The sequence below is a fragment of the Pseudomonas sp. NPDC087804 genome (genome assembly GCF_044742965.1).
In the GTDB taxonomy this organism is placed as follows: Bacteria; Pseudomonadota; Gammaproteobacteria; order Pseudomonadales; family Pseudomonadaceae; genus Aquipseudomonas; species Aquipseudomonas rustica.
Genome location: NZ_JBIUVN010000025.1, coordinates 1 through 54647, shown reverse-complemented (window position 1 = coordinate 54647; position 54647 = coordinate 1). Strand labels below are relative to the sequence as shown.

The 54647-nt window shown below is 59.1% G+C and carries 47 protein-coding genes, 2 tRNA genes and 2 pseudogenes; 26 read left to right on the top strand and 25 right to left on the bottom strand.

The window, feature by feature from the left end:
• The first annotated feature begins 52 nt into the window (after window positions 1-52).
• The 11 genes from ACIOMO_RS22720 (at window position 53) to ACIOMO_RS22670 (ending at window position 15959) form a co-directional block, all read left to right on the top strand.
• On the top strand, window positions 53-1489 hold the full coding sequence (locus ACIOMO_RS22720) for a sigma-54-dependent transcriptional regulator (RefSeq protein WP_401243693.1): 1437 nt from the start codon (window positions 53-55) through the stop codon (window positions 1487-1489).
• Between the two features lie 735 nt (window positions 1490-2224).
• Window positions 2225-3628: a polynucleotide adenylyltransferase PcnB gene (locus ACIOMO_RS22715; RefSeq protein WP_053123896.1), complete on the top strand. Its 1404-nt coding sequence runs from the start codon at window positions 2225-2227 to the stop codon at window positions 3626-3628.
• A 4-nt stretch (window positions 3629-3632) separates the two neighbouring features.
• Complete coding sequence (gene folK / locus ACIOMO_RS22710) at window positions 3633-4118, top strand: 2-amino-4-hydroxy-6-hydroxymethyldihydropteridine diphosphokinase (protein ID WP_401243691.1); 486 nt, start codon at window positions 3633-3635, stop codon at window positions 4116-4118.
• A gap of 396 nt (window positions 4119-4514) precedes the next feature.
• Window positions 4515-5315, top strand: coding sequence for a 3-methyl-2-oxobutanoate hydroxymethyltransferase (panB, locus tag ACIOMO_RS22705; protein ID WP_159815137.1), 801 nt, complete (start codon window positions 4515-4517; stop codon window positions 5313-5315).
• Window positions 5312-6172 carry a pantoate--beta-alanine ligase gene (gene panC / locus ACIOMO_RS22700; protein WP_401243689.1) on the top strand — a complete coding sequence of 287 codons (861 nt, stop codon included), beginning with the start codon at window positions 5312-5314 and terminating at the stop codon, window positions 6170-6172. The genes panB and panC overlap by 4 nt, the downstream gene beginning before the upstream one ends.
• 437 nt (window positions 6173-6609) lie before the next feature.
• Window positions 6610-8274: a glucose-6-phosphate isomerase gene (pgi, locus tag ACIOMO_RS22695; protein ID WP_053123903.1), complete on the top strand. Its 1665-nt coding sequence runs from the start codon at window positions 6610-6612 to the stop codon at window positions 8272-8274.
• A 230-nt stretch (window positions 8275-8504) separates the two neighbouring features.
• Complete coding sequence (gene acs / locus ACIOMO_RS22690; RefSeq protein ID WP_401243687.1) at window positions 8505-10442, top strand: acetate--CoA ligase; 1938 nt, start codon at window positions 8505-8507, stop codon at window positions 10440-10442.
• 51 nt (window positions 10443-10493) lie between these two features.
• Window positions 10494-11363, top strand: coding sequence for an oxygenase MpaB family protein (locus ACIOMO_RS22685; protein WP_401243685.1), 870 nt, complete (start codon window positions 10494-10496; stop codon window positions 11361-11363).
• Between the two features lie 110 nt (window positions 11364-11473).
• Complete coding sequence (locus ACIOMO_RS22680; RefSeq protein WP_053123910.1) at window positions 11474-12490, top strand: class I SAM-dependent rRNA methyltransferase; 1017 nt, start codon at window positions 11474-11476, stop codon at window positions 12488-12490.
• Window positions 12491-12711: 221 nt separating this feature from the next.
• Window positions 12712-15663: a DUF748 domain-containing protein gene (locus ACIOMO_RS22675; protein WP_401243683.1), complete on the top strand. Its 2952-nt coding sequence runs from the start codon at window positions 12712-12714 to the stop codon at window positions 15661-15663.
• Window positions 15663-15959 (top strand): DUF2845 domain-containing protein, encoded by a 297-nt coding sequence (locus ACIOMO_RS22670; RefSeq protein WP_401243681.1) that lies wholly within the window; start codon window positions 15663-15665, stop codon window positions 15957-15959. The genes ACIOMO_RS22675 and ACIOMO_RS22670 overlap by 1 nt, the downstream gene beginning before the upstream one ends.
• 238 nt (window positions 15960-16197) lie before the next feature.
• Here the strand turns inward: ACIOMO_RS22670 and ACIOMO_RS22665 are convergent, their stop codons facing one another.
• Together ACIOMO_RS22665 and ACIOMO_RS22660 are read right to left on the bottom strand one after the other, a co-directional pair.
• A complete protein-coding gene (locus ACIOMO_RS22665; protein WP_053123917.1) occupies window positions 16198-16548 on the bottom strand; it encodes a BON domain-containing protein in 351 nt (116 codons plus the stop codon).
• Window positions 16549-16853: 305 nt separating this feature from the next.
• Window positions 16854-17294, bottom strand: a complete 441-nt coding sequence (locus ACIOMO_RS22660; protein ID WP_401243679.1) for a pilin — start codon at window positions 17292-17294, stop codon at window positions 16854-16856.
• A 226-nt stretch (window positions 17295-17520) separates the two neighbouring features.
• Here ACIOMO_RS22660 and pilB point away from each other — a divergent pair, with 226 nt between their 5' ends.
• The 5 genes from pilB to yacG are packed head-to-tail and all read left to right on the top strand — an operon-like array spanning window position 17521 to window position 22129.
• Window positions 17521-19218 carry a type IV-A pilus assembly ATPase PilB gene (gene pilB / locus ACIOMO_RS22655; protein WP_401243677.1) on the top strand — a complete coding sequence of 566 codons (1698 nt, stop codon included), beginning with the start codon at window positions 17521-17523 and terminating at the stop codon, window positions 19216-19218.
• Between the two features lie 2 nt (window positions 19219-19220).
• Complete coding sequence (locus tag ACIOMO_RS22650; RefSeq protein WP_401243675.1) at window positions 19221-20438, top strand: type II secretion system F family protein; 1218 nt, start codon at window positions 19221-19223, stop codon at window positions 20436-20438.
• Window position 20439: 1 nt separating this feature from the next.
• Window positions 20440-21312, top strand: coding sequence for a prepilin peptidase (locus tag ACIOMO_RS22645; protein ID WP_401243673.1), 873 nt, complete (start codon window positions 20440-20442; stop codon window positions 21310-21312).
• A complete protein-coding gene (coaE, locus tag ACIOMO_RS22640) occupies window positions 21309-21932 on the top strand; it encodes a dephospho-CoA kinase (RefSeq protein WP_212550797.1) in 624 nt (207 codons plus the stop codon). The genes ACIOMO_RS22645 and coaE overlap by 4 nt, the downstream gene beginning before the upstream one ends.
• A complete protein-coding gene (yacG, locus tag ACIOMO_RS22635) occupies window positions 21929-22129 on the top strand; it encodes a DNA gyrase inhibitor YacG (RefSeq protein ID WP_186625120.1) in 201 nt (66 codons plus the stop codon). The genes coaE and yacG overlap by 4 nt, the downstream gene beginning before the upstream one ends.
• A 27-nt stretch (window positions 22130-22156) precedes the next feature.
• Here the strand turns inward: yacG and ACIOMO_RS22630 are convergent, their stop codons facing one another.
• Window positions 22157-22846 carry an energy-coupling factor ABC transporter permease gene (locus ACIOMO_RS22630; RefSeq protein WP_401243670.1) on the bottom strand — a complete coding sequence of 230 codons (690 nt, stop codon included), beginning with the start codon at window positions 22844-22846 and terminating at the stop codon, window positions 22157-22159.
• 180 nt (window positions 22847-23026) lie between these two features.
• On the opposite strand from ACIOMO_RS22630, the gene ACIOMO_RS22625 reads away from it, so the two are divergent.
• From ACIOMO_RS22625 to ACIOMO_RS22610, 4 genes are all read left to right on the top strand, one after another.
• Window positions 23027-23653: a DUF1780 domain-containing protein gene (locus ACIOMO_RS22625; RefSeq protein ID WP_008078503.1), complete on the top strand. Its 627-nt coding sequence runs from the start codon at window positions 23027-23029 to the stop codon at window positions 23651-23653.
• Complete coding sequence (locus tag ACIOMO_RS22620; protein WP_053123933.1) at window positions 23650-24177, top strand: MOSC domain-containing protein; 528 nt, start codon at window positions 23650-23652, stop codon at window positions 24175-24177. The genes ACIOMO_RS22625 and ACIOMO_RS22620 overlap by 4 nt, the downstream gene beginning before the upstream one ends.
• A gap of 51 nt (window positions 24178-24228) precedes the next feature.
• Window positions 24229-24402 (top strand): DUF3094 domain-containing protein, encoded by a 174-nt coding sequence (locus ACIOMO_RS22615; RefSeq protein WP_007909875.1) that lies wholly within the window; start codon window positions 24229-24231, stop codon window positions 24400-24402.
• A gap of 63 nt (window positions 24403-24465) precedes the next feature.
• Complete coding sequence (locus tag ACIOMO_RS22610) at window positions 24466-25764, top strand: NAD(P)/FAD-dependent oxidoreductase (protein ID WP_159815266.1); 1299 nt, start codon at window positions 24466-24468, stop codon at window positions 25762-25764.
• Between the two features lie 391 nt (window positions 25765-26155).
• On the opposite strand, the gene ACIOMO_RS22605 is transcribed toward ACIOMO_RS22610, so the two are convergent.
• From ACIOMO_RS22605 to rluD, 5 genes are all read right to left on the bottom strand, one after another.
• Window positions 26156-26232, bottom strand: a tRNA-Pro gene (locus tag ACIOMO_RS22605).
• A gap of 9 nt (window positions 26233-26241) precedes the next feature.
• Window positions 26242-26317 (bottom strand) — tRNA-Asn (locus ACIOMO_RS22600).
• Window positions 26318-26614: 297 nt separating this feature from the next.
• The gene (clpB, locus tag ACIOMO_RS22595) at window positions 26615-29179 is read right to left on the bottom strand and encodes an ATP-dependent chaperone ClpB (RefSeq protein WP_401243668.1); all 2565 of its coding nucleotides are present in this window, start codon (window positions 29177-29179) and stop codon (window positions 26615-26617) included.
• A 130-nt stretch (window positions 29180-29309) separates the two neighbouring features.
• The gene (pgeF, locus tag ACIOMO_RS22590; RefSeq protein ID WP_401243666.1) at window positions 29310-30032 is read right to left on the bottom strand and encodes a peptidoglycan editing factor PgeF; all 723 of its coding nucleotides are present in this window, start codon (window positions 30030-30032) and stop codon (window positions 29310-29312) included.
• A complete protein-coding gene (gene rluD / locus ACIOMO_RS22585) occupies window positions 30029-30991 on the bottom strand; it encodes a 23S rRNA pseudouridine(1911/1915/1917) synthase RluD (protein ID WP_034153865.1) in 963 nt (320 codons plus the stop codon). Before rluD ends, pgeF begins: the two co-directional genes overlap by 4 nt.
• A 151-nt stretch (window positions 30992-31142) precedes the next feature.
• On the opposite strand from rluD, the gene ACIOMO_RS22580 reads away from it, so the two are divergent.
• The 4 genes from ACIOMO_RS22580 (at window position 31143) to ACIOMO_RS22565 (ending at window position 35444) form a co-directional block, all read left to right on the top strand.
• The gene (locus tag ACIOMO_RS22580) at window positions 31143-32159 is read left to right on the top strand and encodes an outer membrane protein assembly factor BamD (protein WP_053123943.1); all 1017 of its coding nucleotides are present in this window, start codon (window positions 31143-31145) and stop codon (window positions 32157-32159) included.
• Between the two features lie 126 nt (window positions 32160-32285).
• Window positions 32286-32525 carry a PP0621 family protein gene (locus tag ACIOMO_RS22575; RefSeq protein ID WP_053123945.1) on the top strand — a complete coding sequence of 80 codons (240 nt, stop codon included), beginning with the start codon at window positions 32286-32288 and terminating at the stop codon, window positions 32523-32525.
• Complete coding sequence (locus ACIOMO_RS22570; protein ID WP_159815278.1) at window positions 32515-34101, top strand: PAS domain-containing sensor histidine kinase; 1587 nt, start codon at window positions 32515-32517, stop codon at window positions 34099-34101. The genes ACIOMO_RS22575 and ACIOMO_RS22570 overlap by 11 nt, the downstream gene beginning before the upstream one ends.
• Window positions 34098-35444: a sigma-54 dependent transcriptional regulator gene (locus tag ACIOMO_RS22565; RefSeq protein ID WP_053123950.1), complete on the top strand. Its 1347-nt coding sequence runs from the start codon at window positions 34098-34100 to the stop codon at window positions 35442-35444. The genes ACIOMO_RS22570 and ACIOMO_RS22565 overlap by 4 nt, the downstream gene beginning before the upstream one ends.
• 89 nt (window positions 35445-35533) lie before the next feature.
• Here the strand turns inward: ACIOMO_RS22565 and thiO are convergent, their stop codons facing one another.
• From thiO to ACIOMO_RS22530, 7 genes are read right to left on the bottom strand one after another with little or no spacing between them, the layout of a single operon-like run.
• Window positions 35534-36634 (bottom strand): glycine oxidase ThiO, encoded by a 1101-nt coding sequence (thiO, locus tag ACIOMO_RS22560; RefSeq protein ID WP_401243662.1) that lies wholly within the window; start codon window positions 36632-36634, stop codon window positions 35534-35536.
• Between the two features lie 57 nt (window positions 36635-36691).
• On the bottom strand, window positions 36692-37093 hold the full coding sequence (locus ACIOMO_RS22555; protein WP_159815269.1) for a type IV pilin protein: 402 nt from the start codon (window positions 37091-37093) through the stop codon (window positions 36692-36694).
• A 15-nt stretch (window positions 37094-37108) separates the two neighbouring features.
• Window positions 37109-40192, bottom strand: a complete 3084-nt coding sequence (locus tag ACIOMO_RS22550) for a pilus assembly protein (protein WP_401243660.1) — start codon at window positions 40190-40192, stop codon at window positions 37109-37111.
• Entirely contained in the window at window positions 40179-40658 is a 480-nt protein-coding gene (locus tag ACIOMO_RS22545) for a PilX N-terminal domain-containing pilus assembly protein (protein WP_401243658.1), read from the bottom strand. Before ACIOMO_RS22545 ends, ACIOMO_RS22550 begins: the two co-directional genes overlap by 14 nt.
• An 11-nt stretch (window positions 40659-40669) precedes the next feature.
• Window positions 40670-41383, bottom strand: coding sequence for a PilW family protein (locus tag ACIOMO_RS22540; RefSeq protein WP_053123958.1), 714 nt, complete (start codon window positions 41381-41383; stop codon window positions 40670-40672).
• Window positions 41380-41829 carry a type IV pilus modification protein PilV gene (gene pilV, locus ACIOMO_RS22535; protein ID WP_053123960.1) on the bottom strand — a complete coding sequence of 150 codons (450 nt, stop codon included), beginning with the start codon at window positions 41827-41829 and terminating at the stop codon, window positions 41380-41382. Before pilV ends, ACIOMO_RS22540 begins: the two co-directional genes overlap by 4 nt.
• Window positions 41826-42299, bottom strand: coding sequence for a GspH/FimT family pseudopilin (locus tag ACIOMO_RS22530; protein WP_212545803.1), 474 nt, complete (start codon window positions 42297-42299; stop codon window positions 41826-41828). The genes pilV and ACIOMO_RS22530 overlap by 4 nt, the downstream gene beginning before the upstream one ends.
• Before the next feature lie 130 nt (window positions 42300-42429).
• Between ACIOMO_RS22530 and ACIOMO_RS22525 the strand changes: the two genes are divergently transcribed.
• Entirely contained in the window at window positions 42430-42999 is a 570-nt protein-coding gene (locus ACIOMO_RS22525; protein ID WP_401243656.1) for a GspH/FimT family pseudopilin, read from the top strand.
• Here ACIOMO_RS22525 and ispH read toward each other — a convergent pair.
• From ispH to murJ, 6 genes are all read right to left on the bottom strand, one after another.
• Window positions 42956-43900, bottom strand: a complete 945-nt coding sequence (gene ispH, locus ACIOMO_RS22520) for a 4-hydroxy-3-methylbut-2-enyl diphosphate reductase (protein ID WP_038361699.1) — start codon at window positions 43898-43900, stop codon at window positions 42956-42958. The genes ACIOMO_RS22525 and ispH overlap by 44 nt on opposite strands.
• 226 nt (window positions 43901-44126) lie before the next feature.
• On the bottom strand, window positions 44127-44564 hold the full coding sequence (fkpB, locus tag ACIOMO_RS22515; protein ID WP_174245140.1) for an FKBP-type peptidyl-prolyl cis-trans isomerase: 438 nt from the start codon (window positions 44562-44564) through the stop codon (window positions 44127-44129).
• Window positions 44565-44571: 7 nt separating this feature from the next.
• Window positions 44572-45084: a signal peptidase II gene (gene lspA / locus ACIOMO_RS22510; protein WP_122592781.1), complete on the bottom strand. Its 513-nt coding sequence runs from the start codon at window positions 45082-45084 to the stop codon at window positions 44572-44574.
• Entirely contained in the window at window positions 45077-47908 is a 2832-nt protein-coding gene (gene ileS / locus ACIOMO_RS22505) for an isoleucine--tRNA ligase (RefSeq protein ID WP_401243653.1), read from the bottom strand. Before ileS ends, lspA begins: the two co-directional genes overlap by 8 nt.
• Window positions 47909-47921: 13 nt before the next feature.
• Complete coding sequence (gene ribF, locus ACIOMO_RS22500) at window positions 47922-48860, bottom strand: bifunctional riboflavin kinase/FAD synthetase (RefSeq protein ID WP_038361708.1); 939 nt, start codon at window positions 48858-48860, stop codon at window positions 47922-47924.
• A gap of 129 nt (window positions 48861-48989) precedes the next feature.
• Entirely contained in the window at window positions 48990-50528 is a 1539-nt protein-coding gene (gene murJ, locus ACIOMO_RS22495) for a murein biosynthesis integral membrane protein MurJ (RefSeq protein WP_053123974.1), read from the bottom strand.
• 252 nt (window positions 50529-50780) lie between these two features.
• Here murJ and rpsT point away from each other — a divergent pair.
• Window positions 50781-51052 (top strand): annotated as a pseudogene (rpsT, locus tag ACIOMO_RS22490) (30S ribosomal protein S20).
• A gap of 181 nt (window positions 51053-51233) precedes the next feature.
• Here rpsT and ACIOMO_RS22485 read toward each other — a convergent pair.
• From ACIOMO_RS22485 to rpmA, 4 genes and pseudogenes are all read right to left on the bottom strand, one after another.
• A complete protein-coding gene (locus tag ACIOMO_RS22485) occupies window positions 51234-51701 on the bottom strand; it encodes a CreA family protein (protein WP_053123976.1) in 468 nt (155 codons plus the stop codon).
• A gap of 10 nt (window positions 51702-51711) precedes the next feature.
• On the bottom strand, window positions 51712-52830 hold the full coding sequence (gene proB / locus ACIOMO_RS22480) for a glutamate 5-kinase (RefSeq protein WP_053123978.1): 1119 nt from the start codon (window positions 52828-52830) through the stop codon (window positions 51712-51714).
• 137 nt (window positions 52831-52967) lie between these two features.
• The gene (cgtA, locus tag ACIOMO_RS22475) at window positions 52968-54191 is read right to left on the bottom strand and encodes an Obg family GTPase CgtA (protein ID WP_053123980.1); all 1224 of its coding nucleotides are present in this window, start codon (window positions 54189-54191) and stop codon (window positions 52968-52970) included.
• 193 nt (window positions 54192-54384) lie between these two features.
• Window positions 54385-54626, bottom strand: a pseudogene (gene rpmA, locus ACIOMO_RS22470) (50S ribosomal protein L27); the annotation flags it as partial.
• Window positions 54627-54647: the final 21 nt, after the last annotated feature.

Here is a 54647-nt window from a genome sequence, read left to right as displayed (position 1 = left end):
CATATATAAACTAATTCCGGTTATAACTGTGACCCTAGAGAGTTAGTAATATATGCAGGAGATTTTGATCGTCGAAGACGAAACAATTATCCGCTCCGCCTTGCGCCGCCTGCTGGAACGTAACCAGTACCAGGTCAGCGAAGCCGGTTCAGTGCAGGAAGCACAAGAACGCTTCACCATTCCTACGTTCGACCTGATCGTCAGCGATCTGCGTTTGCCGGGCGCGCCGGGCACCGAGCTGATCAAGCTCGGCCAGGGCACGCCGGTGCTGATCATGACCAGTTACGCCAGCCTGCGCTCGGCGGTCGACTCGATGAAGATGGGCGCGGTGGATTACATCGCCAAGCCTTTCGACCACGATGAAATGCTCCAGGCCGTCGCGCGGATTCTGCGTGATCGCCAATCGGCCCCGGCTGCCGGCGAAGCGCTTGCCAGCAAACCGGCCAATGGCAGCGGCAAACCCGCCACCGACAACAGCAATGGCGAAATCGGCATCATCGGCTCGTGCCCGCCGATGCAGGATCTCTACAGCAAGATCCGCAAGGTCGCGCCGACCGATTCCAATGTGTTGATTCAGGGCGAGTCTGGCACCGGTAAAGAACTGGTGGCCCGTGCGCTGCACAACCTGTCGAAACGCGCCAAGGCACCGATGATCTCGGTGAACTGCGCCGCCATTCCGGAAAGCCTGATCGAGTCCGAACTGTTCGGCCATGAAAAAGGTGCGTTCACTGGCGCCAGCGCCGGGCGTGCCGGTCTGGTCGAAGCGGCGGACGGCGGCACGTTGTTCCTCGACGAAATCGGCGAACTGCCACTGGAAGCTCAGGCCCGCCTGTTGCGCGTGTTGCAGGAAGGCGAAATTCGCCGTGTTGGTTCGGTGCAGTCGCAGAAGGTCGATGTACGCCTGATCGCAGCAACGCACCGGGATCTGAAGAGCCTGGCGAAAATCGGCCAGTTCCGTGAAGACCTTTATTACCGTCTGCACGTGATTGCCCTGAAATTGCCAGCGCTGCGCGAACGCGGTGCCGACGTCAACGAAATCGCCACAGCTTTCCTCGCTCGCCAGAGCGCACGCATCAACCGTACCGACCTGAAATTTGCTGCCGATGCCGAACAGGCCATTCGTCACTATTCCTGGCCGGGTAACGTGCGCGAGCTGGAAAACGCAGTCGAGCGCGCGGTGATTCTCAGCGAAAGTCCGGAAATCTCTGCGGAACTGCTGGGCATCGACATTGAACTGAGCGATCTGGACGATGACGAGTTCATCGGCCTGCCACCGCAAACCGGTGGTAACGCCAGCAACAGCAGCCATGAGCCGACCGAAGACCTGTCGCTGGAGGATTACTTCCAGCACTTCGTCCTTGAGCATCAGGATCACATGACCGAGACCGAACTGGCGCGCAAACTGGGCGTCAGCCGTAAATGTCTGTGGGAACGCCGTCAGCGTCTGGGCATTCCACGGCGCAAGACCGGGGTCGCCAGCGAGAGCTGAACGTTACCTGTCGAGTGTGCGGGTAACGCTTGAAGATGTGAAAAAACTGTTACCTCAGTCTTTTCACGTAACAGAAGCCGGGGTTATCGGTAACGAAACCCCGGCTTTTTTTCGCCCCGAGAAAACGGTTATATCGACCTAACCCTTTGTTTTACGGGGTTTCGCAAAAGTTGGCACGACCCCTGCTATATGTTTGGTACAAGAACAATAACAAGCAATGCACAAGACAATAAAAATAAGACGAATCGACTCACGCACAATAAAAACAAGACGGCGAGAGGCGCAGCTAACTGATTCTTTTGGAGAGGCGTTGTATTTGGGGCTTGCCCCACGACCAGGCCGAGAACAACAAAAACTGTCCTAAGACAGAGCCTGTACTGGTTGGATCGTAAGATCACTGCAATTCAGCGACCAAAGCAATCCGTTTGCTCTTGGCTCCCGATTGGGAGGGTCACGAAGGAAAAGCTTCGTGGCGAGGGCACTCAACAAAAACAAGAAGCCCGAATCAATAATAAAAAGAGCACGCAACTACTTCTTGGGGAGCTTCGGCTCCCCTTGTAGTTTCTCCCTTCTGTAAAAAACTCCCTGTTTTACCCCCGTTTCACCCTTGTAGCTTGCGGCTTTCAGCTCGAAGCTGCTGTCTCCTACACCATCCCCCGACTAAATGCTAGAATCTGCGCCCATCATGCGGTCATTCTTTGGTATGGCCGAACATTCCTTCAAACAGTGCATCCCATGCTGAAGAAGTTGTTCCAGTCATTCCGAACTCCCGTGCGTCGTACGCAACACATCCGTAGCACCCCTGAAGTGCTCAACAGCGGTCAACATTCGCTGCAGAAAACGCAGTTCAGCCGCTATGCGGTGAATATTGTCGAACGCCTGCAAGGTGCCGGTTACCAGGCTTATCTGGTCGGTGGTTGCGTGCGTGACATGCTGCTGGGCATCACGCCCAAGGATTTCGACGTCGCCACCAGCGCCACGCCTGAGCAAGTCCGCGCCGAATTCCGCAACGCGCGGATCATTGGCCGTCGCTTCAAACTGGTGCATATCCATTTCGGTCGCGAAATCATCGAAGTCGCGACCTTCCGTGCCAATCACCCGGTCAATGAAGACGACGAGGACAGCAATCAGTCCTCGCGTAACGAAAGCGGGCGGATTCTGCGCGACAACGTTTACGGCACACTGGAAGAAGACGCGCAGCGCCGCGACTTCACCATCAACGCCCTGTATTACGATCCGGTCAGCGAGCGCATTCTCGATTACGCCAACGGCGTGCACGACATCCGCAATCACCTGATCCGTTTGATCGGCGATCCGAAGCAGCGTTATCAGGAAGACCCGGTGCGCATGCTGCGAGCCGTGCGTTTCGCCGCCAAGCTCAACTTCGGCATCGAGAAGCACACCGTGCAGCCGATCCGCGAGCTGGCGCCGATGCTGCGCGAGATCCCGTCGGCGCGTCTGTTCGAAGAAGTGCTCAAGCTGTTCCTCTCGGGACACGGCGCAATTACCTTCGAAATGCTGGTCGATCTGCAACTGTTCGCCCCGCTGTTCCCGGCCAGTGCCGATGCGCTGGAACACAACCCGGAATACACCCACACGCTGATCAGCGAAGCGCTGACCAACACCGACCTGCGCATCAAGCAGAACAAACCGGTGACCCCGGCGTTCCTGTTTGCCGCGCTGCTGTGGCCAGCCCTGCCGGCCCGCGTGTTGCGCTTGCAAGAACGTGGCATGCCGCCAATCCCTGCGATGCAGGAAGGCGCCCACGAGCTGATCGCCGAACAGTGCCAGCGCATCGCGATTCCAAAGCGTTTCACCATGCCGATCCGCGAGATCTGGGACATGCAGGAACGCCTGCCACGCCGCAGCGGCAAACGCGCCGACCTGTTGCTGGACAATCCGCGTTTCCGCGCCGGTTACGACTTCCTGCTGTTGCGTGAAAGCGCCGGCGAAGAGACTGACGGCCTCGGCGAATGGTGGACGGATTATCAGGACGCCAACGAAAGCGAACGTCGCGACATGATTCGCGACCTCAGCGGCAAAGGTGATGACGCCAGCGGAGCGCCACGCAAACGTCGCCGTAGCGGCGGTTCCAAGCGCAAACGCGCCGGCGCCCCGAGCGCTTCGACCGGCGAGTAAAAGCATGGCACGCATCTACATCGGCATGGGCAGCAACCTCGCTGACCCCGCCGAACAATTGCGCAGCGCCGTCGAGGCGCTGGGGCAATTGCCGCAGACCCTGGTCGCTGGCGTTTCTGCCTTTTATCAAAGCGATTCATTGCTGCCGGGCCAACCGCGATATACCAACGCGGTTGCAGCGCTCGACAGCTCGCTCTCCCCGATTCAGTTGCTCGATGCCTTGCAAGCGATCGAGAATGATCAGGGCCGCGAACGTCTGGAACGCTGGGGCCCGCGTACGCTGGATCTGGATATTCTGCTGTTCGGTGATCGCTTGATCGACGAGCCACGCCTGAAAGTCCCGCATTACCAGATTCAGGAACGCGCGTTCGTGCTGTATCCGCTCGCCGAACTGGCGCCGGCGGATCTCCATCTGCCCGATGGCCGCACCTTAGCCGACCTGCTCGCCGCCTGCCCGTTCATCGGCCTCGAACGCCTACCCCACCCCTGACACAACTCTCCCTGTAGGAGCTGTCGAGTGAAACGAGGCTGCGATCTTTTGATTTTCAAAAGCAACATCAAAAGATCGCAGCGTTCCGCAGCTCCTACAGATGGGGGTGATCCCCATAGAGTTTTGTCGGACAAAAATTCCTCGAATCAGGCCCGCCGCGCCGCTGAATCGCATCAGTAACGCCGGTAACACTCGCCTCGTAACAATGCGGTAACACACGCAATTGACTTCCTCGGTTCTCCTCACGACTATAGGCGTCCCGCTGCCGCCAACCCGGCACATACGGGCGCAATCCAGGCCTTATAAGCACGACAAAAGAGCGTGCGCCTGAGTAAATGAAGAATCACGCGCGTTACTCGCAGTAGTTTCCAGAGCGCCTGAACGAGGATTTTTTACATGCCAGCCATCACCCTGACCACGCTCCAGAGCCTCAAGCAGAAAGGTGAAAAAATCACCATGCTGACCTGCTATGACGCGACCTTCGCCCACGCCTGCAACGAGGCCGGTGTCGAAGTGCTGCTGGTGGGCGACTCCCTCGGCATGGTGCTGCAAGGTCACGACAGCACCTTGCCGGTGACCACCGCAGAAATGGCCTACCACACCGCGTGCGTCAAACGCGGTAACACCGACGCCCTGATCCTGGCTGACCTGCCGTTCATGGCCAACGCCACCCTCGAACAAACCATGATGAACAGCGCCATGCTGATGCAGGCCGGTGCGCACATGGTCAAGGTCGAAGGTCAGCTGTGGCTGGCGGAGTCGATCCGTCTGCTCGCCGAACGCGGTGTGCCGGTGTGCGCACACATGGGCCTGACCCCGCAAGCGGTGAACATCCTGGGTGGCTATAAAGTGCAGGGCCGCAACGAAAACCAGGCGCGGCAGATGCGTGCCGATGCGATCTCGCTGGAGCAGGCTGGCGCGTCCATGCTGCTGCTCGAATGCGTGCCAAGCGAACTGGCTGCTGAAATCACCCAAGCGGTGAAAATCCCGGTTATCGGCATCGGCGCCGGCGCGGATACCGACGGCCAGGTGCTGGTGCTGCACGACATGCTCGGTCTGTCGATCACCGGTCGCGTACCGAAATTCGTCAAAAACTTCATGCACGACCAGGACAACATCCAGTCCGCATTGAAGGCTTACGTCAGTGAAGTCAAAGCTGCCACGTTCCCTGGCATCGAACACGGATTCTCTGCATGAACACCGTAAAAACCGTACGCGAACTGCGCGCCGCCGTCGCCCGCGCACGCAGTGAAGGCAAGCGCATCGGCTTCGTGCCGACCATGGGCAACCTGCACAGCGGCCACGTCGCCCTGGTGACCAAAGCCACGCAACGCGTGGACTTCGTGGTGGCGAGCATTTTCGTCAACCCGCTGCAATTCGGCGCCGGTGAAGACCTCGACAAGTACCCGCGCACCCTCGCGGCGGATCAGGAAAAACTGCTTGAAGCCGGGTGCTCCCTGCTGTTCGCGCCGACCGTTGAGGAAATGTACCCCGACGGCATGGCCGGGCAGACCCGGGTCAGCGTGCCGCAACTGTCCGAAGGACTGTGCGGCGCCAGCCGTCCGGGACACTTTGAAGGTGTGGCGACGGTGGTCAGCAAGCTGTTCAACATGGTGCAGCCGGATCTGGCGATTTTCGGTCAGAAGGACTTCCAGCAACTGGCGGTGATTCGCGCGCTGGTGCATGACCTGAACATGCCGATCCAGATCATCGGCGAGCCGACCGTACGCGCTGCGGACGGTCTGGCGCTGTCATCGCGCAACGGCTTCCTTAATGAGGAACAACGCGCGGTAGCCCCAGTGGTTTATCGCACGCTGAGCAACATTGCCGAGTCGATCAAGCAAGGCGAGCGTGATTTCCCGGCGCTGATCAGTGCCCAGCTGCAACAGCTGGAAGCGGCAGGCCTGTGCCCGGATTACCTGGAAATCCGCCATGCGCTGACCTTGCGTCCGGCGACGACTGAAGACCGTGATCTGGTGATTCTGCTGGCCGCTTTCCTCGGTACTACGCGATTGATCGACAACCTGCACCTGAATCTCGACACCCCCTCTTAAAAACACCGCAGTCCCCCCTGTGGGAGCGGGCTTGCTCGCGAATGCAATCTATCAGTTGACCAACATGTCGACTGATACGACGCCTTCGCGAGCAAGCCCGCTCCCACAGTGGTTTTCGGCGCATGAACGATTGCATATCAGCTGTATTGCCGCCCCCAGACCCTTCGGGCACACTGCCCGCCGTCCGATTCCAACCCGGGAGGTTCAGCTTGCCCGACCTCGCCCTCCCCCTCCGTTTGTCGGCCACTCCCTGTATTAAATGTTAAAAAAGTACAGGGATCAGGTCAGAAGAAGTCAAGACAGATCGCAGCGCGAGGTTTACTGTATTCGCCCTGCGTCGATAAATCGTGTAGACGCAGTTGACCGCGCACCCAAACATGGCGCGCCGGTCTGATCCGTGTTCAGAAGCCGTTCAAGTAAAAAGGAAAACCGCAGCGATGGCGTATTACCTCACTCCTCAAGACGTTACCGCTCTGCCCGCCTGGCAAGCGTTGAAAGATCACCGCCAAGCCATGCAGGATTTCAGCATGCGCGAGGCCTTCAACGCCGATCCGCAGCGCTTCAATCAGTTCACCCTCAGCAGCTGCGGCCTGTTTCTCGATTATTCGAAGAATTTGATCAACGCCGAGACCCGCAATCTGCTCGTGGGTCTGGCCAATGAAGTCGATCTGAAGGGCGCGATCAAAGCGCTGTTCGAAGGCGAAATCGTCAACACCTCCGAAGGCCGCCCGGCGCTGCACACCGCCCTGCGCCGCCCGGTGGGCGACAAGCTGTCGGTCAACGGCGTCAACGTGATGCCGGAAGTCCACAAAGTACTGAACCAGATCACCGACCTCGTGGGCCGCATCCACGACGGTCTGTGGCGCGGTTACACCGAGAAGCCGATCACTGACGTGGTCAACATCGGCATCGGTGGCTCGTTCCTCGGCCCTGAGCTGGTCTCCGAAGCCTTGTTGTCGTACGCGCAAAAAGGCGTGCGTTGCCACTATCTGGCAAACATCGACGGCAGCGAATTCCACGAGCTGACGCAAAAACTGCGCGCCGAGACCACGCTGTTCATCGTTTCGTCGAAATCCTTCAACACCCTCGAAACCCTGAAGAACGCTCAGGCCGCACGTGCCTGGTATCTGGCGCAGGGCGGTTCGGAAGCTGAGCTGTATCGCCACTTCATCGCCGTCTCGAGCAACAACGCCGCGGCTGTGGCGTTCGGTATTCGTGAAGAAAACATCTTCCCGATGTGGGACTGGGTTGGCGGTCGTTACTCGCTGTGGTCGGCGATCGGTTTGCCGATTGCGCTGGCGATCGGCATGTCCAACTTCAAGGAATTGCTGTCCGGTGCCTACACCATGGATCAGCATTTCCAGACTGCGCCATTCGAGCAGAATATGCCTGTGCTGTTGGGCTTGCTGGGTGTGTGGTATGGCAACTTCTGGGGCGCGCAAAGCCACGCGATCCTGCCGTACGACCACTACCTGCGCAACATCACCAAGCACTTGCAACAACTGGACATGGAATCCAATGGCAAGAGCGTGCGTCAGGACGGCACCCCGGTGTCGACCGATACTGGCCCGGTGATCTGGGGCGGCGTCGGCTGCAACGGTCAGCACGCTTACCACCAGTTGCTGCACCAAGGTTCGCAACTGATCCCGGCCGACTTCATCGTGCCGATCGTCAGCTTCAACCCGGTCGCCGATCACCATCAATGGCTGTACGCGAACTGCCTGTCGCAGAGCCAGGCGCTGATGCTCGGCAAGACTTTGCCGGAAGCAGAAGCCGAGTTGCGCGAAAAAGGCATGAGCGAAGAGCAAGTGCACAAACTCGCACCGCACAAGGTGATCCCGGGCAACCGTCCGAGCAACACCCTCGTGGTTGAACGCATCAGCCCGCGTCGTCTCGGCGCATTGGTGGCGATGTATGAACACAAAGTGTTCGTGCAGAGCGTGGTCTGGGGCATCAATGCCTTCGATCAGTGGGGCGTGGAGTTGGGCAAGGAGTTGGGCAAAGGCGTTTACAACCGTCTGGTGGGCAGCGATGAAACCACCGCTGACGACCCGTCCACCCAAGGCCTGATCAACTACTTCCGCGGTCGTCACCGCGGGTGATAGGCTGAAGGGGCGGTTTGCCTGCCCCTACAGCTTGCAACATCGACAGTTCCACGGCACCGGGCTAATCGCAGAATCGGTGGCGTACACGATCCCTGTAGGAGCTGCCGAAGGCTGCGATCTTTTGATCTTGACCTTAAAAAACAAGATCAAAAGATCGCAGCCTTCGGCAGCTCCTACGAGGGTCGTACAGCTCCCCTCTTGTCGCACAACAAGAATAAGGAACCGTCATGTTCGATATCAGCACGTTCCCCAAAGCCGATGCCGTCCGCCGGGCTGCGCAATTGAGTCAGGATGATTATCGGCGCCTGTACCGCGAATCCATTGAACACCCCGACACCTTCTGGGCCGAGCAAGCCACGCGCTTCCTCGACTGGAGCACGCCGTGGCAAACCGTTCAGCGCTTTGACCTGAAAACCGGTGAAGCCGCCTGGTTTGCCGGGGGCCAACTGAACGTCAGCTACAACTGCATCGACCGCCATCTCGAACAACGCGGCGAGCAGACCGCCCTGCTCTGGGAAGGTGACGACCCCTCCGAATCGGCACAAATCACTTACAAAAAACTTCACCACCATGTCTGCCGCCTGGCCAACGTGCTGAAAAGCCGTGGCGTAAAAAAAGGCGACCGGGTGTGCATTTACATGCCGATGATCCCCGAAGCCGCTTACGCGATGCTCGCCTGCACGAGGATTGGCGCGGTGCATTCGGTGGTGTTTGGTGGCTTCTCCCCCGACTCCCTGCGTGACCGCATTCTCGATGCCGACTGCCGCACCGTGATCACCGCCGACGAAGGTGTGCGCGGTGGCAAGTTTGTGCCGTTGAAGCAGAACGTCGACAAAGCCCTGCAAAGTTGCCCGGACGTCAGCACCGTCGTGGTGGTTGAACGCTCTCAAGGCAAGGTCGACTGGGTCGAAGGTCGCGATCTCTGGTATCACCAGGCCGTGCGCGACGTCAGCGACGATTGCCCGCCGGAACCGATGGACGCCGAAGATCCGCTGTTCATCCTCTACACCTCCGGCAGCACCGGCAAACCCAAAGGCGTGCTGCACACCACCGGTGGCTACTTACTGCAAGCGGCGATGACCTTCAAATACGTGCTCGATTACCGTGACGGCGAAGTGTTCTGGTGCACCGCCGACGTCGGCTGGGTCACCGGCCACAGCTACATCGTCTACGGCCCGTTGGCTAACGGTGCGACCACATTGATGTTCGAAGGCGTGCCGAGCTATCCGAGCAGTTCACGTTTCTGGCAGGTCATCGATAAACACAAGGTCAACATTTTCTACACCGCGCCCACCGCCCTGCGCGCATTGATGCGCGAAGGCGCCGAACCGTTGCAGGAAACGTCGCGCGCCAGCCTCAGATTACTCGGCAGCGTCGGTGAGCCGATTAACCCGGAAGCGTGGGAATGGTATTTCAACGTGGTCGGCGAACAGCGCTGCCCGATTGTCGATACCTGGTGGCAGACCGAAACTGGCGGCATCATGCTCAGCCCGCTGGTCAGTGCGCAGCGGATCAAACCGGGCTGCGCTACACAGCCGATGTTCGGCGTGCAACCGGTGTTGCTCGACGAGCAAGGCAAGGAAATCCAAGGCGCCGGCAGCGGCGTGCTGGCGATCAAATCCAGTTGGCCGGCGCAGATTCGCAGCGTCTATGGCGACCCGCAACGGATGGTCGACACCTATTTCAAACCCTACCCCGGCTACTATTTCACCGGCGACGGCGCGCGGCGCGATGAGGACGGCGATTACTGGATCACCGGGCGCATCGATGACGTGATCAATGTGTCCGGCCACCGCATTGGCACCGCTGAAGTGGAAAGTGCCTTGGTGTTGCACGACAGCATCGCCGAGGCCGCCGTGGTCGGTTATCCGCACGACGTCAAAGGTCAGGGCATCTATGCCTTCGTCACGCCCATGAACGGCACTGAACCCAACGACGAACTGAAGAAAGAATTGCTCGCCCACGTCAGCAAGGAAATCGGCAGCTTCGCTAAACCGGATCTGATCCAGTGGGCGCCGGCCTTGCCGAAAACCCGCTCAGGCAAGATCATGCGCCGCATTCTGCGCAAGATTGCCTGCAACGAACTCGACAGCCTCGGCGACACTTCGACCCTGGCCGACCCGAGCGTGGTGCAAGGCCTGATCGACAAGCGCCTCAATCAGTAACACGTCGGGCGCGGACAACCGGCCGCGCCCGCCCTTCTTCACTGAGTGGTCATGGAATTCATCCGCAGTCGCATCGAAAACCAACTCATGAGCCTGACCGGGTTATCCCTCGGCCAACTCGATCTGGAAAACCCCAAGGGCGATCCCGGCCTGTTCGGCCCCGATTCGGTCAGTTGGCAGGTGCACGGTGATTTCAGCAGCATGTTGATCGGCGGCATCAGCGCGTTGTTGCTGCAAGCCCTGCATCCGCTGGCGCTGGCCGGGGTTTGGGATCATTCGAATTTTCGTCAGGACATGCTAGGGCGCTTGCGGCGCACCAGCCAGTTTGTCTCCGGCACCACGTTTGGCTCGCGGCGGGATGCCGACTGGTTGATCGAGAAAGTCCGCACTATTCACCTGCAAGTGGTGGGCACCGCACCGGACGGCCGGCCTTATGCGGCCAGTGATCCGGACTTGCTGACGTGGGTGCATGTGGCCGAAGTCAGTAACTTTCTGGCGGCGCATTTGCGCTATCGCAATCCACAGTTGTCGCTGGCTGATCAGGATCGTTATTACGCCGAGATCGCCGTGGTCGCCGAACGCCTAGGCGCACGCGATGTGCCCAAGTCGCGGCAGGCCGTGGCCGATTATCTGCAACGCATGCGCCCGCAATTGCTGTGCGATGAACGCAGCCGTGAGGTTTTGCGTTTGTTGCTGGCCGCACCGGCGCCGAGTGTTCTGGCGCGACCGTTTGGCGATCTGATGATGAAGGCGGGCATTGATCTGCTGCCGGACTGGGCCAGCGACATGCTCGAGGTGCGGCAGAGTTCGCTGCAACGCCAGTTGATTCGCGCCAGCGTCAAACGCAGCGCACCGATGCTGCGCTGGGCGATGCGCAATGGTTCGGTGCAGAGAGCCAAACGCAGGATGGGGCTGAGCTGACGCTCAGAGCTGCAAGCTGCAAGTTTTGAGCTTGAAGCTTGAAGCTTGGAGCTTGCAGCTCAGTAACTGTTAAACTCCCGCGCCCCAATTCTCTCCAGCAAGGCGCATGCATGTCTTCCTTGAATCAGGCGCTGCGCGCCGCCCTCGATCAACGCCAGGACTTGCTCGCTGTGCTGCACAGCCAGGGCACCGATTGCTATCGGCTGTTCCACGGCAGCCAGGAAGGCGCCGGCGGTCTGACCATCGACCGCTATGGCCCGCAACTGCTGGTGCAGAGTTTTCACCAGACGCTTGAGCGTGACGACCTGCTGCAACTGCACGCGATGGTCAATCAAACCCTGGGCCTGGAAACCTTGCTGGTCTACAACGACCGCTCCCGTGGCAACTCGCGCATCGACCGTGAAGACAGCGTCTACAAAGCCGAAGACGCCGCACTGGTTGATCTGGTCGGTCACGAATGGGGCCTCAATTACCGCGTGCGCGGGCGCCACGCCGGGCAGGATCCGCTGTTGTTCCTCGACCTGCGCAACACGCGCGGCTGGGTCAAGGAGCACGCCAAAGGCAAATCCGTGCTCAACCTGTTCGCCTACACCTGCGGCGTCGGCCTCAGTGCCGCAGCCGGTGGCGCCCGTGAAGTGTGCAATCTGGATTTCGCCGAAGGTAACTTGGCGGTCGGTCGCGAAAACGGTTTGCTCAATCCGCAGTTGCCGGAGATGGAATTCATTCAGTCGGATTATTTTCCGGCGATCCGCCAACTCGCCGGCCTGCCGATCAGCCAGCGTCGCGGGCAGAAACTGCCAAGCTACCAGCGCCTCGAACAGCGTCAGTACGATCTGGTGCTGCTCGATCCGCCGGCCTGGGCCAAGAGCGCGTTCGGCACCGTTGACCTGCTGCGCGATTATCAAAGCCTGCTCAAACCCGCGCTGCTGACCACCGCCGACAACGGCGTACTCATTTGCTGCAACAATCTGGCGAAAGTCAGCATGGACGACTGGCGCGAACAAGTCCTGCGCTGCGCCGAAAAGGCCGGCCGCCCGGTGCGCGAGTGGAGTGTGATGACCCCGGGTGCAGACTTCCCGTCCATGGATCAGCAACCGCCACTGAAAACCCTGATCCTGCAGCTATAACCCCTCTTGCATGATGTACAACTTCCCCCTGTGAGAGCGAGCCTGCTCGCGAAAGCGGTGTATCAGCCAACCCATAGTGTGACTGGTAGGACGCCTTCGCGAGCAGGCTCGCTCCCACAAGGGATCTGTGTTTTGAGACAAATCTGAACAATCCTGACCCATGCGATGTACTTCGGAACCAGATTCGCGTGCCATACTCCAAGGCACTTCGATTCAGACAGATGAAGCCGCACATGACCAAAGGATTGATTCGCGCGATTGGCGCCTTGTTGACTGCGCTGGCCCTCTACAGCCTGCTGGGGTTTCTGATTTTGCCGGGCATTGCCCTGCGAGTGGCCAACCAGCAACTGGCCAATTACGCCACGGTGCCGGCGCATATCCAGCGCATCGAACTCAACCCGTTCAGCCTTGAGGTCACCTTGTGGGGCCTGGTTATTGGTGAACCGGGCAAAGAGCAGGTGGGCTTCGAACGCCTGTACGCCGACCTGCAAATCGACAGTCTGTGGACCAAAGCCCTGCATCTGGCGAACATCGAACTGGACAAGCCGAAGACCGAAATCCTCTTCGCCAAAGACGGCAAGCTCAATCTGCTCGGCCTGTTCAACGTGCCGGCCAGCGAACCGGTTCCGGCCGATCCCGACGCCAAACCGTTCCCGCTGCGCATCGACAACATCAAACTGGCCAGCGGCGTCGTGCACTTTCAGGACGTGCGCCCAAGCGAGCCGATTGAATTCCTTTACGACGACCTCAGCTTCGAACTGAAAAACCTCAGCACCCTGCCCGAAGACAGCGCCGACATGACCCTCGTCGCGATCGGCCCGGCCGGCGGACGAATCGACTGGAGCGGCAATTTCAGCCTGATCCCGTTCACTTCCGAAGGCACCCTGAAAGTCACCGACGGCAAGATGAAAGCCTTCTGGCCTTACGTGCGTGACTCGGTGCCTTTGGTACTCAACGACGGCGTGGTCAGCCTCAGCACCGAATACAAACTCAATCTGTCGAAAGAAACCGAACTGCTGCTCAACAACGTCAACGTCAGCATCGCGCCGTTCGCGATCAGCGCTCCGGATGGCCGCCCGCTGGCCAAGCTTGAGCGCCTCGACGTCAGCGACACCAGCATCGATCTGGCCAAGCAACACGTGGTGGTCGGCAAGATCCGCAGCCAGAAACTGGAAACCTGGGCCGCCCTCGAAGCTGACGGCCAGCTCGACTGGCAAAAACTGTTCGCCAGCCAACCGTCAAAACCCGCCGCCAAAGCCGCCGCCGAACCGGCCAGCACACCGGCCGCTGCCGATTCGCCGAAAGCTGAACCGACGGCGCCAGGCAAACCATGGCAAGTGCTGCTCAAAGACGTGCAACTGCGCGACTACACCGTTCACCTCGCCGACCGTTCCGCCACGCCTGCGGTGGCGCTGGATATCACGCCGCTGAACATTGATCTGCAGGATTTCGACAGCCTCAACGGCTCGCCCTTCAAGGTCAAACTCGACAGCGGCGTCGGCAAATCAGGCAAGCTCAGCGCCGACGGCACGGTCAACCTGGCGCCGGTCAACGCTCAACTCAATGTGAAAACCCAGGACATCGACCTGCGTGTCGCACAGTCCTACATCAACCCGTTTATTCGTCTGGAACTGCGCAGCGGCATGCTCGGCAGTGACCTTAAGGTCAACCTCAAGAGCACCGAACCGCTGGCCCTCAGCGTGACCGGCCGCGCGCAGATCGATCAACTGCACACCCTCGACACCCTGAAAACCCGCGACTTCCTCAAATGGCAGCAAGTGGTGGTCGAAGGCCTGAATTATCAGCACGGTGACAGCCTGTCGATCGACAAGGTCAACCTGTTCCAGCCGTATGCGCGCTTCATGATCAACGATGATCGCACCACCAACATCGACGATTTGCTGATCCCGCAACCGGCCGACAGTGGCGCGAAATCCACTGCGGCGAAACCGGCCAGCAAGGACAAACCGCTGGGCATTCATATCGGCGGCATTGCGATCAATGACGGCTCGGCCAACTTCGCCGACTTCAGCCTGACGCCTAATTTCGCCACTGCGATCCAACAACTGAACGGTCAGATCGGCACCATCGACAGCCGTCAGGCGAAACCGGCCAGCGTCGACATCAAGGGCAAGGTCGACCGTTATGCTCCGGTAACCATCAAGGGCGCGGTCAATCCCTTCGACCCGATGGCCAGCCTCGACATCGCCACCAGTTTCAAACGCGTCGAGCTGACCACGCTGACGCCATACTCCGGCAAATTCGCTGGTTATCGGATCCGCAAGGGCCGGCTCAATCTCGACCTGCATTACTTGATCACCAAAGGCCAACTGAAAGCCGAGAACAAAGTGGTGGTCGAACAGTTGCAGCTCGGTGAGAAAGTCGACAGCCCGGACGCCGTAAGCCTGCCGTTGAAACTGGCGATTGCGCTGCTCAAGGACGTCGACGGCAAAATCTCCATCGAATTGCCGGTGACCGGCGACCTCAACAATCCGCAGTTCAGCGTGATGCCGATTGTCTGGCAGACCCTGCGCAACCTGATCGTCAAAGCCGCAGCGGCGCCGTTCAAGCTGATTGGCGGTTTGGTCAGCGGTGGCGGTTCCGAAGACCTCGGCACCGTGTCGTTCGCGCCGGGCTCCAGTGAGTTGAGCAAAGACGCCGAAGGCGCGCTGGTGAAACTGTCGCAAGCGCTGAAAGAACGCCCTGCCCTGCGTCTGGAAATCGAAGGCACCGCCGCGCAAAGCAGCGATGGCCCGCTGATCGCCGAACAGCGTCTGGAACGTGAATATCAGTACAACTACTACAAGATGCTCCAGCGCCGTGGCGATAAAGTCCCGGCTCAAGCATCTTTGATCGAAGTGCCGGAAGGCGAAAAAGGCCCGCTGCTCGAAGGCATTTATCGCACCCGTCTGAAAACCCAGCCGCCGGCTGAATGGAAGGATCTGGGCAAGGAAGAACGCACGGCGAAAATGCGCGAAGGCGTGATCAAGTTCTGGAGTGGCAGCGACGTGTTGCTGCGTCAGTTGGGTCAGGATCGCGCCAGCAGCATCAAGGATTATCTGGTCGACAAAGGCCAACTGGCCGATGACCGCGTGTACTTCATCGACGCCAATCTCGGTCAGGCTGAAAGCGATGGTCGGGTGATCACACCGTTGCATCTGGACGCCGAGTAATGACAGGCAAGTGGCTGGCGGCGATCGCCCTGACGCTGGCTGCCAGCCCCGTCTGGGCGTCGGATACGTTGCGCTGCGGCAGTCAACTGGTCAGCCTCGGCGACCGCGCCAGCGAAGTGCTGCAGAAGTGCGGCGAACCGGTTGGTCGCGATCCGCTGGGTTACAAGCGCAGCGCCAATCGGCGTGAAGAGTTTCAGGTCGAGGAATGGACGTACGGGCCGAACAACGGCATGTACCAATACCTGCGCTTTGAAGGCAATCGCCTGCGGCAGATCACCAGCAAACGCGGTAACTAAAACACATCAAGAGATCGCAGCCTTCGGCAGCTCCTACTTTGGAATGCATTTCCCTGTAGGAGCTGCCGAAGGCTGCGATCTTTTTTTGCGCCTGAAATAGAACGGGCCCCGACACAAGTGTCGGGGCCCGTAATGACCACATCCGTGTGGCCGTTCGCATGAACTCTAAAGGTGCGGCAGACGTATTGCTCGGCCCGCCTGTCGCGTCTTCTCCCGGTTCAGGCGAGAAGCCTTAGCCTTACTCGGCTTTCAGGCCGTCAGCGGAGACCGCTTTGACGCCTTTGATTTTCTTGGTGATCGCAACAGCGGTAGCTTTCTGCGATTCAGTCACAGCTACAGTCGACGACAGCGAAACGACGCCTTTGTTGGTTTCTACTTTGATGTCAGTGCCTGGGATGCCTTTTTCGGTAACCAGGTCGCTTTTGACTTTGGTGGTGATCCAGGTATCGGAAGTAGCTTCTTTAGCTTGGGTAACTTCACCAGCAGCCAAAGTCATTGGAGCAGTCTGAGTGGTTTGGGCGAATGCGCCGGAAGCCATGGTCAGGGTCAGCGCGGTAGCAGCAGCGGCAGTGATAGCGAACTTCTTCATACGAGTAACTCCTGTTTTTCTGGAAAGTCTGCTGCGTGTCTTGTCAGCAGGGTTGCCATATACATTGCGAACGCTGTGCCAACTTTTTCGACGACATATAAAACTTATAAATCAATGACTTAGCAAAAACGTAAATTTCCGGATTCATGCAATTTGCATGACTTGCAGATTAATCGCATGCAAGTTGCGGTTTTTTGGAAAGTTCCTAAGACGCTGAAATTATTGAAGCTTTTATTTAGCCCCGGCCAAAGAAAATGCCCCGTAAACGGGGCATGTTTCAGTCGAAGGTCAATGTAGGATCGCTATTAAGTACCGCTACCTGGGCAGCCTTTAGGCGCGTAGTCGGCGTTGACCGTCGATGCGCAACTCCAGACGCCCGCTGCCGAGCCTGTCCCGGAAGAACGAGTCAGCGTGATCGTTTTGCCCAGCACCGGAGCCGGTGCGTTGGCCAGTGTGCAAACGATACTGCCTGCCCCGGAAGACGCAGTACCTGACGCCTCTACTTTCCCGCAGTTAGTGGTGGTGAACGTAGTATTGCCGGCGACTAGCGCAAGCGTTGGGTCAGTCCCTTGGTTAATCGTGTCTTCAAACGGAATCTTCAGCGCGCTGATTTCCGCCAGACCCGCCGTGACCTTCGCCCGCGCTTGATACTTGGTGTACTGCGGCAGGGCAATGGTCGCCAGAATCCCGATGATCGCCACTACGATCAGCAGTTCGATCAGCGTAAAACCTTGTTGTTTTTTCATAGACACGCTCCATGCATGAGTCGAAATCTCATGATCTGCAAGGGATGCAGCATAGCCCATGCCAACGGCCGCCAGACCCTGCACGCTGGGCGCACAGCGGTCGCGACGCCGTTTCCTACAACCTCTGACCGCACTATCTGACACTTTTTGTCACCTGCGCCCGGCATGTTTGGCGCTGCCGGTTGACTAGGCTATAAGTCATGAACGGCAAGCGTGCGGAATCCCCATGAATGACATCGCTCTGAGCGGTCTGGCCAAGCAATTGGTGCAGGCCGAACTGCTCACGGAAAAAAGCGCCCAACAAGCCTGGCAACAGGCCCAGCGCAATCGGCTATCGCTGGTCAGCTACCTGGTGCAGAACAAACTGGTGAAGAGCTGGCAGGTCGCCGAGATCGCTTCGGAACACTTCGGCATGGCGTTCCTCGACCTCAATTGTCTGGACAAGGAAACACAGCCCAAAGGCCTGGTCAGTGAAAAACTGGTGCGCCAGCATCACGCCCTGCCCTTGTGGCGGCGTGGCAACAAACTGTTCGTGGGCATTTCCGACCCGAGCAATCATCAGGCGATCAACGACATTCAGTTCAGCACCGGGCTGAACACCGAAGCCATTCTGGTGGAGGACGACAAGCTCACCGATGCCATCGAAAAATTCTTCGACACCCATGCCTCGGGGCTCGAAGACATGGCCGACGTCGACCTCGACGGCCTCGATGTCGAGGCCATCGACGATGCTAAACAGGAGAGCATGGGCCCGGATGCCGACGATGCGCCGGTCGTGCGTTTCGTGCACAAGATGCTGCTCGACGCGATCAAAAGCGGCTCCTCCGACCTGCACTTCGAACCCTACGAAAAAAACTACCGCGTGCGCGTGCGCACCGACGGCATTCTGCGTGAAGTGGCCAAGCCACCGATCCAGTTGGCCGGGCGCATCGCCGCGCGCCTGAAAGTCATGGCCAGCCTCGACATCTCCGAGCGGCGCAAACCGCAGGACGGGCGGATCAAGATGCGCCTGTCGAAGAGCAAGTCGATCGACTTCCGCGTCAACACGCTGCCGACCCTGTGGGGCGAAAAAGTGGTGATCCGAATTCTCGACCCGTCCAGCGCGCAGATCGGTATCGACGCGCTCGGCTACGAGCCAGCGCAAAAAGACTTGTACATGGCCGCACTCAAGCAGCCACAGGGGATGATTCTGGTCACCGGCCCCACCGGTTCGGGGAAAACCGTGTCGCTGTACACCGGGCTGAATATTCTCAACACCGTCGACATCAATATCTCCACCGCTGAAGACCCGGTGGAGATCAACATGGAAGGCATCAATCAGGTCAACGTCAACCCGCGCCAAGGCCTCGACTTCGCTCAGGCATTGCGCTCGTTTCTGCGTCAGGATCCGGACGTGATCATGGTCGGTGAGATCCGCGACCTGGAGACCGCCGAGATCGCGATCAAAGCCGCGCAGACCGGTCACCTCGTACTTTCGACCCTGCACACTAACAGCGCCGCGGAAACCCTCACGCGCCTGCACAACATGGGCATTCCCGGCTTCAACATCGCCACGTCGGTGAGCCTGATCATTGCCCAGCGCTTGGCGCGCAAATTGTGCAGCCACTGCAAGAAACCCATCGAGATCCCCCGTGAAACCTTGATCAAGGAAGGTTTCCCCGAGGAACGCATCGGTCATTTCACGATCTACGAGCCGGTTGGTTGCGATCATTGCAACGGCGGGTACAAGGGCCGCGTGGGGATTTATGAAGTGGTGAAAAACACTCCCGAGCTGCAACGGTTGATCATGGCCGAAGGCAACTCGCTGGAAATCGATAGTCAAATGCGCCGCGACGGCTTCGATGACCTGCGCACCTCGGGTCTGCACAAGGCCATGCAAGGCATCACCAGCCTTGAAGAAATCAATCGGGTCACCAAGGACTGAACATGGCGGTCAAGGCAGCGAAAATCAGCATCTATGCCTGGGAAGGCACGGATCGCAAAGGCAGCAAAGTTACCGGCGAGTTGAGCGGGCAGAATCCGGCGCTGGTCAAGGCGCAACTGCGCAAACAAGGGATCAACCCGGGCAAGGTGCGCAAGAAATCCGTGTCGTGGCTGAGTCTGGGCAAACGCATCAAGGCGCAGGACATCGCCCTGTTCACCCGGCAAATGGCAACGATGATGAAGGCCGGCGTGCCGCTGTTGCAGTCGTTCGACATCATTGGCGAAGGCTTCGATAACCCGGCCATGCGCAAACTGGTCGACGAGGTGAAGCAGGAAGTTGCTGCCGGTAACAGCTTCGCCGCCGCGTTGCGCAAGAAGCCGCAGTATTTCGACGAGTTGTATTGCAACCTGGTCGACGCCGGCGAGCAGTCCGGTGCGCTCGACACCTTGCTGGAGCGCGTCGCGACCTATAAGGAAAAAAGCGAAGCGCTTAAAGCCAAGATCAAGAAAGCCATGACCTACCCGACCGCCGTAGTGCTGGTCGCTGCGGTGGTCACCGGGATTCTGCTGGTCAAAGTGGTGCCGCAATTTCAGTCAGTGTTCTCAGGTTTCGGTGCTGAGCTGCCGCCCTTCACCCTGATGGTGATCAGCCTTTCAGAATTCATGCAGCAATGGTGGTGGGCGATTCTCGGCTTACTGATCGCGGCGTTTTTCGGCACCCGTCATGCGCTGAAAAAATCTCAGGCGTTGCGTGATCGGCGCGACACCTGGCTACTGAAACTGCCGCTGGTGGGCACGATGATGTACAAGTCCGCCGTCGCGCGTTTCGCCCGAACGCTGTCGACAACATTTGCCGCCGGCGTGCCGCTGGTTGAAGCGCTGGACTCGGTGGCTGGCGCCGCCGGCAACGTGGTGTTCAAGCGCGCGATTCTGCGTATTCGTCAGGATGTTTCCACCGGCATGCAGCTGAATTTCTCAATGCGCACCACAGGCATTTTTCCCAACATGGCCGTACAGATGACTGCGATTGGTGAAGAGTCCGGTGCACTCGACGAGATGCTCGACAAGGTTGCCGGTTTCTATGAAGAGGAAGTCGACAACATGGTCGATAACCTCACCAGCCTGATGGAGCCGTTCATCATGGTGGTGCTCGGGGTGATCGTCGGCGTTCTGGTGGTGGCGATGTATCTGCCGATCTTTCAACTCGGCTCAGCGATCTGATATGCCCATCAACGAACTGTTTGCTCTGTATCCGCTGGCCTTTGTCATCACCGCGCTGTTGCTCGGGCTGGTGGTCGGCAGCTTCCTCAACGTGCTGATCTGGCGTCTGCCGAAGATGCTTGAACGCGATTGGCGCCAGCAGGCCCAGGACGTCCTCGGCCTGCCCGGCGAAACGCCGCTGCCTACCTACAACCTGATGCTGCCGCACTCGCAATGCCCGCATTGCGGGCATCGAATTCGGGCGTGGGAAAATATTCCGCTGCTCAGTTACCTGTGGCTGCGCGGCCGCTGTTCCGCGTGTGCAGCCCCCATCAGCAAACGCTATCCGCTGACCGAACTGGCCTGCGGCCTGCTCTCGGCATTTATCGCCTGGCACTTCGGCTTTGGCTGGCAGGCGTGTCTGCTGATCTTCCTGACCTGGGGTTTGCTGGCGATGAGCCTGATCGACACCGAACATCAATTGCTGCCCGATGTGTTGGTGCTGCCCTTGTTGTGGCTGGGGTTGATCGTCAACAGTTTCGGCTTGTTCGTGCCATTGCACGCTGCGCTGTGGGGCGCGGTGGCTGGTTATCTGCTGCTGTGGTCGGTGTTCTGGCTGTTCAAATTGCTCACCGGCAAGGACGGCATCGGCCACGGTGATTTCAAGTTATTGGCGCTGCTCGGCGCGTGGGGCGGATGGCAGATTCTGCCGCTGACCATTCTGTTGTCATCGCTGGTCGGCGCGATCATCGGTGTGATTTTGCTGCGCCTGCGCCAGCAGGAAACCTCGACGCCGATCCCCTTCGGCCCCTATCTGGCAATTGCCGGCTGGATTGCCTTGCTCTGGGGTGGTCAAATAACCGACTTCTATTGGCAGTTTGTCGGTTTGAAATGAATACCCCTGTGGAAAAACCCTGGATTCTCGGCCTGACCGGCGGCATCGGCAGCGGCAAAAGTGCCGCTGCCCAGCACTTTATCGACCTCGGCATTCATGTCGTCGACGCGGATCACGCCGCGCGCTGGGTGGTCGAACCGGGCCGGCCGGCGCTGGCCAAGATTGCCGAGCATTTCGGCCCCGGCGTGTTACAAGCGGACGGCACGCTGGATCGTGCGGCCCTGCGCAAACTGATCTTCGAGATTCCAGAACAGCGGCGCTGGCTCGAAGCCTTGCTGCATCCGTTGATCGGCGAGGAAATCGCTCATCATCTGGCGCTGGCAAAATCGCCTTACGCGATTCTGGTGTCGCCGCTGTTGATCGAATCCGGGCAATACGCGATGACCCAGCGAATCCTGGTGATCGATGCCCCGCAACAATTGCAGATCGAACGCACCTTGCAGCGTGACCAGACCAGCGAACAGCAGGTTCAGGCGATCCTCAAGGCCCAGTCGAGCCGTGAAGACCGCGTGAGCCGCGCCGACGACGTGGTGGTCAACGACCGCGACCTCGCCTGGCTGCACAGCGAAGTCGAGCGTCTGCATCACTTTTACCTGACTTTATCCGGAGGCCAAGCATGAGCCAGATTCCTACCGTTGAATGCCCAACCTGCGGCGCACCCGTCGAATTCACCCCTGAAAGCGAATTTCGTCCGTTCTGCTCCGCGCGCTGCAAACTGATCGACCTCGGCGCCTGGGCGTCGGAAGAACACAAGATTCCGGTCGCGCCAGACGCTGAAGACGAACTGTTTTCCGGCGATTTCGATCCTCGTCACTGATCGCGATGAGGGCAGATCGGCTGGGGATCAACGCTTGGGATCGTCGTCCTTCCACGGCGCCGAAAGGTAGCGTGTGCGGTTGAAGGTCTCCAGCCATTCCGGGCTGAAGACCACCAGCGCGCTGATGACCATGCCGTTGATAAACGCTTCAGGGAAAATGATCAGCCACAGGTAACCGATGAAATCTTCCAGCCATTCCGGCATGGCGAAGACGCCGTCGTACCACAGCAGCATCAGACTCAGCAGCAGACAAACCAACGCCGACAGCGCAGCAGCCAGAAACCCTGAACAGAAGATATACACGAAGGGATTACGCGGTTGCGCGCGCTCGACCAGAATTGCCACGCACTCGGTGATCAGCACAGGCAGCAGAATAAACAGCGAGCCGTTGACCCCCATCGCCGCGAGATCCTGACGCCCGAGCAACACCAGTCCGATCTGCGCCACCAGCCCGCCGACAATCGCCAGCGGCCAGTCCAGCAGCAAGGTCACTGCGGTCATGCCGATAAAGTGATACGACACGCCGGTGTCGAAATCCCTGCGCACCAGCCACAGCAGAAACAACGCGAACACCGTGCCGAACAGCAAATGCTGACGGCGGCTGTCACTGAACAACTCGACCCACGGCGCACGCACGATCGCCCAGAGCAGCACCGGCAGGTAAATCAGCCAGCCGAGCGTCAGGCTTGCCGTCGACAGCAGTTCAGCTCCAATCATGACTCCCTCACCTTTCTGCGCACATCCCCCCGTAGGAGCTGCCGCAGGCTGCGATCTTTTGATCTTGTTCTTTTTACAGTCAAAAGATCGCAGCCTTCGGCAGCTCCTACAAGGGCAAGGTGAACGGGCGGTTCAAGCAAAGCTTTCTGCTTGTCGCATTTGAACGCTAAGCTTGGGCCTATGGATGACTCAGATTATTTACGCCTGCTGACCATCGCGGCCGAGCAAGCCAACGCGTTCCTGTCCAATGCCCGCAAATGGGAGCGTGAGCGTTGGGTCTGCCAGCGCCTGCTGCAAGGCTTGAACATCCCCTATCGCGCCGACGAGTTCGCCCCGGCCGGTGAGCCGCCGGACGTGTTGTTTCGCGATGCCAATTTCGAAGTATTTTTCGTCCTTGATGAAGGCCGTCGCCTCAACGATGAATGGCGCGACGAACTGCAGCGTCGGCGCAGCGCTTTTTCGCTGAGCCAACTGGTGCGCCGTGAAGCCAAGCCCAAGCGCATCCCGGCCAATGAATTCCTTATGCGACTGGCGCCGACTTTGCGCAAAAAAGCCCACAACTACAAAGAACGCGGCATGGATCTGGGTGAGCTGGACATCATTGCCTTCGCCAGCCTCAAGCGCGAAGTGCTGGACTTGAACAGCCACTTCCCGCCGCCCACCGAGTATCTGCGTCAGGGCTGGCGCTCGCTGTCGCTAGTCGGCCCGACCTTCGCCCGCGTACTGTTCGCCCATCCGGATGCCCCGGATTTTCTGCGCAGTAACCTTGGCCGCAGTATCGTTTTTGATGTGGGGATCAGCCTGTGACGCCGCTTCAGCAGTTGATCGCCGATGTGCCGCAAACCGGACGTGTGCGCTGGATCGGTGTGCGTCCGGAGTCTCGTGGGCCGATGATTGAGCTGGATGCCGTCGAGGCACGACTTGAGGCCGGGCTGACCGGCGATCATGCACGCCCCGGTGTGCGTAATGCGCGGCAGGTGACGCTGATTCAGTGGGAGCATCTGGCAGTGATCAATGCATTGATGGGCCGCCCCGACGATCAACCGGTCAAGCCTGAAGATCTGCGGCGCAATCTCGTTATCAGCGGTATCAATTTGTTTAGCCTGAAAGGTCGGCGCTTTCGCATCGGTCAGGCCATCTTCGAAACCACCGGTTGGTGTCAGCCTTGTGCACGCCTGCAAAACAACCTCGGCCCCGGCACCTTTCAAGCCGTGCGCGGGCATGGCGGAATTACCGCGCGGGTGTTACAAAGCGGGATCATTCGCCTCGATGATGGCGTGTCTGTCGAGCCGGTTCCGGACAGCGGCTATGCTGCGTTCAACCCCGGATAAAAACCGCTGTAGCTTCTGCCCATTCAGCAACGTCTACCTGACGAGGCATTTATGACCAGCCGCCTGAACCCCGAAGACCAGAAACATGTCGAAGAGTACCTGCAACTGTCCCAACACCGAGTCGAGCGCCGGCCTTTCCGGCCGTGGATGCTCCTCGTGCTGGTGCTGGCAGTGACCATTGGTCTGGGCCTGTTGAGCCGATTTATCAGTTACCTGACGCTATGAGCAGCTTGGCGCTCGCTTGGGTAACCGCACCGATTTCCTTTAAAAACCTTGCGAGTTATCCCTATGTCCCATCGTATTGTTATTGTCGGCGGCGGCGCCGGCGGTCTGGAGTTGGCTACCCGTCTGGGTAAGACTCTGGGCAAACGCGGCACCGCCAGCGTGATGCTGGTCGACGCCAACCTGACGCACATCTGGAAACCGTTGCTGCACGAAGTGGCCGCCGGATCGCTGAACTCCTCCGAAGACGAACTCAACTATGTTGCCCAGGCCAAATGGAACCACTTCGAGTTTCAGCTGGGTCGCATGAGCGGGCTCGATCGCGCGCAGAAGAAAATCCAGCTGGCCGCGACTTACGACGAAAACGGCGTCGAACTGGTGCCGGCGCGAGAAGTGCAGTACGACTCGCTGGTCATCAGCGTCGGCAGCACCACCAACGATTTCGGCACTCAGGGCGCGGCGCAGCACTGTCTGTTCCTCGATACCCGCAAACAGGCCGAGCGTTTTCATCAGCAACTGCTTAACCACTATCTGCGTGCGCATGCCGGGCAAACTGATGTGGTCGAGCAGATCAGCGTGGCGATCGTCGGTGCTGGCGCAACTGGGGTCGAGCTGGCCGCTGAACTGCACAACGCGGCGCATGAACTGGCGGCGTATGGGCTGGATCGGATCAAACCGGAAAACATGCACATCACCCTGATCGAAGCCGGGCCACGGGTGCTGCCTGCCCTGCCGGAGCGCATCAGCGGGCCTGTGCACAAGACCCTGGAGAAACTCGGCGTCAATGTGATGACCAACGCCTCGGTCAGCGAAGTGACGGCGGACAGCCTGATCACTGCCGACGGCAACGAGATCAAGGCCAGTCTGAAAGTCTGGGCGGCCGGGATTCGCGCGCCGGGTTTCCTCAAGGACATCGATGGCCTGGAAACCAACCGCATCAATCAACTGCAAGTGCTGCCGACGCTGCAAACCACCCGCGATGAAAACATCTTCGCCTTCGGTGACTGCGCGGCCTGCCCACAACCGGGTTCGGATCGCAACGTACCGCCGCGTGCTCAAGCGGCGCACCAACAGGCGTCGTTGCTGGCTAAATCGCTGAAGCTGCGCATCGAAGGCAAAACCCTGCCGGAGTACAAGTACACCGACTACGGCTCGCTGATCTCGCTGTCGCGTTTCTCGGCTGTGGGTAACTTGATGGGCAACCTGACAGGCAGCGTGATGCTCGAAGGCTGGCTGGCGCGGATGTTTTACGTCTCGCTCTACCGCATGCACCAGATGGCGCTTTATGGGCCGTTTCGCACGGCGATGCTGATGCTCGGCAGCAAGATTGGTCGCGGCACGGAGCCACGCCTGAAGCTGCATTGATGATCTAAAAACTGTGGGAGTGAGCCTGCTCGCGAAAGCGATGTGTCAGTCGACATTGATTTCGACTGTGCTACCGCCATCGCCAGCAGGCTGGCTCCCACTTTTTTTTGCGCTGCCCATAAAACCGCCAGACAACCGCAATCAATGTAGGAGCTGCCGAAGGCTGCGATCTTTTGATCTCGCTCTGATCGGCCTGGTTTCACAGGACTTGACGCAGCAGTGCTTTGAACTGCTGTAACCCTTAAAAGCCAAAGATCGCAGCCTGCGGCAGCTCCTACAGTGGATCTGGGTTACACACAGACAATTCTTCTCCTCGAGATTGCTGAAGGTGGCTGAGGTTTTTCGCGGACAAAAAAAATCCCCGTATCTTTCGATACGAGGATTTTTAATATGGTCGGGGTAAGGGGATTCGAACTCCTGACATCCTGCTCCCAAAGCAGGCGCGCTACCGGACTGCGCTATACCCCGGCTTGAAATTGGCTCCGTGACCAGGACTCGAACCTGGGACCCAATGATTAACAGTCATTTGCTCTACCGACTGAGCTATCACGGAACTACATATTTCAATTTACAACGGTGAAACTTACTGCTTCCAGTCACTCGTTCGCATCGCTGCGTTCGTGTGTCTGAGGCGCGCTATTCTACAACCTAGAACACCTCTGTCAACCCCCTAAATTGCTTTCAAGTTAATGATTTGCAACTTATTTCAGATTTCAGCTCAGTGAGTTGAAACCGTCTTGGCGACTGACTGCGGGGCGCACTTTACAAGCCTTTTCCTTTGAGTTCAACAGCCTAACGAAAAAAAAGGCCCCACAAGGTGGGGCCTGCCAATTTTCATTGGCCTTTGGGCTTAGTTGAAAACGATTTCGTCGTTCTCGACCACACCCGTTGCCGTGTCGCCTGGCATGAAATGACCCGAGAGGATCAATTGCGCCAGCGGGTTTTCGATCCAGCGCTGAATCGCACGCTTCAAAGGACGTGCGCCATACACTGGGTCGTAGCCGACAGCGATCAGCTTGTCCATCGCTTCCGGGCTCAGTTCCAGCTTCAGCTCACGCTCGGCCAGACGTGTACGCAGACGACCCAACTGGATCTCGGTAATGCCTGCGATCTGATCCCGCGCCAGCGGCTCGAAGATCACCACTTCGTCGACCCGGTTGATGAACTCCGGACGGAAGTGCGACGTCAGTGCATCCATTACCGCAGCACGCTGCGCTTCACGATCACCGACCAGTTCCTGGATCTGTACCGACCCCAGGTTCGAAGTCATCACGATCACCGTGTTGCGGAAGTCCACCGTACGGCCGTGGCTGTCGGTCAGGCGACCATCCTCAAGCACTTGCAGCAAGATGTTGAACACATCCGGGTGCGCCTTCTCGACTTCATCCAGCAGGATCACCGAATAAGGCTTGCGACGCACCGCCTCGGTCAGGTAACCGCCCTCTTCATAGCCAACATATCCCGGTGGCGCACCGATCAGACGCGCCACGGAATGTTTCTCCATGAACTCGGACATGTCGATCCGCACCATCGCCTCTTCAGTATCAAAGAGGAATTCGGCCAGCGCCTTGCACAGCTCGGTTTTACCGACACCGGTCGGGCCGAGGAACATGAACGAGCCGCTTGGGCGATTCGGGTCGGACAACCCGGCGCGCGAACGCCGTACTGCGTTAGCGACGGCGACCACCGCCTCTTCCTGACCGATCACCCGTTTGTGCAACAGGCTTTCCATCTTCATCAACTTGTCGCGCTCGCCTTCGAGCATTTTCGACACGGGGATGCCGGTCCACTTCGACACGACCTCAGCGATCTCTTCCTCAGTCACCTTGCTGCGCAACAACTGGTTTTCGCTCTTGCCGTGCTGATCGACCATTTGCAGGCTGCGCTCCAGATCCGGGATCACCCCGTACTGCAACTCGGCCATGCGGTTCAGGTCGCCTTTACGGCGTGCCGCTTCCAGTTCCTGACGCGACTGTTCAATCTTCTGCTGAATCTGCGCAGAACCCTGCACCTCGGCTTTTTCCGAGTTCCAGATTTCTTCCAGATCGGAATACTCGCGTTCGAGACGGACGATTTCTTCCTGGAGTTTCTCCAGACGTTTCATCGCCGCTTCGTCGCTTTCTTTCTTCAGCGCCTGGGATTCCACCTTCAACTGAATCAGGCGACGCTCCAGACGATCGAGCACTTCCGGCTTGGAGTCGATTTCCATGCGGATGCGGCTGGCGGCCTCGTCGATCAGGTCGATGGCCTTGTCCGGCAGCTGCCGGTCAGTGATGTAGCGATGGCTGAGCTTCGCCGCCGCAATGATCGCGCCGTCGGTGATCGCTACCTTGTGGTGAACCTCGTAACGCTCTTTGAGGCCACGCAGGATGGCGATGGTGTCTTCTTCGCTCGGCTCATCCACCAGGACTTTCTGGAAGCGTCGCTCGAGCGCAGCGTCCTTCTCTATATATTGGCGGTACTCGTTGAGCGTGGTCGCGCCAACGCAGTGCAACTCGCCGCGCGCCAGTGCAGGCTTGAGCATGTTGCCGGCGTCCATCGAACCTTCGCCCTTACCGGCGCCGACCATGGTGTGCAGTTCGTCGATAAACAGAATGATCTGCCCTTCCTGCTTCGACAGCTCGTTGAGCAGCGACTTCAGGCGTTCTTCGAACTCACCGCGATACTTGGCACCGGCGATCAGCGCGCCCATGTCCAGCGAGAGCAGACGTTTGCCTTTAAGGCCGTCCGGCACTTCGCCATTGATGATGCGCTGGGCCAGACCTTCGGCAATCGCGGTTTTACCCACGCCAGGTTCACCGATCAGCACCGGGTTGTTCTTGGTGCGGCGTTGCAGAACCTGAATGGTGCGACGAATTTCGTCGTCACGGCCGATCACCGGATCGAGCTTGCCGTCTTCGGCGCGCTTGGTCAGGTCGACGGTGTATTTATCCAGCGCCTGACGCGACTCCTCGTGGTTGGCGTCATTCACCGCTTCACCGCCACGCAGGTTAGTGATGGCGTTTTCCAGAGCTTTTTTGCTCACGCCCTGACCGAGCAACAACTTGCCAAGCTTGCTGTTCTCGTCCATCGCGGCGAGCAGTACCAGTTCGCTGGAAATGAACTGGTCGCCCTTCTGCTGCGCCAGACGATCAGCCTGATTGAGCAGGCGTGCCAGATCCTGCGACATGTTGACGTCGCCAGTCGGGTTCTGGATTTTCGGCAATTGGTCGAGCTCTTTGGTCAGCTCTTTGCGCAAGCTGTTGACGTCGAAGCCCACCTGCATCAGCAGAGGTTTGATCGAACCACCCTGCTGTTCAAGCATGGCTTGCATCAAATGCGCCGGCTCAATCGCCGGATGATCGTGGCCGACTGCCAACGACTGGGCGTCGGACAAGGCCAACTGTAATTTACTGGTTAAACGGTCTATTCGCATAAGTCACCTTCCTTTTGAGCAGGCCGGACCTAAGAAACCATCCTGAATAAAGAAACCTGCCAGATACCCCTATAGATGCGGTCGATTCTGGAAGATTCAAGCGTCAGAGAGTTGATGCAGATCAGACAGTCTAGCGGGTGAGCCAAACTAAGGAGGCGAAGCGTCCGGTGCGCGAAGCACGGCGATAGGAGAAGAAGCGCGGATCGGTCACGGTGCAGAAACCGCCACCATAAACAGCTGTGACTCCACGGGCTGCCAGACGCAGGCGCGCCAGCAGATAGATGTCCGCCATGAACTTGCCGGCATTGGCGCTCGGCACGAAGGCGTTTGCCGCTTCCGGCAACTGACTGATGAAGACTTCACGAACTTCCGGGCCGACTTCAAAGGCTTTCGGGCCAATCGCCGGGCCGAGCCAGACCAAAACGTCATTAGCCGGAATATCGAGGCTATCGAGCGTCGCTTCAAGGACACCCGCCGCCAGACCACGCCAACCGGCATGGGCCGCCGCCACGCGAGTGCCAGCGCGATCGCAGAACAATGCCGGCAAGCAATCCGCCGTCATCGCCGCGCAGGCAATACCGGGCGTTGCCGTCCAGCTCGCATCAGCGGTCGCAACAATGCCCGGATCAGCATGCGCCACGGTAATCCCGTGAACTTGCTGCAACCAGGCAGGCTGTATAGAGAAGTGATCGGTGAGACGTCGACGGTTCTCGGCAACGGCCTCAGGACGATCATCGACATGATCGCCCAGATTGAGGCTGTCGAACGGCGCCTCGCTGACACCGCCCTCGCGGGTGGTGACGCAGGCTTTGACGCTGGCCGGCGCGGGCCAGTCCGGCGTCAGCCAGTTCATCCGATGAAGGCCTCGCGATCCTGCTTGAGCAGGGTCAGCAGCCAGACGAAATCTTCTGGCAGCGGCGATTCCCAGCTCATGCGCTCACCGGTCGTCGGATGATCCAGCTCAAGGAAGCGCGCGTGCAGGGCCTGACGCGGGAAATGCTTGAGCGATTCCACCATCGTCGGGTTGGCCGCTGGCGGAATGCGGAAACGACCGCCGTACGCCGGATCGCCGACCAACGGGAAGTTGATGTGCGACATATGTACGCGAATCTGGTGAGTACGACCGGTTTCCAGTTTTACCCGTACGTGGGTATGGGAACGGAAGCGCTCCAGCACGCGGTAGTGGCTGACGGCAGGCTTGCCGCCTTCCATCACCGCCATGCGCTGGCGCTGCTGGCCATGGCGACCGATCGGGGCGTTGATCTTGCCACCGGCCGTTACCACGCCAATCACGATGCACTCATAGATGCGGCTGACGCTGCGACTCTGCAATTGAGTAACAAGCTTTGTCTGCGCCTGAATGGTCTTGGCCACCACCATCAAACCGGTGGTGTCCTTGTCCAGACGATGCACGATACCGGCGCGCGGGACATTGATGATGTCCGGCACATGGTGCAGCAAGGCGTTGAGCAGCGTGCCATCGGCGTGACCGGCAGCCGGGTGCACCACCAGGCCCGCAGGCTTGTTGATCACCAGAATGTCGTCGTCTTCATAGACGATGTCGAGCTCGATGTCCTGGGCGATCCACTCGCCCTGGGCTTCCTGCTCGGCAGTCAGCTCAAGGATGGCACCGCCGTGCACGATGTCGCGAGGGCGGATGACCGCCCCGTCCACAGTCAGGCGACCTTCTTTGATCCAGGCGGAAAGGCGCGAGCGAGAGTGCTCAGCGAAGAGTTGGGCAGCGACTTGATCGAGGCGTTGGCCGCCCAATTCGGACGGCACCTCTGCGCGAAGTTCAATTTTATCGGACATGCTCTGACTGTGCGTCGGCACAGCTTTTGGTTTCGGCTGCGCGCTTGTGGTTAAATACGGCGTCTTTTGCCCCGAGGCTTTTCAACGGGGCGCTCATCATAACAGGACGGCCCCGCCCAAGACAGCGGCCGTCATAGGGACGCAAGCCGCCATGCAAGTGAAACACCTGCTGCTGATCGCCATCCTCGCATTGACCGCTGCTTGCTCATCGAAGGAAGTCGTAGACGAAAACCTCAGCGAAGCCGAGCTATATCAGCAGGCTCAGACTGACCTGGACAACAACAGCTACACCAGCGCCACAGCCAAGCTGAAGGCTCTGGAGTCGCGATATCCGTTCGGTCGCTACGCCGATCAGGCACAGCTGGAGCTGATCTACGCCAACTATAAGAACGCCGAGCCGGAAGCTGCAAAATCCGCCGCCGAGCGTTTTATTCGTTTGCATCCGCAGCACCCGAACGTGGATTACGCGTATTACCTCAAAGGTCTGACTTCTTTCGACCAGGACGTCGGCCTGCTGGCGCGCTTCCTGCCGCTGGACATGACCAAGCGTGACCCGGGCGCTGCCCGCGACTCGTACAACGAGTTCGCTCAGTTGACCAGCCGCTACCCGAACAGCCGCTACGCGCCGGACGCCAAGCAGCGCATGATTTATCTGCGCAACCTGCTGGCAGCCTACGAAATCCACGTGGCCGACTACTACCTGACCCGTCAGGCTTATGTAGCCGCTGCCAACCGTGGTCGTTACGTGGTGGAAAACTTCCAGGAAACCCCATCGGTCGGTGACGGCCTTGCGGTGATGACCGAGGCTTACCAGCGTCTGCACCTGGACGAACTGGCCAACACCAGCCTGGAAACCCTGAAGCTCAACTACCCGAACCACCCTAGCCTGCAAGACGGCCAGTTCGTGCCTTCGGTGGCTGAAGCGGACAACCGTTCGTTCCTGAGCAAGGCGACCCTCGGTCTGATCGAGTCGCGTCCACCGCTGCCGCCGGGCGAAACCCGCGCCAACCAGGACGTGCAGAAGCAGTACCAGGACGCGAAAGATGCGATCCCGAACGAGCTGAAGCCTAAAGACGAAAACGGCGACGTGATCGAAGAGCCGGAGCCAGAGTCGAGCGACACTGACCGTTCGTGGTTCAGCTACATGACCTTCGGCGTGTTCGACTGATCACACCGGATGGACAAAAAAGGGAGATCTCAGGATCTCCCTTTTTTATTGCCGCGCGTTAATAGGCTGTGCGCTTGTCGGGAGCTTGGCTAAACTGCCGGATCATTAGTCGGAAAGCCGCTCATCATGCTTCGTTTATTGTTCTGGATCGTCCTGATTTTCGCCGCTGTCTGGCTGTGGCGTAAATTCAAGGCGCCCGCCGCCAATCAATCCAATCGCGCCCCTCGCGAACAGGACGCCGCGCCGATGGTGCGTTGCGCCCACTGCGGCGTGCACCTGCCGCGCGACCGTGCATTGAGCGTTCAACAACAGTGGTATTGCAGCCAGGCTCACCTTGAGCAAGGCCCGGGCCCCCGTGATCGCTGAAGCCAACGCCGACAGCAAACAGGCTCAGCGTCTGCTGCGCCTTTATCATCTCTACCGTTTAAGCGTCGGCATCATGCTGGTGCTGCTGATCTCCAGCAATATGGACAACCGCCTGCTGACGTCGATTGACGACGATTTGCTGCGCAGCGGCAGTTGGCTGTACCTGGTGCTGAACATCCTGCTGGTGGTGTTCCTCGAAAGCACCCGCCGCCCGGCGCAGTTGTTCAGCCTGGCGCTGGTCGACGTGTTGCTGCTGTGCGGTTTGTTCTACGCCGCCGGCGGGGTTGCCAGCGCCATCGGCAACTTGCTGATCGTTTCCGTGGCGATCTGCAACACCTTGCTGCGCCGGCGCATCGGCCTGCTGATCGCTGCCATAGGCGCGCTCGGCATCGTCGGCTCGAGCTTTTTGCTGAGTTTCAGCCATCCCCTCACGGCCAACGATTATCTGCAGGCCGGCACCCTCGGCGCGCTGTGCTTTGCCGCCGCTTTGCTGGTGCAAGGGTTGATTCGTCGGCTTGAAGTCAGCGAGACCCTGGCCGAACAACGCGCCAGTGAAGTCGTCGGGCTTGAGGCGCTCAATGCGCTGATCCTGCAACGCATGCGCACCGGCATTCTGGTACTCGACGAGCAACGCCGCGTGCAACTGGCCAATCACAGCGCGCAGACCTTGCTAGCGCGCACACACCTTCAGGGCCATTTGATCGACGACTATTCGCCCGCCCTCGTCGATCGCCTGCAACTGTGGCTGAACAACCCGACCTTGCGTCCTCAAAGCCTGAAGATTCCCGGTAACGGTCTGGAATTGCAGCCGAGCTTTATCGCCCTCGAACAAAGCCCGAACCAGCAAACCCTGGTGTTTCTCGAAGACCTCGCGCAAATCGCTCAACAAGCGCAGCAACTCAAACTCGCCGCGCTTGGACGACTGACCGCCGGCATCTCCCACGAAATCCGCAATCCATTGGGCGCCATCAGTCATGCCGCGCAGCTATTGGGTGAATCCGAGGAACTCGATGGCGCCGACCGGCGTCTGACGCAGATCATTCAAGATCACTCCAAACGCATGAATCGAGTCATCGAAAACGTCCTGCAACTGTCCCGCCGCCAGCAAAGCGCACCGCAACGGCTGGATCTCAAGCCGTGGCTGGAAAACTTCGTCAACGAAAGCCGCGAGCAGGCCAATGAACAGCAACAGATTCATCTGCGGATCAATTCTGGGGATTTCACCACGCTGATGGATCCTGCGCAGCTCACGCAAATTCTCGACAATCTGCTGCGTAATGGCTGGCGCCACAGCGCCCTGCTGCACGAGCAGGCCGAGGTCTGGCTGGCGTTGTTTGTCGACACCGAAAGCCAACTGGCAGTGCTCGAAGTGCAGGACAACGGCCCCGGCGTGCCCGTCGATGAGCAGGCGCATCTGTTCGAACCGTTCTTCACCACCAGCAGCCAGGGCACCGGCCTTGGGCTTTATCTGTCCCGTGAGCTGTGCGAAAGCAACCAAGCGCGCCTAGACTTCAAACCACGCCAAGGCGGCGGCTGCTTTCGCATCACCTTTGCTCACGGACGGAAACAAAGTTGAACACGAGCCCACGGCAAAAAATTCTCATCGTCGACGACGAACCGGATATCCGCGAACTCCTGGAAATCACCCTGGGACGGATGAAACTCGATACCTTCAGCGCGCGTAATCTGGCTGAAGCCCAAGCGCTGTTACAGCGCGAGCAATTCGATCTGTGTCTGACCGACATGCGCCTGCCCGACGGCACGGGGCTGGATCTGGTGCAGCACATTCAACAACGTTATCCACAACTGCCGGTGGCGATGATCACCGCTTACGGCAGCCTTGAAACGGCGATCAATGCGCTGAAGGCCGGGGCGTTCGACTTCCTCACCAAACCGGTGGATCTCACCCGCTTGCGCGAACTGGTCGCCACCGCGCTGCGCATGCCGGTGGCGGGCGCCGTGTGCACGTCGATTGATCGACGCTTGCTCGGTGACTCCCTGCCGATGCGTAGCTTGCGCAAGCAAATCGACAAACTCGCCCGCAGTCAGGCCCCGGTGTACATCAGCGGTGAGTCCGGCAGCGGTAAAGAACTGGTGGCGCGACTGATCCACGAACAAGGGCCACGCGCGAGCCAGCCGTTTGTACCGGTGAACTGCGGGGCGATTCCGTCGGAACTGATGGAAAGCGAGTTTTTCGGCCATCGCAAAGGCAGTTTTACTGGCGCAGTTGAAGACAAGCCGGGACTGTTTCAGGCGGCGAATGGCGGCACCTTGTTTCTTGATGAAGTGGCGGACTTGCCGCTGTCGATGCAGGTGAAACTGCTGCGCGCCATTCAGGAAAAAGCCGTGCGTAGCGTCGGTGGGCAGCAGGAAACCGTGGTCGATGTGCGGATTCTTTGCGCGACGCACAAGGATCTTGATGCGGAAGTGGCTGCCGAGCGGTTTCGGCAGGATCTGTATTACCGGCTCAACGTGATCGAATTGCGTGTGCCGTCTCTGCGTGAACGGCGCGATGACATTGAAGTGTTGGCGGCGCACATGCTCAAGCGTCTGGCCAAGGACACCGGGCAACCGGCGGCGCGCTTGCATGCGCAGGCGCTGGAAGCGCTGAAAAATTACCGCTTTCCGGGGAATGTGCGCGAGCTGGAAAACGTGCTCGAACGCGCGCACACCTTGTGCGAAAACCGTACGATCGAGGCTGGGGATTTACGCCTGAGCGAGGGTAATTGTGCGGCGGAAGGCGGGATTGCGGATCTGACGCAGATCGACAATCTTGAAGATTATCTGGAGAACGTTGAGCGGAAGCTGATTTTGCAGGCGCTGGAGGAAACGCGCTGGAATCGCACGGCGGCGGCGCAGCGCTTGAGTCTTTCGTTTCGGTCGATGCGGTACAGACTGAAAAAACTCGGTCTGGATTAGATCGCAAAAGATCGCAGCCTTCGGCAGCTCCTACAGGAAACCCATTCCAAGGTAGGAGCTGCCGAAGGCTGCGATCTTTTGATCTTGCTTTAAATGCGGCCCGCAGGCGCATAAGGCGCCGGATCAATAATCGGCGCACGACCCAACATCACATCCGCAAACAACTGACACGATGCCGGTGCCAGCACCAATCCGTTACGGTAATGCCCGCAGTTCAGCCACAAGCCTTGATACCCCGGCACCCGGCCAATGTACGGAATCCCTTCCGGCGAACCCGGACGCAACCCCGCCCAATGCCCGACCACTTCGGCATCCGCCAGCGCCGGAATCAGCTCGACCGCTGAAGCCTTGAGGCTCTCCAGCGCCACATCGGTCGGCGTTTTGTCGTAGCCTTCATGCTCCAGCGTACTGCCAATCAGAATATGCCCGTCACGCCGCGGAATCGCGTACCGCCCCTTGGCCAGCACCATGCTCGGCAAGAAATCCGCCGCGCACTTGTAGAGAATCATCTGCCCTTTCACCGGTTCGACCGGCAGTGTCAGATCCAGCGTCTTGAGCAGATCACCGCTCCATGCACCCGCCGTCAGCACGACCTGATCGCCCTTGATCACGCCGCCGGAGGTTTCGACGCCGATGACCTGCCCACCTTCACGAACAAACCCGCTGACTTCGCACTGCTCATGAATCGTCACGTTCGGCATCGCTTGCAGCGCCGCTTTCAACGACTTCACCAGGCGCGGATTACGTACGTTGGCAACGTCAGCCATGTAGATCGCCCGCGCGAACCCACCGCCGAGTACCGGCACCGCATCGTGCGCTGCCGAGATATCCACAGCCCGCAGCGGGCGGTTTTCACGCTTCGCCCAGGCCAGCGCTTCGGCTTCATCGTCCAGATCCAGCCAGTACAGGCCGGTGGTGTGGACTTCAGGATCAACCCCGGTATCAGCAAACAGACGCTCGCCGAGCTGTGGATAAAAATCCTGCGACCAGTGCGCCAGCGCGGTGACTGCCGGGCTGTAGCGCCACGGGTACAACGGCGAAACGATACCGCCGCCCGCCCAGGACGATTCCTGGCCGAGGTTCGAACGATCGAGCAGCACCACGCTGCGCACTTCGGAGGCGAGGTTGTAGGCAGTCAGCAGGCCAATCACCCCGCCGCCGACTATCACCACTTGCTGTTGCCTGGTCATGTTTGATCCAACCGTAAAAAAGACAGTGGGCGCAAAAGGCGCCCGAAAGAAAGCGCCTCAGCGGCCCCAGCAATCCTTGGTGGTCAACCCGGTGGTCGCGTTGTTCATGCTTCTGACACCGGTGTTGGTCAGGGTGAAATCCCCGCACTTGTCGGTGGCCATGGTCGTCCCGGTTTTACGCGTCGCGGTCAGCAGGAAAGTCTGGTCAGCGATGGTCGGGGTGATGGTGTAGAAATCATTGCCCGTGCTGAGCCCGGTGATGCCGGTGTAGACATTGTTCTTGGTGTAGAAGCGTTCGAGGGACTGCGCCTGCTCCGAGAGTAACGACACCACTTCGGCGCGGCGGCCCTTTTTCAGGTACTCGGTGTAGCTCGGTGCGGCGATGGTGATGACGATCCCGATAATAGCAATCACGATCATGATTTCGATCAGGGTAAATCCGCGGTTGGATCTGCGCATGCCTCAAACTCTCACTTACTGTATTTGTCGCCACATGATACGACGGCTGCCGCCGCCGGGTTTTTCCACCAGTGTGGTGATGCCGCCACTGGAGTCGTTCACGATCTTGCGGGTTGCGCCGTTGACGATGGCGTTCAGGGTCGGAATACCGCCGGTGAACACCACGCCACTGGAAATTGTGTCGTTGCTGTCGACCACGCCATCGGCGTTGGTATCGAGCACCGCGTAGTTGAGCATCTTACCGCTGAACGCATCGAGTTCGACCAGTTTGCCGGTGCCGAAACTGGAGCAGGGATCAGTGGTATCGACGCTGGCGGTGGTAAAAATGATTCGCCCCAGCACCAGACTGGCCTGATTGATCACCCGCTCGCCGGTCAGCGCGTTGTTATACACCAAGGGCAAATACCAGCCCTTCTCCGCCGGGTACGTCGTGTCATTCTGCGAGGTGGTCACGAATTGCCCGGTGCTTCCCGAGAACACGCCCGTGACTGCCTGCGCCTGCAAACTGCTGACGGTCAATTGTCCGGAACCGCCATCGGCATCCCACACCGAGTAGAACGCCTGCAAATCCTTGTTGGTTTTGTCGGCCGTTTCGTTGAATTTTCCGGTGCCGAAGAAAATCTGTTTGCCGCCGACTGAGTTGTCCGCCAGTAGCGGTTGCGCGGTAATCGGCTGAGTCGCGCCGCCAGCCGTGGTGAATAGCGGTTTACCGGAAAACGCCACGCCCCAACTGTCGGTCGACGTCGCACTCAGGTCGAATTTCCACAGGCGCCCTTTCAAGTCACCGCCGTACGCGGCCTGCACGACATTGGAAGAGTTGACCTTGAGCTTCACCGAGGACAAACCGTTGGTGGTTTCCGTGCTGTCGATGACGATCTTCTTGATCAGCGAGCCGTCGCGTACATCCAGCACATACAACGCGGCCACGCCAGAATTGCTGCCGTAACCGTTGGAAATAAACGCCGCCCAGCGACCGTCGGCCAAGCGTGCCACTTCTGGTCGGGCGTAGGCGTAACCCAGATCATTAAAAGCGTTGGCGCTGTTGGCGGTGGTCGGCGCACTGACTTCCCACAAGGCCTTGATCACATTGCCCGCCGATGCATCAAACAACTGCAGCCCGTAGAACGTTTTACCTCCGGCACCCGTGCCACCAATGGCCAGGGTTTTCCAGGCCGTGCCGGACTGCGCGTCGAACACTCCGACTTGCCCGTCGACGAGAAACTTGTGGCTGACGCCATTGATGTAGGTCGGATCAGCAATCAGCCGTAGCGACGGCAACACACTGGACGGCATGTAGGCGTAGCGCCGGGTGCCATTGGCCGAGTTGATGATGTTGACGAATCCGTCGTTGGCATTCACCACCAGATTGGCGTTCATGTTCGCGGCTTTGGTCGTCAGATAAGCGCTATAAGTGGTATCGCCGGACAAGTCGGCAGCGGTCTTGTCCGTGGGGGCCGCCAGCACCAATGGCGAATTGATGATGTCGCCGAGCAATACGTTGCGAACCTTGAGCCCGGTTTTGTTGGTGCCTTTACTCCACTCCACCAGATCATTGCCGGTGATTCCGGTGGGCAGACTCTGACTGAGCGTGGTTTGTTGCACTGGGGAAAAGTTGCCGTAAGCCAGCGTCACGGCGGCGTTGCTTGCGGTGTTCCAGGATTGGTAAGTCGGCGCAGTCGCTCCGGGCACTATGGTCGTATCAGTCGTCCAAAGCGTGGTCGACGTATTCACCGCCCCGGAAGACGTGAAGCCGAAAGACTTGATGGTGCCGCGCCAATCCTTGGGGTCGTAACTGGTCTGGAAATAGCTGGTGCCGCTCGCCAGCGTGGTGCCGCTGGCGACGCCGCTGCCGCCGGAGCCCGCCTTGGAAGTGATATCACTCAACGCCGACGACAGTGCCGCATTCAGCCCCGTGCTGTCCGTCGCCTGATAATACTTGCCCTGCCCATAACTGGCCGCATCCGACAACATGTCGTTGGCCGCCGTGAAACCCACGGTGTAGGTGTTCATGTTCTGCTTGGGAAAATCCACCGCGTTCCAGCTCTTGCCCGCCGCGTCGGTGCCGGTCGAACGCATGTCGATGTCGAAGGCGAATTTGGCGATGTCGTCCAGATACAGCGTGTCGCCCTCATTGTCGCCATTGAGGTTGTTGCCGTCATTGTTGACGCCATCCCAGTTCGGTAAACGAGTGCCGCCCAACGGGTCGTTGGTCGGGAAGGTTCGGTCAAACGTCGGCAAACCATCGGTGATCACCACGCCGTAATTTTTCTGGCAGCGATACTGAATCGGGCTGGTATAGGTCGTTGGTGTGCTGTTGTAGTACGGCGCCAAGCCGCGCATGTAGCGGGTGATCTCGTAATAGGTTTCCGCCAACGGCGTGTTGGCCACGGCGCTCAAAGCGTTGATCGATGAGATCAGCGCGTTGTAGTTGGTATCCGCCTGGGCCTGAGTCACGCTGCCGGAGACCGGCGCCAGATCGCTGATCGATCGCGCTATGTATCCGCCATTGCCGGAGTTGTTGCTGGTGGCCGGATTGAAGGTCGACAGACCCATTCGCAAGGTGCGGTTGCTGGTCACCAGTGCCGTGGACACGTTGCGCGCCACGTTGATCCGGTAATCGTTGGGAATCGCCCCGGTGGTGAAATCGCGGGTGCCGTTGTTGATGGCCAGACTGACCACGTAGGAAATGTAATCGCCCGAATAACGCGTGTTGCCGCTGCCCACGGGATCTGGCAGTTTCAGGCACAACGGCGCGATGCTGTTGTTGTAGAACGCATAGGCGCCACCGGAACAGCCGGATGTCGGCAGGCTCGACAGAAAGATCGTGTCACCGGTGATCGCTGTCGAACTCAGACACAAGCCGAGCAAGGCGTTGCATTGTCGTGCTGGTGTGGGGTTGTCAGCGGGGTTGAAACCGGACGCATAAATGATGCTGTTCATGCTCCCCGAATCATCGATCAACAGCATCACGTTTGGCGGAACCGCTGCAGCGCTCAACAACGGCGAATCCGACGGCGTGAACGCATACGCCGGTGCCGTCAGATAAAAACTCAGCAACAGGCCGAGCAGCAGCGATCCAAAGCGCTCAATACTTCGCATAAACACTCTCCACCACGCTGCGCGAAGTGCCGGCGATGCCGACCGCAGTAACCCGATACAACGTTGCCGAGGTATTGCTCGGCACGTTCACCGCCGTGAGTGTGGTGCCAATGTTTTGCACACCATAGAAACCATTACCGGTCGCGATCCACGACACCCCCGAGGTGGAATTGAGCCCTGCCGCACTGACCACCGAAGATTCCGCCGGCGGCGCACATTGCGTCGTGCCGCTGCACACCGCCAAGGTGTAAGTATCGAGCTGCACTGCGCTCTCCCCCACCCGCAACGCCGCTTCCGCAGTCTGGAACGACTGATTACGCAAACTCACACTGCCGGCCATTTTTTCCTGCAGGTTGGCGCTCTGCATCGACGACAAACCAATCAGCGTCAGTAACAACAAAAACACCAGACTGACCAGCAACGCCATGCCGCGCTGGGCCTTCCTGTTGTGCAGAGAAATCCGCATCACCCCGGCCCTCACTGCAAGCGGTTGCGCAAAGCGGCAACCACGTTGAAGGTTTGTGGGGCGACCCGGCTGTTGGGGTCGAGCAGGGTCAGGCTCAGGCGCACACTGCGGATGCGTGCCGGATCGCTGGGGTTGGCGCTGTAAGTTGAAGCGGCCACATCGGTCGCAGAACTCGCCAGGCCGAAGGTGACGGTGAAAGCACTGACGTTGTTCACCAGCACCTGCTGGGTCGGCGTGCCGCTGCCGGTGCCCATGAGTATCTGGTTGTTGCTGAAGCTGTAGATCAATCGGCGAATCGGAAAGGCAATCTGCCCGGTCGCCGCCGTTCGTAAACCGGTATACGCCGTGGCGCTGTTGCGGCAATCGGAGAGCACCGTCCAGGTTGGCGTGCCACCACCGCTGCCGATATCGGCGGTCACCAGCGTCAGTTTGAGGTTGGCGTTATCCCAGCCGATCGGAGCGATCTGCGCGGCATTGAAATCCCCGGCCGTGCTCGAATCGGTAATCGTGCCGAGGCAACCGAACATGCCCACCATGCGGATTTCCTGAATCATTTTGCTCAGCACAAAACGCGCGTCTTCCTGCATCGCGGCGGCGCTGTTCTGACTGACATAGGTATTTTTCGCCGCGATGAAAATCTGCACGACACCCAGCACGATGATCAGACCCAGCGCGAGAGCCACGAGCAATTCGATCAGGCCGAAACCCCGATTATCGCGCCTCATGGCGTGGCCACCGGATCAACCGCCGCACGGCTGCTGAGGACGAAACTGCGCGGCGCGCTGGCGGTGTTGGCGGCCCGCGCGTCACTCCAGTTGATGGTGATGGTGTACACCCGCTGATTGAGCGTGATGCTGCCGGTAGCGGTGGGCCCGCCGAAAGCAATGATGTTGGTGGTGAAATCGTAGAGATCCTGATCGCGAGCGACGCTGAGATTGCCCGAGGTCGGCGGCGTCACGGTGTAGTCGGCGCCGGAGTTGGCGCGAATGCGATCCATCATGTCGTAGGCGATAAAACTGGCCTGACTGGTCATCCGCGAGCTGTCGGTGTACTTCAGCGCATTCAGTTGCACCGCCGCCGCGCCCAATAACCCGACGGTCAGAATCAGCAACGCGACCAGCACTTCGATCAGCGTCATGCCCTCCTGTGCGTGTTGACTCCCTGCCCTCATCCGCAAATTCCACCCAATTGAATTCGTCCGTTCAAACACACGTTCAGCGTCCTGCTTTGCGTGCCCAGCGTGTAACTGATGACCACCGCCGTAGACGGTGCCGCCAGACCGCCGAGATTGTTGAAATCCAGCGCGGTCACTCCAGAGGGTAGCGCCAGAGTGGCGCCGCTGCTCATCGCTGGAACAACCCGCAATACATTCGCCGGCGTGCCAGTACTGTCGTAAACCGCCAATTCACCCGTCCAGACGCTGCCGCCGGCGCTCGGGCGCAAGCGAGTGGTCACGCCACGATCAATCGCTTCAAGCCGGGCAAAATTGATTGCCCGTTGCAGATCGCCCATTTCGGTATCGGCCTTGCTGCTCTGGATCGACTTGGTGAACGCCGGCACGGCAAGGGTGATCAGAACAACGAAGATCGCCATCGCCACCAGCAACTCGATCAGCGTGAAACCTTTTGTACGAAGATCCATCGATGCCCTCCGTTGCCGTCGGCTATACCTGCTTCTACACGCTAGAACATTCAACCGACCCGCGTCGGTTGATTTGCCCTGCGCGGCGTAAGGATCGCGCCGCTCATCACACTCCACGGAGGGAGTTTTCATGACGCAACACGGTTTCAGCCTGATAGAACTGCTTATGGGACTGGCGATCGGCGCAATTGTTCTGCTGTTGGTCAATCCGGCGTTCGCAACGCTGCGCGCATCGAACCAGCGGGATCTCGCCGCGCAATCGCTGCTCGACGGTATTCGCAACGCACGCAGCCTGGCCATCACGCGCAATCAGAGCGTGGTGATTCATGGCATCAACGGCGACTGGAGTCAGGGCTGGCGGATCATTGTGGATATCAGCGGCAGAGGATCTGCGGACAGCAGCAATCCCTTGTTGGCAGAACGTGCGAGTGACGCGAGGGTGCCGATTGTCGGTAATCGATCAGTGAGTCGATACGTGCGCTTCAGCAGTCTGGGACAACCGCTAATGCCCGGGCGGGCGTTTCAGGCAGGGACACTACATATTTGCTCGACTCACGAGCCGGTCAGCCAGCGCCAGGTGGTGCTGGCGGCGACCGGTCGCGTGCGCCTGAGCAGCAAAAGCGCTGAACAGGCGTTGTGTCAGAAAGCCAAAAACGTCAGATCGAACGAACGCGCAACTCTTTCGGCATCGAGAACGTGATGTTCTCTTCGCGCCCGGCCAGCTCATCGGCGCCGGTCGCGCCCCAGGCTTGCAGTTGCTGAATCACGCCACGCACCAGCACTTCCGGTGCGGAGGCGCCAGCGGTGATGCCGATACGCTCGACACCGTCGAACCAGCTCTTTTGCAGGTCTTCAGCGCCGTCGATCAGGTAGGCCGGGGTGGCCATGCGCTCGGCCAGTTCGCGCAAGCGGTTGGAGTTGGAGCTGTTCGGGCTGCCGACCACCAACACCACGTCGCACTCGTCGGCCAGTTGCTTGACCGCGTCCTGACGGTTTTGCGTGGCGTAACAGATGTCGTCCTTGCGCGGGCCGCCGATAGCCGGGAAGCGTGTGCGCAAGGCATCAATGACGCGACTGGTGTCGTCCATCGATAGCGTGGTCTGGGTGACGAAAGCCAGTTTTTCCGGGTTGTGAACCTGCAACTCGGCGACGTCTTTCTCGTCTTCGACAAGGTAGATCGCGCCGCCATTGCTGGCGTCGTACTGGCCCATGGTGCCTTCGACTTCCGGGTGACCGGCGTGGCCGATCAGGATGCACTCACGACCATCGCGGCTGTATTTCGCGACTTCGATGTGCACCTTGGTCACCAGCGGGCACGTGGCGTCGAAGACTTTCAGACCACGGCCAGCAGCTTCGGTACGCACGGCCTGGGAAACACCGTGGGCACTGAAAATGACGATGACGTCGTCCGGCACCTGATCCAGTTCTTCGACGAAAATCGCGCCACGACTGCGCAGGTCTTCAACGACGAACTTGTTGTGCACCACTTCATGACGCACGTAGATCGGTGGCCCGAAGACTTCCAGGGCGCGGTTGACGATTTCGATCGCCCGGTCCACACCGGCGCAGAAGCCACGGGGATTGGCGAGTTTGATTTGCATGCTGTGCCTCGTGTCTTGCGCGCAAGAAATTAGATCAATACAGCCCTTGTAGGAGCAAAGCTTTGTGGCGAGGGGATTTATCCCCGATGGGGTGCGAAGCGCCCCCAATCCAGTCAACGCGCCTCAACTGGAACCGCGCCGTCAGGGTTTGGGGGGCTTTGCCCCCATCGGGGATAAATCCCCTCACCACAAAAGCCCGCTCCCGCAATGGTTTTAGCGGTGTTACTTACAGCGCTTTGACGTTGATGATCTCGACGTCAAAGGTCAGCGTCTTGCCTGCCAGCGGGTGGTTGAAGTCGATGGTCACTTGCGTGTCGTCGAACTCTTTCACCACGCCCGGCAGCTCAGTATTGGCCGCATCGTTGAAGATCACCAGCAAACCCGGTGACAGCTCCATGTCGACGAACTGCGAGCGCGGGATGATCTGTACGTTCTGCGGGTTCGGCTGGCCGAAAGCGTTTTCCGGCTCGACGGTCAGCGTGCGCTTGTCGCCGGCCTTGAAGCCGAACAGCGCCGCTTCGAAACCCGGCAGCAGGTTGCCGTCGCCGACCTTGAAGGTCGCCGGGGCTTTGTCGAACGTGCTGTCGACGGTGTCGCCGTTCTCCAGGCGCAATGCAAAGTGCAAAGTGACTTCCGTGTTCTGGCCGATGCGTTGCTCAGCCAATACCTGTTCAGTCATGAACGGCCTCTTCGGTTTTCTTGGTTTTGAACATGTCCAGTGCCAGCATTATCGCGCCAACGGTAATCGCGCTGTCGGCGAAGTTGAACGCCGGGAAGTACCAGCGGTTCTGCCAGTGCACCAGAATGAAATCGATCACATGACCCAGGGCAATGCGGTCGTACAGATTGCCCAGCGCGCCACCCAGCACCAGCGCCAAAGCGACGGCCAGCCAGGTTTCGTTGCGGCCCAGGCGCTTGAGCCAGACCACCAGCACAGCACTGACCACAATGGCGATCAGGGCAAACAGCCAGCGCTGCCAGCCGGAGCTGTCAGCGAGGAAGCTGAAGGCAGCGCCGGTGTTGTACGCCAGTGTCCAGCTGAAGTAATCAGGAATGATCACGATCTGCTGGAACATTTCGAGCTTGCCTTCGAAGTAAAACTTGCTGGCCTGGTCAATGACCAGAACCAGCAAACTCAACCAAAGCCAGCTCAACCGTCCGAAACGGCCAACGGCATTAGGCATAGTGACGAACCTCGCCAGCGCCGCTGATGTTGTCGACGCAACGACCGCAGATTTCCGGATGCTCCGGGTTCACGCCAACGTCTTCACGGCAGTGCCAGCAACGGGCGCACTTCGGGAAGGCCGATTTGACGATCTTCAGCTTAAGGCCGCTGACTTCAGTCACGACCGCGTCTTCAGGTGCGCTGACAAAAGGCGCAACGCTGGCCGTCGAAGTGATCAGGACAAAGCGCAGTTCGTTGCTCAGCTTGGCCAGATCGGCGCTCAGGGCGTCTTCGGCGTACAGCGTCACTTCGGCTTGCAGGTTGCCACCGACGGCTTTGGCCGCGCGCTGGATTTCCATTTCTTTGTTGACCGCTACTTTCACCGCCATTACGCGTTCCCAGTAGTCGCGGCCCAGTTCAACGTCAGCTGGCAGCTCGGTCAGGCCTTCGTACCAGGTGTTGAGCATGACCGATTCGTTACGCTCGCCCGGCAGGTATTCCCACAGTTCGTCGGCGGTGAAGGCGAGGATCGGCGCGATCCAGCGCACCAGCGCTTCGGAGATGTGGAACAGCGCGGTTTGCGCCGAACGGCGAGCCTTGCTGTTGGCGCCAGTGGTGTACTGACGGTCCTTGATGATGTCGAGGTAGAAACCGCCCAGCTCCTGCACGCAGAAGTTGTGGATCTTCGAGTAGACGTTCCAGAAACGGTATTCGCCGTAATGCTCTTGCAGCTCGCGTTGCAGCAGCAAGGTGCGGTCGACCGCCCAACGATCCAGCGCGAGCATTTCTTCAGCCGGCAGGATGTCGGTGGCCGGGTTGAAACCGCTCAGGTTCGAGAGCAGGAAGCGCGCGGTGTTACGGATACGACGATAGGCGTCCGCGCTGCGTTGCAGGATCTGATCGGAAACTGCCATCTCACCCGAATAGTCGGTCGACGCGACCCACAGACGCATGATGTCGGCGCCCAGGGTGTCGTTGACTTTCTGTGGCGCGATCACGTTGCCCAGCGATTTGGACATCTTGCGGCCGGCTTCGTCGACGGTGAAACCGTGAGTCAGCAGTTCGCGGTACGGCGCGTGGTTGTCGATGGCGCAACCGGTCAGCAGCGACGAGTGGAACCAGCCACGGTGTTGGTCGGAACCTTCCAGGTACAGATCGGCGCGCGGGCCGCTCTCGTGACCCATCGGGTGCGAACCGCGCAGGACGTGCCAGTGCGTGGTGCCCGAATCGAACCAGACGTCGAGGGTGTCGCTGATCTTGTCGTACAGCGGCGCTTCGTCGCCGAGCAACTCGGCAGCGTCCATCTTGAACCAGGCTTCGATGCCTTCGACTTCAACGCGTTTGGCGACTTCTTCCATCAACTCGACGGTGCGTGGGTGCAGCTCGCCGCTTTCCTTGTTCAGGAAGAACGGGATCGGCACGCCCCAGTTACGTTGACGCGAGATGCACCAGTCAGGACGGTTGGCGATCATCGAGTGCAGACGCGCCTGGCCCCAGGCCGGGACGAACTTGGTGTTTTCGATGGCTTTGAGCGAACGTACACGCAGGGTGTCGCCGCTGGTTGGCTCTTTGTCCATGCCGATGAACCACTGCGCGGTGGCGCGGTAGATCAGCGGAGTCTTGTGGCGCCAGCAGTGCATGTAGCTGTGTTCGATGACGGTGGTGTGCATCAGCGCACCGACTTCGGTCAGCTTGTCGACGATGGCCGGGTTGGCCTTCCAGATGAACTGGCCGCCGAAGAATTCCAGCGACGGCACGTAAACGCCGTTGCTTTGTACTGGATTGAGGATGTCGTCGTTGACCATGCCGTATTTTTTGCAGGTCACGAAGTCGTCTACGCCGTAAGCCGGAGCGGAGTGAACCACGCCGGTGCCAGCGCCCAGTTCAACGTAGTCAGCCAGGTACACCGGCGACAGACGGTCGTAGAACGGGTGACGGAAGTTGATCAGCTCCAGCTCTTTACCGGTGGTGGTCGCGATGACCGAACCTTCGATGCCGTAGCGCGCCAGGCAGGCTTCAACCAGCTCTTCAGCCAGCACCAGCAGCTTGTCGCCGACATCCACCAGTGCGTAGTTGAATTCCGGGTGAACGTTCAGTGCCTGGTTGGCCGGGATGGTCCACGGGGTGGTGGTCCAGATCACGATCGAGGCAGGTTTGCTCAACGATGGCAGACCGAACGCGGCAGCCAGTTTGGCTTCGTCAGCGATCGGGAACGCAACGTCGATGGTCGAGGACTTTTTGTTCTCGTACTCAACTTCCGCTTCAGCCAGGGCCGAACCGCAGTCGAAGCACCAGTTCACCGGCTTGAGGCCCTTGAACACGAAACCGCCCTTGACGATTTCCGCGAGGGCGCGGATTTCACCGGCCTCGTTCTTGAAATCCATGGTCTTGTACGGGTTGGCCCAGTCGCCCAGCACGCCGAGACGGATGAATTCGGACTTCTGCCCTTCGATCTGCTCGGTGGCGTAGGCACGGCACAGTTCGCGGGTCTTGTCCGCGCCCAGATTTTTGCCGTGGGTCACTTCAACCTTGTGCTCGATCGGCAGGCCGTGGCAGTCCCAACCCGGAACATACGGCGCGTCGAAACCCGACAGGGTCTTCGAGCGGATGATCATGTCCTTGAGAATCTTGTTCAGTGCGTGACCGATGTGGATCGTGCCGTTGGCATACGGAGGGCCGTCATGCAGAACGAACTTCGGACGATCCTTGCCAATCTCGCGCAACTTTCCGTACAGGCCAATACTGTCCCAGCGCTGCAGAATCTGCGGTTCGCGCTGTGGCAGGCCGGCCTTCATTGGGAAGGCGGTGTCCGGAAGGTTAAGCGTGGCTTTATAGTCGGTCATTTAAGGCTCTTCATTAGCGATGGGCGCTAGGTGCGGCTAGTGCACGGGCGGTGGCGACATCCGCATTGATCGCCGTTTTCAATGCCTCCAGGGAGGCGAAGCGCTGCTCTTCACGCAGCTTTTGGTGGAAAACCACCGTCAAACGCCGGTCATACAGATCGCCGGCAAAATCTAAAAGATGGACTTCAAGGTGGGCCTTGCCATCACCTTGTACCGTGGGCCGCACGCCGATATTGGCGACGCCGGGCCAGGTCTTGCCGTCTATATCGACATCCACCAGATAGACCCCGGTGAACGGCACGCGACGACGCTTGAGTTGAATGTTGGCAGTGGGCGTGCCCAATTGCCGGGCCAGTTTCTGGCCGTGCAGCACACGACCGGCGATCCGGTACGGGCGACCGAGCAAACGTTCGGCCAAGGCAAAATCGGCGGCGGCCAAGGCGTTGCGCACTTGCGTGCTGCTGACGCGAATGCCGTCCAGCTCGACGGTTTGCGCCGCTTCGACGGTAAAACCGTGAACCTGCCCGGCCTGCATCAGGAAATCGAAATCACCGAGGCGGTCGCAGCCAAAGCGGAAATCGTCACCGACTTCCAGATGCTGCACGCCGAGGCCATCGACGAGGATGGTGTCGACGAACTCACTGGCGCTGAGTTTGCTCAAGCGCTGGTTGAACGCCAGGCACAACACCCGGTCAACGCCTTCGGCGGCCAGCAGTTGCAGCTTGTCGCGCAACCGGGCCAGACGTGCCGGCGCGGTCTCGGGGGCAAAGAATTCCCGTGGCTGCGGCTCGAAAATCACCACGCAGCTGGGTACGCCCAACTCGAGCGCACGCTCACGCAGTCGGGCCAGGATAGCCTGGTGACCACGGTGAACACCGTCAAAGTTGCCAATAGTGGCGACGCAGCCCCGATGCTGGGGGCGCAAGTTGTGGAGGCCTCGAACCAGCTGCATAACGCGCTTCTTGCTCATAAAGTGGTCGATTATAACCACACCCGACGGCCGACGACAGGCAACACCGTAACGCAAAGTGAACGAGCCGACAAAACTGCCGGCCCGCGCCCATCCATAAAGAGAAAAACCTTAGCTCAAGGCCTTGCGATTGAAGTCGCGCAGGCGGAAACCGAGCAGCAGCAACATACCGAAATAGGACACCACGCCCGCCGCGACCAAGGCGCCCAGACGCAGGAAGCGCTCAAGCATGTGTCCTTGATCCCATGGCGGCATGAAATGCATGCCGATCAACAGCACCACGGACATCACCGCCACCGCGACCACCAGTTTGAAACCGAACTTGGCCCAACCCGGCTGCGGCTGATACATCTGCTGTTTGCGCAGTTGATAGAACAGCAGCCCGGCGTTGAGGCAGGCACCCGCACTGATGGCCAAGGCCAGACCGGCGTGAGCCAGTGGGCCGATCAATACCAGGTTGAACAGCTGGGTAACCACCAAAGTGAAAATTGCGATTTTCACCGGGGTTCGGATGTTCTGTTGCGCATAAAAGCCCGGCGCCAACACTTTAATCACAATAATCCCGAGCAGGCCGACAGAATAAGCAATCAGCGCACGTTGAGTCATTTCTGCGTCGAAGCCACTGAACTGACCGTACTGGAACAGCGACACGGTCAGCGGCTCGGCGAGAATCCCCAACGCCAGCGAGCACGGCAGCACCAGCACAAAGCACAGACGCAGGCCCCAATCGAGAATCCGCGAATACTCGTGACGATCCTTGCTCGCATAGGTTTTCGCCAATGTCGGCAGCAAAATCGTGCCCAACGCCACGCCAAGCACACCGGATGGCAACTCCATCAAACGGTCGGCGTAATACATCCACGACACCGAACCTGCGACCAGAAACGAGGCGAAGATGGTGTTGATAATCAGCGAAATCTGGCTGACCGAGACACCAAGGATGGCCGGCAGCATCTGCTTCATCACGCGCCACACGCCGGTATCGCGCAGGTTCAGACGCGGCAGCACCAGCATGCCAATCTTTTTCAGGTGCGGCAGTTGATAGAGCAGCTGCGCCAGACCACCGACCAATACCGCCCAGCCAAGGGCCATGACCGGTGGATCGAAGTACGGCGTGAGGAACAGCGAGAACACGATCATGCTGACGTTGAGCAGCGTCGGCACAAATGCGGGCACCGAGAAACGGTTCCAGGTATTGAGGATCGCGCCGGCCAGCGATGACAGCGAGATCAGCAATATATAGGGGAACGTCACCCGCAACAGATCAGAGGTGAGCTGGAATTTTTCCGGTGTATCGGTGAAACCGGGCGCCGTGGCCCAGATCACCCAAGGCGCCGCGATCATGCCCAGTGCGGTGACGATCGCCAGTACCAGCGTCAGCAGGCCCGATACGTAGGCAATGAAGGTACGGGTCGCCTCTTCGCCCTGCTGACTTTTGTATTCGGCCAGAATTGGCACGAATGCCTGGGAGAAAGCGCCCTCGGCAAAAATTCTTCGCAGCAGATTGGGCAGTTTGAAGGCGATAAAGAAGGCGTCTGTCGCCATCCCGGCGCCGAATGTGCGGGCAATGAGCGTGTCACGAACAAAACCCAGAATCCGGGAAAGCATCGTGATAGAGCTGACGGCGGCCAACGATTTGAGCAGATTCATTGAGGGAATTTGTGCCTGTCGATAAACAGCAGGCGAATTAAGCGCCTACTTATGCGATACTCCGCGCCGCAGCAGCACAGAGCCAAAGCTCGCGAGTTTACAGGTCAAGCGCCGGAAATAAATATCCCGCCTCTTTATACCTACCACTTAGCGGAACGATTCAAGTGCCCTTGACAAGACTTCTCTTCATCGGCATGATTCGCGGCCTATTTTGTTTGCTATTTCCTAAAAAGTCTTTCGAGGAGCTCGACGGTGGCCAACTCACCTTCCGCCAAAAACGTGCAAAACAGGCTGAGAAGCGTCGCAGCCACAACGCCAGCCTGCGTTCCATGGTTCGCACCTACATCAAGAATGTAGTTAAAGCCATTGACGCAAAAGACGCTGAAAAAGCTCAAGCTGCATACGTTCTGGCTGTGCCAGTTATCGACCGTATGGCCGATAAAGGCATCATCCACAAGAACAAGGCTGCTCGTCATAAGAGCCGTCTGAATGGCCACGTTAAAGCGCTGAAAGAAGCTGCTTAATCGACGTAGTCATTAAAAAACCGACCTTAGGGTCGGTTTTTTATTGCCTGTGATTTAACAAATCCAGCGCAAAAAAATGTAGGAGTGAGCCTGCTCGCGATAGCGATGTGTCAGTCGATGCAATTATTGACTGTTACACCGCTATCGCGAGCAGGCTCACTCCTACAGTTGGTTTGCGGGGTTATTGCTGGACGGGCACCCACGGCAAGATCGGGATCGCCGTCACGGCATTCTGCGGACTGCCTTCGATCAGGCGATCGCTGTAGACCAGGTACACCAGCGTATTGCGTTTCTTGTCGAGGAAACGCACCACCTGCATGGTCTTGAACACCAGCGACGTGCGCTCCTTGAACACCTCATCGCCATCCTTCAGATCGCCATTGAACTTGATCGGCCCCACCTGACGACAGGCGATCGACGCTTCTGCGCGATCTTCAGCCAGACCCAAACCACCCTTCACCCCGCCCGTCTTGGCGCGCGACAGGTAGCAGGTCACGCCTTCGACCTTCGGATCATCAAACGCTTCGACCACGATCCGGTCGTTCGGGCCGACGAATTTGAACACTGTCGACACCTGACCGATTTCCTCGGCCGAGGCCAGCAATGGCATCGCCATCAGCAGGCCCAACAATCCTTTTGCTAAACGCATCGAGTTTTCCTTACACCAGGATCAGGTTGTCACGGTGAACCAGTTCTGGCTCCGCCATGTAACCGAGCAAACCGACAATCGCATCCGACGACTGACCGATGATTTTTTGTGCTTCCAGCGCGCTGTAGTTGGCCAGGCCACGGGCGATCTCACGACCGTCCGGCGCCACGCACACCACCATCTCACCGCGACGGAAGCTACCCTGCACCAGTTTGACGCCGACCGGCAGCAGGCTTTTGTTGCCTTTGGACAACGCCGACACCGCACCATCGTCCAGCACCAGGGTACCGCGCGTTTGCAGATGGCCGGCTAGCCACTGTTTACGCGCCGCGAGCATGCCGCGCTCAGGCGACAGCAAGGTGCCGATGCGCTCGCCCGCTTTCAGGCGATCAAGCACGCGCTCAAGACGCCCGCCAACGATGATGGTGTGTGCACCGGAACGCGCCGCCAGACGCGCCGCGCGCAGCTTGGTCTGCATGCCGCCACGCCCCAACGCACCACCGGTACCGCCGGCGACCGCATCGAGAGAAGGATCATCGGCGCGCGCTTCGTAAATCAGCTGCGCATCCGGATTGTTGCGCGGATCGGCGTCGAACATGCCGTCGCGGTCGGTAAGGATCACCAGCAGATCCGCTTCGACCAGGTTGGCCACCAGCGCCGCCAGCGTGTCGTTGTCGCCAAAACGGATTTCGTCAGTCACCACGGTGTCGTTTTCGTTGATCACCGGAATGACTTTCAGCTCGACCAGCGCGCGCAAGGTGCTACGAGCATTGAGGTAGCGCTTGCGGTCGGACAGATCGTCGTGAGTCAGGAGAATTTGCGCCGTGTGCCGGCCATGCTCGGCGAAGCTTGATTCCCACGCCTGCACCAAACCCATCTGACCGATCGCGGCGGCCGCCTGGAGCTCGTGCATCGCGCTGGGTCGCGCGGTCCAGCCCAAACGGCTCATACCGGCCGCCACTGCCCCGGAGGACACCAGCACCAGCTCCACGCCCGCTTCATGCAGCGCCACCATTTGCTCAACCCAGACACTCATAGCCGCGCGATCCAGCCCTTTGCCATCTGCTGTCAGCAAAGCGCTGCCGATCTTCACGACCCAACGCTGCGCACCTGTCACCTTGCTCCGCATCATCTTCAACCTTAGCTTGAGGGCAGCGCGACCCAGCGCCGCCCGTGACGTTATTCGTGGCTATGCCTTACCAACGATCGATTTCCAGATACTAAAACGCCGCTCGATTGAGCGGCGTTCAAGTTTATCGCAACGGATCAGTCACGCACGTAAATGATTTCCGGACCGTCTTCGTCATCTACATCTTCTTCGTCCCAATCATCGTCGCCGATGTCGTGAACCGACTTCACGCCGCTGCGGCGCAGGGCACGCTTGTCGTCCAGCGCCTGCAACTGGGCGCGGGCTTCGTCTTCGATGCGCTGATCGAGGTCGGCCAGCTCTTCCTTGTAAGCCGGATCGGCAGCAAGGCGATCAGCACGATCTTCCATGTAACGCATGATGTCATGGCACAGACGCTCGGTACCGATCTTGGCGATAGCCGAAATCACGTAAACCGGGCCAGTCCATTCCAGACGATCAACGATCTCCTTGACGCGCTCTTCGTGCTCTTCTTCAAGGATCTGGTCGCACTTGTTCAGCACCAGCCAGCGATCACGCTCGGCCAGGGACGGGCTGAACTTGATCAGCTCGTTGACGATCACTTCTGCCGCGTCAGGAGCGCTGGCGTCATCCAGCGGCGCCATGTCGACGAGGTGCAGCAGCAGACGCGTACGCGCCAGGTGCTTGAGGAAGCGAATACCCAAACCGGCACCGTCAGAAGCGCCTTCGATCAGACCCGGAATGTCCGCAACAACGAAGCTCTTCCAACGATCGACGCTGACCACACCGAGGTTTGGCACCAGCGTGGTGAACGGGTAGTCGGCAACTTTCGGCTTGGCCGCCGATACCGAACGGATAAAAGTACTTTTACCGGCGTTCGGCAAGCCCAGCAGGCCAACGTCAGCCAGTACTTTCATTTCCAGTTTCAGGTCGCGCTGCTCACCCGGCTTACCCGGCGTGGTTTGACGCGGCGCACGGTTGGTACTGGATTTGAAACGGGTGTTGCCCAGACCGTGCCAGCCGCCCTGCACAACCATCAACTTCTGACCAGCTTTGGTCAGGTCACCGATGACTTCCTGAGTGGCGGAGTCGATCACTGTGGTGCCAACCGGCACACGCAGGATCAGGTCTTCGCCCTTCTTGCCGGTACAGTCAGTGCTGCCACCGTTGGAACCGCGCTCGGCATCGAAGTGCCGGGTGTAACGGTAGTCGACCAGGGTGTTGAGGTTTTCGTCAGCCATCATGTAGATGGAACCGCCGTCACCGCCATCACCACCGTTCGGGCCACCGTTTTCGATGAATTTTTCCCGACGGAAACTCATGGCACCGTTGCCACCGTCACCAGCCTTTACGCGAATCGATACTTCATCAACAAACTTCATAACCAACGCCTCTCGCCGTACGGACGAGCCGAAAAACAATCAAGACATAAGACTCTTGCAAAAATGAGCGCAGCGACCCCAAAACACGACCTGCATCGCACGCCGACAGCCCATACAAACAGTTTTGCAAGAGACTCACCCCACAAACGAAAAAGCCCCGTCGCGAGACAGGGCTTTTCCAGCGATTGCGCAATTAAGCTGCGACAACGCTCACGTAACGGCGGTTGAACGCGCCCTTTACTTCAAACTTGATCACGCCTTCGATTTTCGCGAAGAGGGTGTGATCTTTACCCATGCCAACGCCGTAGCCAGCGTGGAATTGGGTGCCGCGCTGACGCACGATGATGTTGCCCGGAATGATTTTCTGGCCGCCATACATCTTAACGCCAGGCGTTTGGCTTCTGAGTCGCGACCGTTACGGGTACTACCACCAGCTTATATGTGTGCCATGAGTCA

What these genes read in the sequence shown, in the direction of transcription:
- ACIOMO_RS22720 (WP_401243693.1), top strand. Translation starts at nt 53, where the DNA reads ATGCAGGAGATTTTGATCGTCGAAGACGAAACAATTATCCGCTCCGCC.
- ACIOMO_RS22715 (WP_053123896.1), top strand. Translation starts at nt 2,225, where the DNA reads ATGCTGAAGAAGTTGTTCCAGTCATTCCGAACTCCCGTGCGTCGTACG.
- folK (WP_401243691.1), top strand. Translation starts at nt 3,633, where the DNA reads ATGGCACGCATCTACATCGGCATGGGCAGCAACCTCGCTGACCCCGCC.
- panB (WP_159815137.1), top strand. Translation starts at nt 4,515, where the DNA reads ATGCCAGCCATCACCCTGACCACGCTCCAGAGCCTCAAGCAGAAAGGT.
- panC (WP_401243689.1), top strand. Translation starts at nt 5,312, where the DNA reads ATGAACACCGTAAAAACCGTACGCGAACTGCGCGCCGCCGTCGCCCGC.
- pgi (WP_053123903.1), top strand. Translation starts at nt 6,610, where the DNA reads ATGGCGTATTACCTCACTCCTCAAGACGTTACCGCTCTGCCCGCCTGG.
- acs (WP_401243687.1), top strand. Translation starts at nt 8,505, where the DNA reads ATGTTCGATATCAGCACGTTCCCCAAAGCCGATGCCGTCCGCCGGGCT.
- ACIOMO_RS22685 (WP_401243685.1), top strand. Translation starts at nt 10,494, where the DNA reads ATGGAATTCATCCGCAGTCGCATCGAAAACCAACTCATGAGCCTGACC.
- ACIOMO_RS22680 (WP_053123910.1), top strand. Translation starts at nt 11,474, where the DNA reads ATGTCTTCCTTGAATCAGGCGCTGCGCGCCGCCCTCGATCAACGCCAG.
- ACIOMO_RS22675 (WP_401243683.1), top strand. Translation starts at nt 12,712, where the DNA reads ATGAAGCCGCACATGACCAAAGGATTGATTCGCGCGATTGGCGCCTTG.
- ACIOMO_RS22670 (WP_401243681.1), top strand. Translation starts at nt 15,663, where the DNA reads ATGACAGGCAAGTGGCTGGCGGCGATCGCCCTGACGCTGGCTGCCAGC.
- ACIOMO_RS22665 (WP_053123917.1), bottom strand. Translation starts at nt 16,548, where the DNA reads ATGAAGAAGTTCGCTATCACTGCCGCTGCTGCTACCGCGCTGACCCTG.
- ACIOMO_RS22660 (WP_401243679.1), bottom strand. Translation starts at nt 17,294, where the DNA reads ATGAAAAAACAACAAGGTTTTACGCTGATCGAACTGCTGATCGTAGTG.
- pilB (WP_401243677.1), top strand. Translation starts at nt 17,521, where the DNA reads ATGAATGACATCGCTCTGAGCGGTCTGGCCAAGCAATTGGTGCAGGCC.
- ACIOMO_RS22650 (WP_401243675.1), top strand. Translation starts at nt 19,221, where the DNA reads ATGGCGGTCAAGGCAGCGAAAATCAGCATCTATGCCTGGGAAGGCACG.
- ACIOMO_RS22645 (WP_401243673.1), top strand. Translation starts at nt 20,440, where the DNA reads ATGCCCATCAACGAACTGTTTGCTCTGTATCCGCTGGCCTTTGTCATC.
- coaE (WP_212550797.1), top strand. Translation starts at nt 21,309, where the DNA reads ATGAATACCCCTGTGGAAAAACCCTGGATTCTCGGCCTGACCGGCGGC.
- yacG (WP_186625120.1), top strand. Translation starts at nt 21,929, where the DNA reads ATGAGCCAGATTCCTACCGTTGAATGCCCAACCTGCGGCGCACCCGTC.
- ACIOMO_RS22630 (WP_401243670.1), bottom strand. Translation starts at nt 22,846, where the DNA reads ATGATTGGAGCTGAACTGCTGTCGACGGCAAGCCTGACGCTCGGCTGG.
- ACIOMO_RS22625 (WP_008078503.1), top strand. Translation starts at nt 23,027, where the DNA reads ATGGATGACTCAGATTATTTACGCCTGCTGACCATCGCGGCCGAGCAA.
- ACIOMO_RS22615 (WP_007909875.1), top strand. Translation starts at nt 24,229, where the DNA reads ATGACCAGCCGCCTGAACCCCGAAGACCAGAAACATGTCGAAGAGTAC.
- ACIOMO_RS22610 (WP_159815266.1), top strand. Translation starts at nt 24,466, where the DNA reads ATGTCCCATCGTATTGTTATTGTCGGCGGCGGCGCCGGCGGTCTGGAG.
- clpB (WP_401243668.1), bottom strand. Translation starts at nt 29,179, where the DNA reads ATGCGAATAGACCGTTTAACCAGTAAATTACAGTTGGCCTTGTCCGAC.
- pgeF (WP_401243666.1), bottom strand. Translation starts at nt 30,032, where the DNA reads ATGAACTGGCTGACGCCGGACTGGCCCGCGCCGGCCAGCGTCAAAGCC.
- rluD (WP_034153865.1), bottom strand. Translation starts at nt 30,991, where the DNA reads ATGTCCGATAAAATTGAACTTCGCGCAGAGGTGCCGTCCGAATTGGGC.
- ACIOMO_RS22580 (WP_053123943.1), top strand. Translation starts at nt 31,143, where the DNA reads ATGCAAGTGAAACACCTGCTGCTGATCGCCATCCTCGCATTGACCGCT.
- ACIOMO_RS22575 (WP_053123945.1), top strand. Translation starts at nt 32,286, where the DNA reads ATGCTTCGTTTATTGTTCTGGATCGTCCTGATTTTCGCCGCTGTCTGG.
- thiO (WP_401243662.1), bottom strand. Translation starts at nt 36,634, where the DNA reads ATGACCAGGCAACAGCAAGTGGTGATAGTCGGCGGCGGGGTGATTGGC.
- ACIOMO_RS22555 (WP_159815269.1), bottom strand. Translation starts at nt 37,093, where the DNA reads ATGCGCAGATCCAACCGCGGATTTACCCTGATCGAAATCATGATCGTG.
- ACIOMO_RS22550 (WP_401243660.1), bottom strand. Translation starts at nt 40,192, where the DNA reads ATGCGAAGTATTGAGCGCTTTGGATCGCTGCTGCTCGGCCTGTTGCTG.
- ACIOMO_RS22545 (WP_401243658.1), bottom strand. Translation starts at nt 40,658, where the DNA reads ATGCGGATTTCTCTGCACAACAGGAAGGCCCAGCGCGGCATGGCGTTG.
- ACIOMO_RS22540 (WP_053123958.1), bottom strand. Translation starts at nt 41,383, where the DNA reads ATGAGGCGCGATAATCGGGGTTTCGGCCTGATCGAATTGCTCGTGGCT.
- pilV (WP_053123960.1), bottom strand. Translation starts at nt 41,829, where the DNA reads ATGAGGGCAGGGAGTCAACACGCACAGGAGGGCATGACGCTGATCGAA.
- ACIOMO_RS22530 (WP_212545803.1), bottom strand. Translation starts at nt 42,299, where the DNA reads ATGGATCTTCGTACAAAAGGTTTCACGCTGATCGAGTTGCTGGTGGCG.
- ACIOMO_RS22525 (WP_401243656.1), top strand. Translation starts at nt 42,430, where the DNA reads ATGACGCAACACGGTTTCAGCCTGATAGAACTGCTTATGGGACTGGCG.
- ispH (WP_038361699.1), bottom strand. Translation starts at nt 43,900, where the DNA reads ATGCAAATCAAACTCGCCAATCCCCGTGGCTTCTGCGCCGGTGTGGAC.
- lspA (WP_122592781.1), bottom strand. Translation starts at nt 45,084, where the DNA reads ATGCCTAATGCCGTTGGCCGTTTCGGACGGTTGAGCTGGCTTTGGTTG.
- ileS (WP_401243653.1), bottom strand. Translation starts at nt 47,908, where the DNA reads ATGACCGACTATAAAGCCACGCTTAACCTTCCGGACACCGCCTTCCCA.
- ribF (WP_038361708.1), bottom strand. Translation starts at nt 48,860, where the DNA reads ATGCAGCTGGTTCGAGGCCTCCACAACTTGCGCCCCCAGCATCGGGGC.
- murJ (WP_053123974.1), bottom strand. Translation starts at nt 50,528, where the DNA reads ATGAATCTGCTCAAATCGTTGGCCGCCGTCAGCTCTATCACGATGCTT.
- ACIOMO_RS22485 (WP_053123976.1), bottom strand. Translation starts at nt 51,701, where the DNA reads ATGCGTTTAGCAAAAGGATTGTTGGGCCTGCTGATGGCGATGCCATTG.
- proB (WP_053123978.1), bottom strand. Translation starts at nt 52,830, where the DNA reads ATGCGGAGCAAGGTGACAGGTGCGCAGCGTTGGGTCGTGAAGATCGGC.
- cgtA (WP_053123980.1), bottom strand. Translation starts at nt 54,191, where the DNA reads ATGAAGTTTGTTGATGAAGTATCGATTCGCGTAAAGGCTGGTGACGGT.